The organism is Schleiferilactobacillus harbinensis DSM 16991 (genome assembly GCF_000425885.1).
Lineage (GTDB): Bacteria > Bacillota > Bacilli > Lactobacillales > Lactobacillaceae > Schleiferilactobacillus > Schleiferilactobacillus harbinensis.
On sequence record NZ_AUEH01000010.1, the window covers coordinates 1 to 57,671 of the forward strand.

Annotated in this window: 55 protein-coding genes and 1 riboswitch (1 of these 56 running past the window's edge); of the genes, 15 read left to right on the forward strand and 40 right to left on the reverse strand. The window is 53.9% G+C overall.

All coding sequences use genetic code 11. The annotated features are described in order from the left end of the window. The coding region (locus tag H627_RS20870) for a helix-turn-helix domain-containing protein (protein WP_155827896.1) at nt 1-227 on the reverse strand (227 nt) is incomplete at its 3' end. 104 nt (nt 228-331) lie between these two features. Here H627_RS20870 and H627_RS0104370 point away from each other — a divergent pair. Continuing rightward, the gene (locus H627_RS0104370) at nt 332-1,012 is read left to right on the forward strand and encodes a hypothetical protein (RefSeq protein WP_152319355.1); all 681 of its coding nucleotides are present in this window, start codon (nt 332-334) and stop codon (nt 1,010-1,012) included. Here H627_RS0104370 and H627_RS0104375 read toward each other — a convergent pair. Further along, a complete protein-coding gene (locus H627_RS0104375) occupies nt 987-1,712 on the reverse strand; it encodes a ribonuclease H family protein (protein WP_027827948.1) in 726 nt (241 codons plus the stop codon). The two genes, H627_RS0104370 and H627_RS0104375, sit on opposite strands and share 26 nt — an antisense overlap. Before the next feature lie 141 nt (nt 1,713-1,853). On the opposite strand from H627_RS0104375, the gene H627_RS16980 reads away from it, so the two are divergent. The 3 genes from H627_RS16980 to H627_RS0104390 all read left to right on the forward strand — a co-directional run bounded on the left by H627_RS16980 (nt 1,854) and on the right by H627_RS0104390 (nt 4,133). After that, complete coding sequence (locus H627_RS16980; protein WP_051225170.1) at nt 1,854-2,408, forward strand: GNAT family N-acetyltransferase; 555 nt, start codon at nt 1,854-1,856, stop codon at nt 2,406-2,408. Nucleotides 2,409-2,493: 85 nt separating this feature from the next. Continuing rightward, nucleotides 2,494-3,201, forward strand: a complete 708-nt coding sequence (locus H627_RS0104385) for a zinc metallopeptidase (RefSeq protein WP_027827949.1) — start codon at nt 2,494-2,496, stop codon at nt 3,199-3,201. Nucleotides 3,202-3,713: 512 nt separating this feature from the next. Then, entirely contained in the window at nt 3,714-4,133 is a 420-nt protein-coding gene (locus H627_RS0104390) for a hypothetical protein (RefSeq protein ID WP_027827950.1), read from the forward strand. A gap of 146 nt (nt 4,134-4,279) precedes the next feature. Here H627_RS0104390 and H627_RS0104395 read toward each other — a convergent pair whose 3' ends face one another. Both H627_RS0104395 and cls read right to left on the reverse strand, forming a co-directional pair. Then, nucleotides 4,280-5,053 (reverse strand): alpha/beta fold hydrolase, encoded by a 774-nt coding sequence (locus H627_RS0104395; protein WP_027827951.1) that lies wholly within the window; start codon nt 5,051-5,053, stop codon nt 4,280-4,282. Nucleotides 5,054-5,079: 26 nt separating this feature from the next. Then, on the reverse strand, nt 5,080-6,546 hold the full coding sequence (cls, locus tag H627_RS0104400; protein ID WP_027827952.1) for a cardiolipin synthase: 1,467 nt from the start codon (nt 6,544-6,546) through the stop codon (nt 5,080-5,082). A gap of 339 nt (nt 6,547-6,885) precedes the next feature. On the opposite strand from cls, the gene spxB reads away from it, so the two are divergent. The 3 genes from spxB to H627_RS0104415 all read left to right on the forward strand — a co-directional run bounded on the left by spxB (nt 6,886) and on the right by H627_RS0104415 (nt 9,798). Next, nucleotides 6,886-8,625, forward strand: a complete 1,740-nt coding sequence (spxB, locus tag H627_RS0104405; protein ID WP_027827953.1) for a pyruvate oxidase — start codon at nt 6,886-6,888, stop codon at nt 8,623-8,625. Nucleotides 8,626-8,730: 105 nt separating this feature from the next. Then, nucleotides 8,731-9,231 (forward strand): hypothetical protein, encoded by a 501-nt coding sequence (locus H627_RS0104410; RefSeq protein ID WP_035439952.1) that lies wholly within the window; start codon nt 8,731-8,733, stop codon nt 9,229-9,231. 168 nt (nt 9,232-9,399) lie between these two features. After that, entirely contained in the window at nt 9,400-9,798 is a 399-nt protein-coding gene (locus H627_RS0104415; protein WP_027827955.1) for a pyridoxamine 5'-phosphate oxidase family protein, read from the forward strand. Nucleotides 9,799-9,982: 184 nt separating this feature from the next. Here H627_RS0104415 and H627_RS0104420 read toward each other — a convergent pair whose 3' ends face one another. Next, on the reverse strand, nt 9,983-11,650 hold the full coding sequence (locus H627_RS0104420; protein ID WP_027827956.1) for an Hsp70 family protein: 1,668 nt from the start codon (nt 11,648-11,650) through the stop codon (nt 9,983-9,985). A 369-nt stretch (nt 11,651-12,019) separates the two neighbouring features. Between H627_RS0104420 and H627_RS0104430 the strand changes: the two genes are divergently transcribed. Continuing rightward, entirely contained in the window at nt 12,020-12,619 is a 600-nt protein-coding gene (locus H627_RS0104430) for a sugar O-acetyltransferase (protein WP_035439954.1), read from the forward strand. A 97-nt stretch (nt 12,620-12,716) separates the two neighbouring features. Here H627_RS0104430 and H627_RS0104435 read toward each other — a convergent pair whose 3' ends face one another. The 9 genes from H627_RS0104435 to H627_RS16990 all read right to left on the reverse strand — a co-directional run bounded on the left by H627_RS0104435 (nt 12,717) and on the right by H627_RS16990 (nt 21,863). Continuing rightward, nucleotides 12,717-13,562, reverse strand: a complete 846-nt coding sequence (locus tag H627_RS0104435; protein ID WP_027827958.1) for an alpha/beta hydrolase — start codon at nt 13,560-13,562, stop codon at nt 12,717-12,719. Nucleotides 13,563-13,594: 32 nt separating this feature from the next. Continuing rightward, nucleotides 13,595-13,945: a hypothetical protein gene (locus tag H627_RS0104440; protein ID WP_027827959.1), complete on the reverse strand. Its 351-nt coding sequence runs from the start codon at nt 13,943-13,945 to the stop codon at nt 13,595-13,597. A 154-nt stretch (nt 13,946-14,099) separates the two neighbouring features. Then, entirely contained in the window at nt 14,100-14,237 is a 138-nt protein-coding gene (locus tag H627_RS20415) for a hypothetical protein (RefSeq protein WP_162921621.1), read from the reverse strand. Nucleotides 14,238-14,300: 63 nt separating this feature from the next. Further along, complete coding sequence (locus tag H627_RS0104445) at nt 14,301-15,215, reverse strand: polysaccharide deacetylase family protein (protein WP_051225171.1); 915 nt, start codon at nt 15,213-15,215, stop codon at nt 14,301-14,303. Nucleotides 15,216-15,301: 86 nt separating this feature from the next. Next, nucleotides 15,302-16,246: a TMEM175 family protein gene (locus H627_RS16985; RefSeq protein WP_051225172.1), complete on the reverse strand. Its 945-nt coding sequence runs from the start codon at nt 16,244-16,246 to the stop codon at nt 15,302-15,304. 214 nt (nt 16,247-16,460) lie between these two features. Next, complete coding sequence (locus tag H627_RS0104455) at nt 16,461-17,288, reverse strand: AraC family transcriptional regulator (protein ID WP_027827961.1); 828 nt, start codon at nt 17,286-17,288, stop codon at nt 16,461-16,463. Between the two features lie 106 nt (nt 17,289-17,394). After that, the gene (locus tag H627_RS0104460; RefSeq protein ID WP_146994323.1) at nt 17,395-18,102 is read right to left on the reverse strand and encodes an MgtC/SapB family protein; all 708 of its coding nucleotides are present in this window, start codon (nt 18,100-18,102) and stop codon (nt 17,395-17,397) included. Nucleotides 18,103-18,307: 205 nt separating this feature from the next. After that, a complete protein-coding gene (locus H627_RS0104465) occupies nt 18,308-20,095 on the reverse strand; it encodes an ABC transporter ATP-binding protein (protein WP_027827963.1) in 1,788 nt (595 codons plus the stop codon). Next, nucleotides 20,088-21,863 carry an ABC transporter ATP-binding protein gene (locus H627_RS16990; protein WP_051225173.1) on the reverse strand — a complete coding sequence of 592 codons (1,776 nt, stop codon included), beginning with the start codon at nt 21,861-21,863 and terminating at the stop codon, nt 20,088-20,090. The genes H627_RS0104465 and H627_RS16990 overlap by 8 nt, the downstream gene beginning before the upstream one ends. A gap of 198 nt (nt 21,864-22,061) precedes the next feature. Between H627_RS16990 and H627_RS0104475 the strand changes: the two genes are divergently transcribed. Beyond that, complete coding sequence (locus tag H627_RS0104475; protein WP_027827964.1) at nt 22,062-22,628, forward strand: GNAT family N-acetyltransferase; 567 nt, start codon at nt 22,062-22,064, stop codon at nt 22,626-22,628. Nucleotides 22,629-22,863: 235 nt separating this feature from the next. After that, nucleotides 22,864-23,640 carry an acyltransferase domain-containing protein gene (locus H627_RS19100; RefSeq protein WP_027827965.1) on the forward strand — a complete coding sequence of 259 codons (777 nt, stop codon included), beginning with the start codon at nt 22,864-22,866 and terminating at the stop codon, nt 23,638-23,640. A gap of 65 nt (nt 23,641-23,705) precedes the next feature. On the opposite strand, the gene H627_RS17000 is transcribed toward H627_RS19100, so the two are convergent. The 14 genes from H627_RS17000 to dhaK all read right to left on the reverse strand — a co-directional run bounded on the left by H627_RS17000 (nt 23,706) and on the right by dhaK (nt 38,945). After that, entirely contained in the window at nt 23,706-25,136 is a 1,431-nt protein-coding gene (locus tag H627_RS17000; RefSeq protein ID WP_051225174.1) for an aldehyde dehydrogenase family protein, read from the reverse strand. Between the two features lie 290 nt (nt 25,137-25,426). After that, the gene (locus H627_RS0104490) at nt 25,427-26,047 is read right to left on the reverse strand and encodes a hypothetical protein (protein ID WP_027827966.1); all 621 of its coding nucleotides are present in this window, start codon (nt 26,045-26,047) and stop codon (nt 25,427-25,429) included. A 12-nt stretch (nt 26,048-26,059) separates the two neighbouring features. Then, nucleotides 26,060-26,941, reverse strand: coding sequence for a GRP family sugar transporter (locus H627_RS0104495; protein ID WP_027827967.1), 882 nt, complete (start codon nt 26,939-26,941; stop codon nt 26,060-26,062). Between the two features lie 63 nt (nt 26,942-27,004). After that, complete coding sequence (locus tag H627_RS0104500; RefSeq protein WP_035439956.1) at nt 27,005-28,255, reverse strand: ArgE/DapE family deacylase; 1,251 nt, start codon at nt 28,253-28,255, stop codon at nt 27,005-27,007. A 165-nt stretch (nt 28,256-28,420) separates the two neighbouring features. Then, a complete protein-coding gene (locus H627_RS17005; protein ID WP_081674661.1) occupies nt 28,421-29,788 on the reverse strand; it encodes a glycoside hydrolase family protein in 1,368 nt (455 codons plus the stop codon). A 52-nt stretch (nt 29,789-29,840) separates the two neighbouring features. Further along, complete coding sequence (locus H627_RS0104510) at nt 29,841-30,818, reverse strand: LacI family DNA-binding transcriptional regulator (RefSeq protein WP_027827969.1); 978 nt, start codon at nt 30,816-30,818, stop codon at nt 29,841-29,843. 47 nt (nt 30,819-30,865) lie between these two features. Continuing rightward, nucleotides 30,866-31,750: an ROK family protein gene (locus H627_RS0104515; protein ID WP_027827970.1), complete on the reverse strand. Its 885-nt coding sequence runs from the start codon at nt 31,748-31,750 to the stop codon at nt 30,866-30,868. Continuing rightward, complete coding sequence (locus H627_RS0104520) at nt 31,747-33,234, reverse strand: glycoside hydrolase family 32 protein (protein WP_027827971.1); 1,488 nt, start codon at nt 33,232-33,234, stop codon at nt 31,747-31,749. The genes H627_RS0104515 and H627_RS0104520 overlap by 4 nt, the downstream gene beginning before the upstream one ends. Nucleotides 33,235-33,236: 2 nt before the next feature. Then, a complete protein-coding gene (locus tag H627_RS0104525; protein ID WP_035439957.1) occupies nt 33,237-34,847 on the reverse strand; it encodes an ABC transporter substrate-binding protein in 1,611 nt (536 codons plus the stop codon). A 21-nt stretch (nt 34,848-34,868) separates the two neighbouring features. After that, nucleotides 34,869-35,756, reverse strand: coding sequence for a carbohydrate ABC transporter permease (locus H627_RS0104530; protein WP_035439958.1), 888 nt, complete (start codon nt 35,754-35,756; stop codon nt 34,869-34,871). Nucleotides 35,757-35,768: 12 nt separating this feature from the next. Beyond that, the gene (locus tag H627_RS0104535) at nt 35,769-36,740 is read right to left on the reverse strand and encodes an ABC transporter permease (protein WP_051225176.1); all 972 of its coding nucleotides are present in this window, start codon (nt 36,738-36,740) and stop codon (nt 35,769-35,771) included. 208 nt (nt 36,741-36,948) lie between these two features. After that, on the reverse strand, nt 36,949-37,329 hold the full coding sequence (gene dhaM, locus H627_RS0104540; RefSeq protein WP_027827975.1) for a dihydroxyacetone kinase phosphoryl donor subunit DhaM: 381 nt from the start codon (nt 37,327-37,329) through the stop codon (nt 36,949-36,951). Nucleotides 37,330-37,345: 16 nt separating this feature from the next. Continuing rightward, complete coding sequence (gene dhaL, locus H627_RS0104545) at nt 37,346-37,927, reverse strand: dihydroxyacetone kinase subunit DhaL (protein WP_027827976.1); 582 nt, start codon at nt 37,925-37,927, stop codon at nt 37,346-37,348. Next, a complete protein-coding gene (dhaK, locus tag H627_RS0104550; RefSeq protein WP_027827977.1) occupies nt 37,917-38,945 on the reverse strand; it encodes a dihydroxyacetone kinase subunit DhaK in 1,029 nt (342 codons plus the stop codon). Before dhaK ends, dhaL begins: the two co-directional genes overlap by 11 nt. A 214-nt stretch (nt 38,946-39,159) precedes the next feature. On the opposite strand from dhaK, the gene H627_RS0104555 reads away from it, so the two are divergent. Then, entirely contained in the window at nt 39,160-40,530 is a 1,371-nt protein-coding gene (locus tag H627_RS0104555; protein WP_027827978.1) for an FAD-dependent oxidoreductase, read from the forward strand. 68 nt (nt 40,531-40,598) lie between these two features. On the opposite strand, the gene H627_RS0104560 is transcribed toward H627_RS0104555, so the two are convergent. Next, nucleotides 40,599-41,390, reverse strand: a complete 792-nt coding sequence (locus H627_RS0104560) for a hypothetical protein (protein WP_027827979.1) — start codon at nt 41,388-41,390, stop codon at nt 40,599-40,601. A gap of 98 nt (nt 41,391-41,488) precedes the next feature. Beyond that, nucleotides 41,489-42,361, reverse strand: coding sequence for a LysR family transcriptional regulator (locus tag H627_RS0104565; RefSeq protein WP_027827980.1), 873 nt, complete (start codon nt 42,359-42,361; stop codon nt 41,489-41,491). A 115-nt stretch (nt 42,362-42,476) separates the two neighbouring features. Here H627_RS0104565 and H627_RS0104570 point away from each other — a divergent pair, with 115 nt between their 5' ends. Genes H627_RS0104570 through H627_RS0104580 form a run of 3 tightly spaced genes read left to right on the forward strand, consistent with a single transcriptional unit; the run spans nt 42,477 to nt 43,920 of the window. Beyond that, nucleotides 42,477-42,890 (forward strand): cupin domain-containing protein, encoded by a 414-nt coding sequence (locus H627_RS0104570; RefSeq protein WP_027827981.1) that lies wholly within the window; start codon nt 42,477-42,479, stop codon nt 42,888-42,890. Further along, the gene (locus tag H627_RS19105; protein ID WP_051225177.1) at nt 42,890-43,579 is read left to right on the forward strand and encodes a carboxymuconolactone decarboxylase family protein; all 690 of its coding nucleotides are present in this window, start codon (nt 42,890-42,892) and stop codon (nt 43,577-43,579) included. Before H627_RS0104570 ends, H627_RS19105 begins: the two co-directional genes overlap by 1 nt. Before the next feature lie 20 nt (nt 43,580-43,599). Further along, the gene (locus H627_RS0104580) at nt 43,600-43,920 is read left to right on the forward strand and encodes a carboxymuconolactone decarboxylase family protein (protein ID WP_027827982.1); all 321 of its coding nucleotides are present in this window, start codon (nt 43,600-43,602) and stop codon (nt 43,918-43,920) included. Nucleotides 43,921-43,955: 35 nt separating this feature from the next. Here H627_RS0104580 and crcB read toward each other — a convergent pair whose 3' ends face one another. From crcB to rfbB, 3 genes are all read right to left on the reverse strand, one after another. Then, nucleotides 43,956-44,306, reverse strand: coding sequence for a fluoride efflux transporter CrcB (gene crcB / locus H627_RS0104585; protein ID WP_027827983.1), 351 nt, complete (start codon nt 44,304-44,306; stop codon nt 43,956-43,958). Beyond that, nucleotides 44,303-44,686 (reverse strand): fluoride efflux transporter FluC, encoded by a 384-nt coding sequence (locus tag H627_RS0104590; RefSeq protein WP_035439975.1) that lies wholly within the window; start codon nt 44,684-44,686, stop codon nt 44,303-44,305. The genes crcB and H627_RS0104590 overlap by 4 nt, the downstream gene beginning before the upstream one ends. A 235-nt stretch (nt 44,687-44,921) precedes the next feature. Beyond that, nucleotides 44,922-45,893: a dTDP-glucose 4,6-dehydratase gene (gene rfbB / locus H627_RS0104595; protein ID WP_027827985.1), complete on the reverse strand. Its 972-nt coding sequence runs from the start codon at nt 45,891-45,893 to the stop codon at nt 44,922-44,924. Nucleotides 45,894-46,036: 143 nt separating this feature from the next. On the opposite strand from rfbB, the gene H627_RS0104600 reads away from it, so the two are divergent. Then, a complete protein-coding gene (locus tag H627_RS0104600; RefSeq protein WP_051225178.1) occupies nt 46,037-46,825 on the forward strand; it encodes an N-formylglutamate amidohydrolase in 789 nt (262 codons plus the stop codon). Here the strand turns inward: H627_RS0104600 and H627_RS0104605 are convergent. The 7 genes from H627_RS0104605 to H627_RS19110 form a co-directional block, all read right to left on the reverse strand. After that, a complete protein-coding gene (locus H627_RS0104605) occupies nt 46,778-49,099 on the reverse strand; it encodes an HAD-IC family P-type ATPase (protein ID WP_051225179.1) in 2,322 nt (773 codons plus the stop codon). The genes H627_RS0104600 and H627_RS0104605 overlap by 48 nt on opposite strands. Before the next feature lie 132 nt (nt 49,100-49,231). Continuing rightward, a complete protein-coding gene (gene eno, locus H627_RS0104610) occupies nt 49,232-50,512 on the reverse strand; it encodes a phosphopyruvate hydratase (protein WP_027827988.1) in 1,281 nt (426 codons plus the stop codon). Between the two features lie 61 nt (nt 50,513-50,573). After that, a riboswitch (Fluoride riboswitch) is annotated at nt 50,574-50,666 on the reverse strand. Nucleotides 50,667-50,714: 48 nt separating this feature from the next. Beyond that, nucleotides 50,715-51,449, reverse strand: a complete 735-nt coding sequence (locus tag H627_RS0104615; RefSeq protein ID WP_027827989.1) for an NUDIX domain-containing protein — start codon at nt 51,447-51,449, stop codon at nt 50,715-50,717. A gap of 295 nt (nt 51,450-51,744) precedes the next feature. Next, nucleotides 51,745-52,716: a restriction endonuclease gene (locus tag H627_RS0104620; protein WP_027827990.1), complete on the reverse strand. Its 972-nt coding sequence runs from the start codon at nt 52,714-52,716 to the stop codon at nt 51,745-51,747. 73 nt (nt 52,717-52,789) lie between these two features. Continuing rightward, nucleotides 52,790-54,409 carry an amino acid ABC transporter ATP-binding/permease protein gene (locus H627_RS0104625; RefSeq protein ID WP_027827991.1) on the reverse strand — a complete coding sequence of 540 codons (1,620 nt, stop codon included), beginning with the start codon at nt 54,407-54,409 and terminating at the stop codon, nt 52,790-52,792. After that, nucleotides 54,406-56,112 (reverse strand): ATP-binding cassette domain-containing protein, encoded by a 1,707-nt coding sequence (locus H627_RS0104630; RefSeq protein ID WP_027827992.1) that lies wholly within the window; start codon nt 56,110-56,112, stop codon nt 54,406-54,408. Before H627_RS0104630 ends, H627_RS0104625 begins: the two co-directional genes overlap by 4 nt. A 293-nt stretch (nt 56,113-56,405) precedes the next feature. Beyond that, a protein-coding gene (locus H627_RS19110; RefSeq protein ID WP_027827993.1) for a response regulator crosses the window boundary here: on the reverse strand, nt 56,406-57,671 show its 3' portion. It continues 168 nt past the right edge of the window; the window shows 1,266 of its 1,434 coding nt (coding positions 169-1,434); its start codon lies off the right edge, out of view — the gene reads right to left on this strand; the stop codon is at nt 56,406-56,408.

The window sequence follows — 57,671 nt, forward strand, 5'->3', positions numbered from 1 at the left end:
GTTTGGTAATAGTCTACCACAGCCAACTTCTGTTCCAGAGAGTAAACAGTCTTCGTATGTTTCCGCTTAAGAGATTCTAGTCCATGGGCTCGAGCCTGTTCAACCCATTCCCGGATTACTCTCGTTGCCGGGATACTGTATTTCGTGCAAAGTGCACTATATGATACACGCCCTGAAAGATACTCCTGCACAACTTGTAACTTTAATTCACTAGAATATTTGGTCATAAAAATGCCCCACAATCGTTAGAGTATCTGTCTAACAATTATGGGGCACTTCATTTGAGGGCATCGCCTTTTTTGTCTTTTCTTTCTACGCCCGCATTTTTCCGATGAAGAGTGAATTGTACAAGAACCTGTATTTGGGCATGACCCAGTTCAGTACACGGATGCGCAGTTATACCCACGCGGTGATGGACTTTTTAGCCAGCAAATTCGATATTTCCACCATGCACCAGGAACTGCAGCTGATCTTCTTCACTGAACTGACCACCTTGGCGCTGATGCCGGGGACGATCACCAACGCTCACCAGCTGGTGTACACCGCCATGCAGGGCGTGTACTGGAAGCCGGAATCCGGTCAGATGAAGTTCATCCACGTGGTGATCTCCCGCCTGCAGCGGCTCTCCACGGCATTCAGCGCACCCGGAGCAGAAGCGGTCCTGACCGAGCGCTTGACCATGACCCTGCTGCTGCTGCGCCATACCCGCCGCCAGTACCGCATCGGCCTCTTGACCAGCCACGACCTGCCCGTTAATTATTACCTGCGCAAGGCCCTGAACGAACAGATGACTGCCAACTTCAACGTGGTCGTCACCAACTACGATTCCACTCAGAGCTACGATATCATCCTCACCACCAGCATGGAGATGGCGGATCTGATGGGCATCAAGAATGACCTGCCCCTGATCCAGATGCAGGACTTCGGCACTGGTTCGGATTTCGTCGTCTTGTACTGGTATCTGGATACTCTGGTTTCCGGCTATCTCAGGACTGATCTGCCCGAGCCTTGAGCAGCGCATCCATCGTCTGATTCAACAGCGTATCCACAAACACATTCCCTGAATTCGTCGCATGGCCCTTGGTCCACTGCAGATCCAACTGTGAGAAATGCGGCAAGATTGCCGCCAGTTCCCGCCATAATTCCGCATTCACCAGCGGCTGGTTATTCGCCCGCTGCCAGCCGCGACGCTGCCAACCGCGCAACCAGCCTTTATTGATCGCATTCAACACATATTGGGAATCCAGCGTGGCTAAAATCGGCTCTTGGTTCAAGCCCAATTGTTCCAAACGGCGCAGCGCATTGAGCAGGCCCATGATTTCCATCCGATTGTTGGTGGCGCCAAATTCGCCTGCCGAGCCGCTGTATTTCTTCTTATCCTGGGTCACCAGCAAATAGGCCCAGGCCGCCACGTCCGATTGTTTCACGTGACCGCCGGCAACGTTGCCGGTATTCCGCGAACCGCCGTCGCTCCATAACGCGACGGTGTATTTTTTTTGCGGTTGACTTGGCGCATTGACCGCCGCGGCGGCTTTCGGCTTACTGGACGTCTTGGGTCCCCCAGCCGCCACCCACGCTGCCGCTTCCGTGCGGGTCGGAAAACTCTTATAGCGGGCACCGGGGAACCCGGCCACCAATTTTTGGGTCGTCGGCCAATCGGTAAAGACCCCCGTCTTTTTACCCCGCGCCACTGCATAATATTTCTTTGCCATGTCTTTGCTGCCTCCGTCTTTTTTCGATACCTTCCATCTTACCGGCCTGCTCGGCTGCCCACAAGCCCGATTCTGTGCGGCGGCTGGTGCCCTTTGTTATACTAAAGAGAGTGAAACTTCAAGAGAAAGCAGTGTGGCGTTGTGGAACAATTTGAAAAGTACCATCCAATTATGACTCCCCGGTTTACCTTCGATTGGCTGACCGTCTCCACGGTGAAAGACGTGTTTGCCCTGCGGCATGATCCGGCGGTTGCCGCCCAAACGAATCGGCCGGCAGACGCCGACATCAACCAAACCGTCGATTACATCAGCCACACCATGGTGGCCGTCATGCGCAACCGGCAGCTCACCTGGGGCATTACCGACCGGAGCGCCAAACAATTCGTCGGTATTTTTTCCCTCGACCCCATTGATGAAGACAGCGGCCAAGCCGGCCTGCACCTGGAATTGGTGCCTAAAGAACTGACGGCGGCGAGCGTGCGGGAAATCATCGGCCATATGTCGGCCTTTGCCTTTGCTGAACTCGGTCTCAGCTCCCTGACGATTTGGGTCCCCGCCGGCGATACCACGGTGCAGCCGACCTTAACGGCGCTGGGCTACAAGCCGGCGTCATACACCGGCGACGGTGCACCGGACGACTTTGATCTCTATCAGATCAGTCGAGCCGTCTCCATTACGCCGCCGGGCACTGAATAATCGGTATTAAGACCGACGACACCCGCCGGTCTTTTTGTTATTCTAACGGCAGAGAGTCTAGGAATTCGAAAAGGAGCTATTAGCCATGTACTTTCCCATGATGTGGTGGTGGGATCCCACCTTCTATTTAGTTATTATCGGTTTGGTGCTCTCCGGAGCGGCGTCGTGGTATGTCAACAGCACATTTCGTAAATACGACCAGGTCACCAGCCGATCCGGCGCCAGTGGTACCGATGCGGCCGCCTATATTCTGCGATCAGCCGGTATTCACGATGTCCAGATCAACCGGATTGCTGGTAATTTGACCGATAACTACAATGGCCGAGATAAAACGCTGAATCTATCCCAGTCTACGGCAGACTCCACGTCTGTCGCCGCCATTGGCGTGGCAGCCCACGAATGCGGCCACGCGGTGCAGGACAAGGTCCGCTATTGGCCCATGGCCCTGCGCGCCGGTATTGTCCCCATTGCTAATCTGGGCTCGTCACTCGCCCTGCCAATCATCTTAGTGGGCGTGCTGCTTGCCCATAGTCAATTGTTAATCAACATCGGCATCGCGGCCTTCTCCCTGGCCCTGCTCTTCCAACTGGTCACCCTGCCAGTGGAATTCAACGCCTCCCGCCGCGCCGTCAACATCCTCTCCAGCTCACCGCTGCTCTCCGGCGATGAAGTCGTGATGGTGAAGAAAGTCTTAACCGCAGCCGCTCTGACCTATGTGGCCGCTGCGCTGACGACGTTCCTGCAATTGCTCCGGTTAATCATTCTCTTCGGCGGCAATCGAGATAATAACTAAACTTAAACTTGCACTGTTTGGACCGTTTGACGAAAACGGTCTTTTTTCCGCCTCCAAATCGGCCTATCAAAAAATTGATCTAATTAACCCAATTTCCGTTTTCTTCAGCTGATAATTTGGAAAAGCTAGAATTGCCAAAAAACAGGGAGTAAAAAAATTCATTAGTTGCTTCAGAATTCAGCGTTCTATGGTGCGTTCTTGCTCAGACCACCGGTGTAATCACTAATTTCCAATTATGTGTACCCTTGTGTCCATTCTACTGTGCATACCAGTTTTTGTAGAATTATCTAGCAAGCTTTGACCGCTACAGCGATCAACACATTGATAGAACTCAGTTTCTGGTCTGAATTAGTGTAGCACAGTTAATGAAAGCCCTTTCAATAATGTGATATACTTACCTTAAATAAGTGGTACCAAACTAAAAGTGCGCACGGAAGATGAACAACTCATTACTCACCTCTACCGTAGACACATGCCGCTCCACACACATCTTCAGGAGAGGAGCGATTGCAATGAAAAAGGCAGCAAATTGGTTAGTTGCTGTTTTATTGATTGCCGCCCCACCAATTTGGCTAATCTTTCTCGCCGTACTCCAATCGTGGGTACGGGGCCCGGACGCCAACGGGCCTTTGTCAGTAGGACGTATGCTTGGGATCTACTTGTTACTGGGTCTTATTGGGTTTGGCGTAGTCGCAATCCTCAGTATCTTTACTCAACTCTTGCCAAAGCAATTATCAATTACCGCGTTGGCGATAAGTATTCTAGCTGATATGATTCTTTTTTGGCTGATTATTATGGGCTATGCCAGTCCTGTACTCCATGGTCAAACTGCGTATGCCGTTCTATACCTCACTCAATTATTTCCGATAATCATCGGCATCACCTTATTCTTTTTGGCCCGAGTAGTTGCATCGCGAGAAACTAAATCCTGAAACCCTTATCAAAGAGCAAAAAAATCTGGAGTATGCCGCGATGGCTTCTCCAGATTTTGTTTTGGTTTGTAAGCTTTGCCATTGGATAAAAACCGTTCCTGCCAGCAAGATGAACCCATGCGAGTACTTCAGTTTACCGCCAGTAATTATAAAAAGTCCCGCAAAATATCGTTAAACGCAGCTGGGACCTCCGCCATGATATCGTGCCCGCACCCATCAATCGATTGGGTCTGGATCTGCGGATTCCACTTGACCGCCCAGTCGGCATAGCCGTCAGGGAAATACGGGCTCTGCAAAGCACTGATCATTAGCGTCGGACAACTGATTTTTTCCACCACCGGCCGCCAATCGGCGCACAGGTGATCGCTGAGCAGTTCCTCCGCGGCGATGCGGAAGAACGGGTGGGCCTGCTCGGCCGCTTGCAACGGTTGGGCGACTGCCGGATCCAGACCCTGAAGCGTCTCATGGTGCCGGCTCATCAGTTGGAAGAACTGATGGACACTGGCCCGGTCGAGTCCCCGAAAACCGTACCACCAGTCCTGAGTGTTCACCATCTTCGGGCTTTGGTCCACCGTGACCACCGCCTTGACCGGAAACGCCGGATAATCTTTCAGAAACGCCCAGATGACGCTAGCGCCCATGGAATGACCGACCAGAATCGGGTCATGCACAGCCAACGCATTCAGCACCGTGTGCAGGTCCCCGGCCAGTTCTCGCAGACTGGTGGCGGTGTCGCCGCCGGAGGCACCCTGACCGCGGTAGTCCCAGGTGATGGCCTGATAACCCCAAGCGGTAACGGCTGGAATTTGCGCCGCCCAGATCTCCTTGAATCCGCCGAAGCCGTTCAAGAAAACGATGGGTTGACCCGTACCGGTAACCGTGACGGCAACAGGGGTATTTTCTGCCACTTGGATCTGCATATATTGGAAGCGTCCTTTCTGAACTGCTAAAGAATTGGGGAGAGAAGCCGGGAGAAGTACTGCTTGAAGCGCAGCCAGCGTGATTGCTTGGCGATCGCTTGGCGGGTCAATAACGTACTGTCTTTGATATCGGCGTTAAAGATGTCCGTAAACTGCTGGGACACGCGGGAATCGTAGATGAAGCAATTGGCTTCAAAGTTCAGCGCGTAACTGCGGATATCCTGATTCATGGAACCGACAGTGACCACCTTGTTGTCCATGACGGCAGTCTTGGCGTGGATAAAGCCTTTGTCGTAAATATAAATCTTGACCCCCGTTAAGGTCAATAGATTCGCGTAATACTGCGTGGCCCGGTAGATAAACGGATGGTCCGGCTTGTTGGGAATCATGATGCGGACGTCCACGCCAGAAGCGGCCGCCACCATCAGAGTATCGATCATACTGTCATCGGGGATCAAGTACGGGGTCTGAATCCAAACCGATTTTTCCGCCAGCATAATCATCCGCATCATACCGCCCTTCAGGATCTGAGCAGTGCTGTCCGGTCCATCGGAGACTAGCTGGATATTGGCATGGCCGTCCAGTTTGGGATCAGGATGGCGGAAGTATTTCGGCTGGAAGGTGATCAGCTCGCCATTACGGCCCACCGAGGCGTTCCAGTCCATGGCAAAGCGTTCCTGCAAGGACAGGACCGCGGTACCCTCCAGGCGGATCTGGGTATCCCGCCAATAACCGAACTTCTTCGTCGGTTCCACGTATTGGTCGCCGACGTTGAAACCGCCGGTGTAGCCGATGCGGCCATCGATCACCACGATCTTGCGGTGCAAGTGATAGTTCAGCCGAGTCTTGGCGACCACGTTTTGCGCGGTAATAAACGGCACCACCTGGCCGCCGGCGGCCTCATAGTCCCGGAACCAGCGGCGGCTGGTGTGCGGCGATCCCCAAGGATCATAGATCAGCCGGACTTCCAAGCCCTCTTTGGCTTTCTCCGTCAATAAATCAAGAAATTGATTGCCAATGTTGTCGTTGAAGAAAGCATAATACTCCACGTGGACGGTTTCTTTGGCGGCGCGGATATCCTGAAAAATCGCCTGGATCTGGGCTTGCCCATCCGTGTACACCTGGACGAAGTTCCGCTTGGTCAGCGGCGCGTCCTGGGCGTTCACGAAATAACGGATCAGCTGGCGGGCCGTGTGGGTGGTCGTATGGTCAGAGCGTTCATTATCCGGATCGGCTTTGTCGTCGGTGAGGATCATCTGCTTCAAGTGCTGCAACCCAATGTGTTCCCCATGGCTGATGTCGAATATTTTTTCTTGGGCTAAGCCGCGGCCGAGAAAGGCGTACAGTAAAAAGCCGACCACGGGCAAGAGGATCAGCACCATGAGCCAGGCCAGCGTACTGGCAATATTCCGGGGCCGGTGGAAAACCGTGACAATGGCTCCCACCGTGTTGAAGATCATTATGATGACGAAAATGGTGAGCGCGATACTCACGGCGGTCATACCTCCCAGTAAAACCTAGATAACTTTAGTATAAACGTTGGCGCGAGTGCTTGCCAAATAACGATTTTGTAAGGGGTATCAGGGATGGGCTCTCCCTCTAAACGGGCTCTGGCGACCAGAAGCTAGGTGATAAGGCAGGCCAGGCAAAAACCCAAACCCGAGGTTTGTGCCTGGCCTGCCTTATCACTACGCTTCTACCCGGTCGCCTGCGCCCTCTCTTACCCGAACAAACATTTCAGTTGCCTTCCTTGCCCCCATGCTATAAGATAGTGATGTAAGCATTTTACTTATTTTTTATTAGTGATAATTTCTCAAGGAGGCTTTTTTGCGATGGCTGATAAAATCAACGCGTCAGATGCAATGATCAAGGTATTGCTCGATTGGGGGATCGATACCATTTACGGACTGCCTGGTGGTTCCTTCGACTCCACCATGAACGCCCTGTATAATTTGAAGGATCGAATGCATTACATTCAGGTTCGCCATGAAGAAGTTGGGGCTTTGGCGGCTGCCGGACAAGCGAAAATCACGGGGAAGATCGCTGCTACCTTCGGCTCTGCCGGTCCTGGTGCGGTGCACTTGCTGAATGGGTTGTACGATGCGCAGTATGACCACGTGCCGGTTTTGGCCTTGGTTGGTCAGGTGCCAACCAGCATGATGAACACCAGCTACTTCCAGGAAATGAACGAGAACCCGATGTTTGCGGACGTTTCTGTATACAACCGGACGGCCATGACAGCGCAACAACTGCCGGCCGTCGTTGATGAAGCCATTCGGCAAGCAATTCGCCATAACGGTGTCGCTGTGGTGACCATTCCGAAGGATCTGGGCTGGACACCGATTGAAGATAACTATGTCAGCTCGGCCTTTACTTATCAAAAGGCAATTCTGCCGGAACCGGATCCTGATAAGATTGCGGAAGCGGCGAAGCTGTTGAATGCCGCCAAACGGCCGTTGATTTACATCGGGAAAGGGACCAAGGGTGCTGGCAAGGACGTTATTGCCTTGTCTGATAAACTCCACGCGCCGATCATGTCCACAGCGATTGCCAAGGGTATCGTGCCCGATGACACACCGGCTTACATGGGTGCGGCGGGCCGAGTCGCTACCAAGCCCGGGATAGAGATTTTGCAACAAGCCGACACCATTATCACGCTGGGGTCCGATATGCCGTTCCAAGGTTACTTTGAAAAACCGGATGCCACCTTTATCCAAGTGGACATTGACGGTACGAAGTTCACGCGCCGCCACAAGGTTGACTTGGCCATCTTGGCGGATGCCAAGAAGACCGTGCAAGCCTTGCTTGAAAAGGTTGACGAAAAGCCGGAAAGCGGCTGGTACCGCGCAGCATTGGCTAACCGCCAGAACTGGGACACCTGGGTATCCAGTTTCGAAGATGATGATCGCACGCCGTTGCGGGTTGAACCGATCTTCAAGGAAATCAATGCCATGGCCACCAACGATGCCATCTTCCAAGTCGATGTGGGTAACGTCACAATCGACGGCTTCCGCTTTTTGAAGTTGCATGATCAGCAGCGCTTCAGCACGTCTGCTTGGTACGCCACCATGGGTTATGGGGTGCCGGCCGCGATCGGCGCTCAAACCAAGTACCCGGATCGTCAAGTTTGGTCAATCTCCGGTGATGGCGGCTTCACGATGGTGATGCAAGATATTATTACCCAAGTGAAATACAAACTGCCGATTATCAACGTGATCTTGTCCAACCAGAGTCTGGGCTTCATTGAAGCGGAACAAGATGACAGCAAGCAGCCCCACTCTGGAGTGGCCCTGCAGGACGCCGACTTCGGTTTGGCCGCTAAGGCCATGGGTGCCACGGGCTTCACAGTCCACACCCTGCCTGAATTGAAGGAAGCCTTCGCCCAAGCCAAGACAGCGGACGGCCCGGTGGTCATCGACGTGCACATTGCCAACGATCGGCCGCTGCCGGTTGAACAATTGCAGATCGACCCGAAGACCCAAGACAAGGATGCCGTTGCCGCCTTCACCAAGAATTACGAGACGGAAGGTTTGATTCCATTGACAGACTTCTTGAGTAAAGAAAACGCCTAATTAGTCAGCGCTGCTTTTTTATTGATAGGATAAGACTTTAGTCGGTGGGCTGATTTGGCAGGCATGATATACTTGAAGGGATAAAGAAAGCAAGGGATGTGTACGATGAGCGACTGGTGGCTAATCTTCATGATCATCATGGACGCGGTATTGCTGACAGGCTGTATCGTCTCCATCTTCTGGCAAGCGCAAATTGTATTACGGGCGCACTATAATTACTGGCCATTTCTGCTTGGCTTAATGGTCGTTGGCTGGGGCTGGACCGGCACTGGCATTGCCAACAATTGGGTCCGCTGGCTGCTCGTTTTGTTTCTCGCCGGTTTCCTGCTGAATTGTATTCAAGCTGGCGTCGGCGGGATCGGCGACAAGCGGCTGGTGAACAACGGCTTTATTTCCAGTGTGATTCGTTACGACCGTTTGGCCGGGATCACGCTGGTGCCAGTCACTCTGCCCAACGGCAAGGACCGCGTGGTGGCCATCTTCATCACCACCACGCAGCGCCGGATTCAACTCACATTCTCCCAAGCATTGCCGACGATTCAGGAAGAATTGCGCAAGTTGGTCCCCGGGTCGACCCCGATTGAAATTCAGAATATTGAACAATAGTTTTTTAAATACAGCATCGGCCCGCGTTACTTCTCTTGGTGACGCGGGCCGATGCTTTTTCTTTTAATCGAGTGTCTAAAAAGATAATACTTCAGCTAGACATACCCCACCCGCCAATGGTATACTTACTAAAAGTAAGAAATTAATCCACTATGAGGAGATGGCAGTATGGCTACACTCACCACTGAAATGAAAGAAATGCTGAAAAATCAATTGCCCTTTTTAGCAACTACCAGTGCAGACGGAAAACCGCAAGTTGGACCAAAGGGGTCCTTGCACGTTCTAGATGCTTCCCACCTCATCTATTTCGAACATACTTTCCGCCATGCTTACACCAATTTGCGGCACAATCAGCAGGCCGCCGTCGCCGTAGCTGATCGTGCGGCTCAGAAGGGGTTTCGCTTCGAAGGCACAGCGCACATCCATGAAAATGACGACTACGCCAACCAGGTGTTGGGGAAAACCAAAATTTTCGACCGCTTTCCGCGCGCTGGCGTGGTGGTCATCGATGTGGAGCGGATCTTCAAACTAGACAACACGCTGGAAGCGGGAACGCAGCTAGCCTAAGGGCTGGGTTTTCCCACAAAAAGGCCAATAATACATAACCGGCGATGCCATCTCCCTAACCAGAGACAGCATCGCCGTTTGCGTATCAGTATCATTTGAATCAACTTTTTCGCGCCAAAAAGCGGAATACTGATTTTTCCTTCCAGAAAAACAGTGTTCCGCAATTAAGGTTTCTTAAATCGGACTACAGAATGTACTCGCTCTGCATATCCCGAATAAAGTCCGCGAATTCATCCCGGGCTCGGTTGATTGCTTCCAGGTTCTGCTTCGCCAGCAGTTGCAGGAAGTGCAGCCGTTCAGCCACGAACCGTTCCCGCACAGACCCAGTCGTCTCATGACTCAGCCGTTCCAATTGGGTCAGAATCAGTTGGTTCTCCGCTTCCTCCTTGGTCGGTACCTGAAATGCGGCGACGCGCGACCGTATCCGCGCCCGGTCCAGATCATTCAAATCATCCCGATCCAGAACAAAGACTGCCGTTGCAATTTGCTCGGTGGTGTCGTTGCGTATTGCTACAGCCAGATTCAAGTTGATATCGAAGGCAAACTGCACTGTGATCTGCCGCGCTGCCGCGGCACTGGGAATCGCTAATTCCCCTAAATATACATTATCCCGAGTATGCTGCTGTTCCCCTAAGAACACCGGCACACTCGTGATTTTCTCCCCAGAGTCAATGGTAAACGAACAGACGGCCTGACCGGGCAAGGCGTCGCCCCGATCTACGAGCGGCACAAAGAAATCCGTGACTTCCCCGTTCGCGGTTTCCTGGGTCGCTTGCGTGCCAAAAGAATGGGCGCTGATCGGCGCGAGAATCATTTCCCGCAGAGTCCGGTAAACCTGAGGCTGGCCAGCAACCGTCGCCAGCCCGATGGCCACCCGATCCCCGGGCATGGCACTCATCAGCGGCAAGCAGCGGCACATTTTCACCGCTTCTTGGCGCACCGCCGGCAGCTGGGCGGCAGCCCCAGCCAACACCACTTGATCGATATCCGTGAGGCGCAGTCCTGCACTGTGCAGAACTTGCGCCAACGGTACGCGCATTGCCCCTAGCAATGGCGCAAATACGTCTTTCAAGTGGGCTGCAGTCACACCATACGCGTAGTCCCGATCCCCAACGGTCAGCGTATTAGCTGCAGTCGGCGCGGTCTTTTTCAGCTCCGCCACCTGATCGAACAACTGCTGGTAAGCAGCTGTATCGATCCCGGTGAGATGCGCGCCAGCGGCAAAGTCCGCCACCAGTGCGTGGGTGAAGTCATTCCCGCCTAAGTGATTGGCCACCGCCTGCTGCATGATTTGGGTAGTCCCTTCCACCCGTTGCAGCAAGCTGACAGTGAACTGATCGGCCCCCATGTCCATGACCAAGATTCGCTGGACTTCAGTCGGCTCGGCTTGAACGGCCAATGCCGCCGCAGTGGCTTCACCAATTAGCCGAACGACGGTGAGCCCGGCCAACTTAGCCGCTTCAATGAGCGCCCCTCGCTGCCGATTATCAAAATAAGCCGGTACACTCAATACGGCCTCACTAACCGGTTCCTCAAGATAGCGGATTGCATCAGCCCGCAAACTCTTAAGGACTAAAGCGGTCAGTTCGATCGGTGTGTACTGCTGGCCGCGCAGCACATAACGCTTACGCGTACCCAAAAACGGCTTAAACCCAGCCGCTGTGGCCTGCGGGGCTAAAGCGCCGCGGGCTTTGGCGACCGCCCCCACGGTCACCTCGCCTTGGGGGGCAACATTGACCACAGTTGGTGTCAATTCGGCACCCCATGCATTAGGAATGATCCGAGCAGCATGGCCGTCAAAATAACCGACCATTGCGTTGGCTGTCCCAAAATCAATACCAATTACTGTCATTGCGGTACCCTCCTAAACCTTTAACCCTTTGAATCCAGTTTACGGGAGCCGGATACGATTTTTGATTTGATTTTTGAAGAAAATCTTTACTTTTGCTGAATGTGTTACCCAACATACAAAAAGTGGACCGGTCATTCTGGACCTAGTTCATCTGGGCGGAATCATTAGCGGCATAGAACTCTGTTGAGTATCCAGCGGCATCTTGCTGCAAATCGAAAGTCGTCATTCTGTTATGCCCACTCCTTCATCGCATCAGATTTGTCTAATCTTCTATATCAGCATAAAATGAACGCTTACGAAATTCGGCCTCCAAGATACTGACATATAAGGTATGATAGGGCTATCATATGTTTTTCGGGAGGTACTACCATGACTGCACTTGAAGAAAAATTTGCCCGGATGGCGACTGGCAAACCCTATAACGATTTAGACCCGCAACTGATTGCGATCCGTGCTGAGGCCACGCGTCTGACCACCGCGCTCAATCAGGCAGCAGATATCCATACACGCCTTGCCCGATTCCGGGAGCTGGTCGGCAGTGCCGGGACTGACCCGATGATCGAACCAAACTTCCGGGTGGAGTTTGGCCGCAACATCCACGTCGGCGACCACTTCTATGCTAACTATGATTGTGTGCTGCTGGATGGCGCACCGATTACGATTGGCGATCGCGTGCTGTTTGGCCCCAAGGTCGGCCTTTACACCAGCAACCATTTGCTTGATCCGACAGAACGAGAGGCAGGCGGCTGCACCGCGCAACCGATTACGATCGGTGACCGGGTCTGGCTGGCGGCTAACGTCACCGTGCTGCCCGGCGTGACCATTGGCGCTAATACCGTTGTTGGGGCAGGCAGCGTGGTCACCCATGATCTGCCGGCGAACGTGGTCGCCGCGGGTAATCCATGTCAGATTCTGCACGAAATTACTGCGACGGATAAGACAGGATTCAATGGCGTGGACATGGGGTGAAAAATAACCAGGGTCAGAAATCGCGCGCTGCTTTCTGATCCTGGTTATTTTTGATTCTCACTATGACTCGAACGTTATGTTGACCTACCAACAACTACTAAGCCGTAATGGCTGCGTCCGGAAAGGTCACTTGCAGCCATTGCAGACTCAGCTTCAGCCACGGCGTCACGGTCGGCTCCAAGTCATTGCCGAGGCGGCCGTTCGTCACTGCATTAGCCAACGACAACCCATGGTGTCCCTGAGGAAAGATGTGCAGCGCAAATGGCACGTTGGCTTGATCCAAAGCACTGGCAAATTGCAGACTGTTCTGCACCGGCACCACTGCATCCGTGGCAGTCGCCCAGAGGAACGTCGGCGGCGTATTCGCCGTGACTTGCTGCTGTAATTCCGTGGCTTCTTTAAGCAAAGGCCCATCCTGGGCATGCACCGCCTGCTGCATCGGATCTGGGCCATCGTGAACCGCCGCCGTCGCGCTCAACGAAACAACGGCGTAACCCAGCAGCAGCGCATTCGCCCGAATATCCGCGGCCTGGTAGCCCTGTTTGACCATAAACGGCTGGTCTGCCAGCGTTGCCAAGCCGGCCGCCAGATGCCCACCGGCAGAAAAGCCGAGCGTCGCCACTTGATTCGGATTCAAATACCAGGCATCGGCATGCGCCCGAATCTGGTGCATCGCTTCCGCGGCTTCCAGCAATTGGGCCGGCCAGGCCACCGGCAAGACAGAATACCGCAGGACGAAGGCCTGGAAACCATGACTGGCGTAGGCCAGCGCCACCGGCTCGGCCTCCCGGTCGGAGACCATCGTGTAGCCGCCGCCAGGAATCACCAAGATTGCCGGCCGGTGGTCCTTCCCCGGCATTTCTGCACTCGGCGTCTGAATATAGCCGGTCAAGGTGGCCGATTGGGTCAGCGGCGTGGTCAGAGTCTGTTGAATCAGTTCCATATACAAAGACCTGCTTTCTTAAGAAATCGGATTCACCCATATTGTACTGTTTTCAAAAGAAGCGCAACACACATATCTGATCCATTATCTAAAAAAATGCTCTCCCCCTTTGTGACCAGCATCGTCAAAGATCGCGGCACGCATCGCAGCCTTGTTGATGATATCAGCAAAGCGCGGCAGTGGGGGAAAGCATTCAGCGACGCGGCGTGATACTTCAAGACCCCAGCCACCGTAGTCGGGGTCTTTCCGTTACCCAACGCATCGCCCACAGTGGCATTCCAATCCAGCCAGGTCAGGTGCAGCCGGTCCAAGCTCTGCCAGGACATATGGCCGCCGAGAACGGCAACTGCGGCGAGCACCGCGAGGATATTACGAATACGCATCAGGAAATGTCACTCCGATTTCTAGTAGGTTGTTGAACGTAGGTACTAATACACGCCCGCCATTCTATCAGAAAAAAGGGCAAAGAAAAAGCACCTAGCTTATGGGGGTTGCCCACCGTGGCCGGTGCTTCATAACTGGTTTAAGGTCGAGCAATTACTTGCTCTCGTCTGCCTTAGCCCGTTGAGCCAAGAATTCAAGTACTTTGGTCGTGTGAGCAACCCGTTCCTTGGAGTTAGCTTGGGATACCGGCCGACGGTTGTTGGAAACACCTGTATGAGTATTTTGTGACACGATGACGTCCCCCTTTCTTTCTGCACATATACTGATTTACGATACCGTAATTGGGACCTCGCGTCAATAGCCGTGCTGGACTAAATTCAGAAAACCGGCCTGAGTCTGGCCTGGATTGACCCGCACCCGATGGAGGGCGTACATGCCCTGACTGGCAGCCGCCAATCCTGGCGTCGTGGTCAAACCGATCTGGTAGCCGGCGGCCTTGGCATATTGCAAAGTGGCGGCGTTATAGCGGCCCACCGGGTAGGCAATCGTGTTGGGCGCCGTACCCGTGATCTGGGCCAGCGCTTGGCGGGAATTCGTTAATTCTGTTTGCTGGCGGGCGTTGGCCAGTTTGTTCAGCTCCAGGTGGCTGACGGTGTGCGAGGCGAAGTCGACGTTGTTCTGCTGCATCGTTTTGATCATCTCGGCGGTCAGGTTCCAATTGCTGCCGACAGAACCGCTGATTTCGTTGATCGTCACCCGGCTGTTGGTTGCTTTGAACATCGGCAAACCGGTGGTGTACATGCTGCGATAACCATCATCGAAGGTGATCCAGACGATCTTGGTCTGGGGCACTTTATTTTCAGAAAGCACCGTATAGGCCTCGGCGGGGGTTAGCTCATAGTACCCTGCCTGTTTCAGCCAAGTGAGCTGATTTTTCAGTTGGTCCGCCGGCATCATCAGGGTGTTGCCCTGGCCGATGTCGTGGTACATCAGAATCGGCAGCTGCACCGGGGTGCTTTGTTTCTGCCATTTGCTCAATGGTATCCGGTCACTGGTCACGGCCGCCTGAACGACGTTTTTCCGTGGCTTTGGTTGACTGCTGGCCTGCCGACTGGTACTGCTATTAGCTTTCGTCCGGACTCGGGCCACCCGCTCATGGACGACGGGCTGCGCGGCATGCCGATAATATGCGACGCCGCCGACAATCCCCCCCAGTACCATCAGCAGCGCGATGAGACTCGCTACGACCACGCGTCCCGTTTTCTTCATGCTAATCTTCCCCCATTACTGTGTAATCTTTTTTTCGCCCCCATTGTAATCCATCGCCTCGGGTTTGCCATGCCGGAACGCTTGGGTCACTGATCGTCTTTTTTATTCTGATCATGCTGCTGCTTAGTGAACGCCTGCAACCGCTGTTTGACTTCTTTGGCCCGGGGATCGTTCTGGCGCTGGGCCATGGCGAACGCCCGCCACTGGTCCTGGGTCAATTGCCGCCCGACATCCCGGGCATCGCCGTTGACCGCCGTATCCGGTGCCGGAGTGACTTTCGTATCCAGCCACTGCTGTAAAATATTGGTCCAGTCCTGGGGTGCGGCTTTCTTCCCTTGCCGCACTTGCTGCTGCCGGGAGCGCTGGACCTGGCGCTGGAACTTGCGCATCTGCTCTGGCGTTAAATGCAAATACTCCGACCGCTGATCCGGCGTCAGTTGCTCCGCGTCGTGCATCTGTTGACGGGTGCTGCCGGTGAACAGCAAGTCCCGCACCGGATAGGACAGGTAGAACCAGACAGCGATAAACGGCCAGAACCAGGCGATCACCAGCAAGACGGCGGTCCAAATCATGAACAGCGGGTTCTGGGCGCCGTATATTTTTCCATAAACCTGGCGCATTTGCGACTTATCCGTATATTGAAAATGGACAATGGCCTTGGCCAGCAGCCGGAACGTAAAGGACAGCAGGAGGTTCAAAATGCCATAGGCCATCACCGTAGTACGCGTCGTGTTCGAAGCCATCATATTGGTGGCCAAGGGCGTCAGGGATAAGACGGCGAGAAAAGGGAAATCGTAGACCATGATCCGGTAGGTCATGTCCTCGATTTCCTCAAAGGCTGTGGCGTGCTGGTACCACATATTGGCCACCAGCGCGAAACTAATCCCGTAAATTCCCACTTCTTTGGCCAGACTCAAGTAGGCCGGCCAACTGTCCTTCAGTACCGGCGTCAGGTCCAAGACCATGATTGTCATGATGATGGCAATGACCGCATCACTATAGGCATCCAGCCGGGATTTCAACTTTTTCATTGTGTAACGTCCCCCTTAATGGGAACATCTTACACCCGCTCGACCAGAAATGCGCACCGGACTTTAGGCCCAAATTTATTCCAATTGCTTACGAATCACACCGGAAATGAAATCCACCCGCATGACCATGAATCACTCCCACGATCTGATTTGGTTAACTCATTTGTATTATACCAACGTTGTCCGTTGAATTATTGAACGTTTGGGTGCCGGTTTAACGCTGGGCCGACGGTGTGCGGCCAAAGTGCTTCTTAAACAGTTTCGAGAAGTACAACGGGTCCAAGTACCCCACCCGGTTGGCTACTTCCTTGATCGTCAACTGATCATTCTGTAATAACTCCTCCGCCCGCTGCAGCCGAATCCGGGTTAAGTAATTACTCGGCGTCTCGCCCGTCACCGTCTTAAACAGCCGCGACAAGTGGGCATTACTGACGTGCAGACTGGCCGCCAAGCGGGCTAATGAGACATCCTCATCATAGTGGGCATTCAAATAATAGGTGGCCTGGGTCACCAGGGCTTGCGCCTCTGCCGGCGAATCCGACGGCTGCTCGCCGCCCAGGATCTGGTCATCGGCGACACAGTTCTCCGGCAGTGCCCGCAGCAAATACACCAGCAGCTCAGTGACCATCGCCCGTTCCAGCAGCTGCTTGCCCAGTGCCTGGCGATGATTTTCGTCGATCAATTGATGGACCACGGCAAAAAAATCATGCCACTGATTACCCAAATCGATCACGGAATTGGCAAAGGGCAGTTTATCGCTGCCGATCCCTGGCAGAACAAAGTTGCGAAAGCCGATGTGCACTTGGTAGCTGAAGGTCCCCATTGGTTGACTGTCTTGATGCCAGGTATGCGGATTAAAAACCAGTACTTGTCCCTTCGTAATATGATGGTGCTGGTCCCCAATCAAGTAATCTGCGCACCCGTCGACCATGATCGAAATCTCAGGGAAGTCATGCTGATGGTAACGGCTATCGCCGACCTTGGTATTCTGGTAAGGAAACACGTAGAGCACTTCCGGTACCGTGCCGGACATATCCAGCATACTGACCAACTCCCTCCGGTGCTCTTGATTGCTCTATTATACCGCTTACAGAATATAAAAGCGGCCTCATCGCTAAAACGATGAACCCGCCAAAATAAGCTGCTGATTAGTCATTCACCGCGACCAGACGCACTTCTCGGATATTAGGGTACATGGACAGATCGTCGATCACATCGGCATACGTCAGCAGCCGGGGCAGATCAATGGTAAACGTATTGCGATAGATCCGCTCATTCTCGATGATCTGCACCTCGAACGTGACATCTTCGATCTCGATATTCTTTTTCTCAAAATAGTTATTAATGAACTCTTTAGTCTCCTGCCGGTGCACGTACTGAATTTCCAAGTTGTTGATCTTGCGCACCTTGACCAGTTTTTGCACCAACGACAGCGAAAACATAATTGCCGCAAAGCCGACAAAAACCACCTGATAATAGCCCATCCCGATGGCAATACCGACCGCAGCCACCGCCCATAGCGAAGCGGCCGTCGTCAGCCCCATGACCCGCTGCTTCGTCACGATGATCGTCCCCGCCCCGAGAAAGCCGATGCCGCTGACCACTTGGGCGATGAGCCGGGACTGATCATACTTGATCACCGTGGCCAGCTTGGGATACGCGCGGACCAAAGAAAACGCCTCTTCGGCGATCGACTGTTGGGTTAAGGCAATAATGGTGGCCCCAATACAGACCAAAATGTGAGTTCGAATCCCCGCCGGCCGGTTCTTGTGCTCCCGCTCAAAACCTACACAACCGGCAATGATGATTGACAGGGTCAATCGGATAACAACTTCCTTCAACGACAAGTTCAACACCGCAGCGCGCTCCCCTCTGGCCAGCAGCGCCAAACAACTAGGAGCACTGCGACCGGTAATCGTACAAGATGTCAGACCAATCTGTTAAAAATGAAAACGCTCTATAATTCATTTTAACATTTCGCCCATCTTATGTCTGGTACATCAAAAAGAGACCGGTGCCGGTTGCTCACTGCAACTGACCCGCGGTCTCTTTGAACTCCGATTACAAAGCCTTCAACATCTGGTACTGTGCATCATACAAATCGAAGTACGCCCCATGATCCGCCATCAGGCTGTCATGGTTCCCCCGCTCGACGATCTCGCCATGGTCAATGACGAAGATCTGGTCGGCATTTTGAATCGTGGACAGCCGATGGGCGATGATGAAACTCGTCCGGCCCTTGAGCAGAGCGTTCAACCCTTGCTGCAAGAGGATTTCTGTCTGGGTATCGATCGCCGCGGTGGCTTCATCCAAAATCAAAATCCGGGGATCGGCCAGCAGGGTCCGGGCGAAGGCAATCAGCTGGCGCTGCCCGGCTGACAGGGTGGAGCCCCGTTCCTGCAATTCTGTGTTGTAGCCGTTCTTCAGGTGGCGGATGAAATCGTCCGCCCGCACGACCTTAGCCGCGGCGATGACTTCTTCCTCCGTGGCATCCAGCTTCCCGTAGCGAATGTTATCCAGGATCGTCCCGGAGAAGATGAAAGTATCCTGAAGCATGACGCCCATTTGCTGACGCAGGGACTTCAGGGTGACCTTGCTGATGTCGACCCCGTCGATCAGGATCTCCCCATCTGTTACGTTATAGAAGCGGGACAGCAGGTTGATCACCGTGGACTTCCCGGCACCGGTAGGGCCGACCAGCGCAACGGATTGCCCCGGGGTCGCATGGAAATTGATGTGGTGCAGGATCATCGGGCCGTCCTGGTCGTACTTGAAAGAGACATCGTTGAACTGCACGTCGCCGCGAATCGGCGGCAGCGCGAAGGCATCCGGGGCGTCCTGAATCTCCGGCTTTTCATCCAGCGTCTCAAAGATCCGCTCCAAGTATGCGGTGGCCGTGATTAGGGAGTTGTAGAAGTTCCCGATGTTGATCACCGGGTTCCAGAAGTTGTTGATGTAGCCGATGAAGGCAATCAGCGTCCCGGTGGTGACGGCCACGCCGATACGGTTGACGCCGACGAAGTAAATCAGGGCGGTCGTCATGATCGCAATGTTTTGTACCCCTGGCCACAAGGCGAACTGAATCTTCACCGCGTGCATCCAGGTCGAGCGATATTCTTCGGAAACGTCGGCAAAGCGCTGCTCCGCATTTTTCTCCTGAGCAAACCCTTGCGTGACCTTGATCCCGGCAATACTTTCATGGATATAAGCGTTCAGGTTGGACTGCTTGTTGCTCAGAATTTGATACGCCACCCGCTGTTTGTTCTTGATGACCCAGGCCCAGATGAACAGGATTGGCAGCAAAGCCATACTGTACAGGGTCAGTTTCCAGTCAATGACGAACATGAAGATCAAAGTCACGATCAGACTGATCAAGTCTGAAATCAAGTTGATCAGCCCGTTGCTCAGCAGATCCGACAGGGTGTTGATGTAGTTCACGACCCGAATCAGAATCTTGCCGTGGGGCCGGGAATCGAAGTAAGAAAACGGCAAGGTCTGCAAGTGGTCAAAAATATCCGACCGCATATCCTTCAGCATGTCCTGACCGATCTCAGTGATTGCCCAGATCCGGTACCGCATACAGAAGAACGCGACGATCAAGGTCACCAGAAAGATCCCGGCAATCAGCCATAACTGACCCATGTCCTTATTGGGGATAGCCTGGTCAATGGCCACTTTGGTCAGATACGGTCCCATGATGATAGCCACGTTGGCCAGGAGAATGCTGCCCAGCACCACCAGCAGTCGACGCAGGTACGGCTTCAAATACTTGCCCAGCCGTTTGTAATAGGCCCAGTTAAATTCCTGTTCCAGCTCTTCGTCTTGATCGTAAGTATTCCGTTTAGCCATTGGTGACCGCCTCCTCTGCTTGCGGTGCATCCGGGGTCACGCCCAGCGCACCGAGTTGTTTTTGATATGTGTCGTAGTAATAGCCGTGCTTGGCCAATAATTCTTCATGGGTGCCCCGCTCGATGATTCGGCCATGCTGCAGCACGATGATCTGATCGGCTTGCCGAATGGACGAAATGCGGGTCGCAATAATAAACGTCGTTTTATCCTTGGTGATCCGGCGCAATTCCTTTTGAATCTTGGCTTCGGTTTCCATGTCCAGGGCCGACGTCGTGTCGTCCAGAATCAGGATCGACGGGTCCTTGACCAAAGCCCGGGTTAAGGAAATCCGCTGCTTCTGGCCGCCGGACAGACCAACGCCCCGTTCGCCAACAACTGTGTCGTACCCTTCCGGCATTTCTTCAATAAAGTTCTCGGCATCAGCGACGCTGGCCATATCCCGAATAAAGCGCGGATTGGCCTCCCGGTTACCATAATTGATGTTCTCGGCAATGGTGTCGGAAAACAGGAACTGATCCTGCATGACAATGGTCACCTGATCCCGCAGCTGGCGGACGGGATAGTCTTTGGCCAGCTTGCCGTCGATCAAGACGGCCCCGCTGGTCGGGTCGTAAAAGCGGGTAATCAGGTTCATCAGGGTGGACTTGCCGGAACCGGTTTCACCCAAGATCCCCATGGTTTGCCCCGGCGTCACTTTGAAGTTGATGTCGTGAAGTACCGGCTGGCTGGGGTCATCGGCATATTCAAAGTTCACGTCTTTGAATTCCACCGTCCCCTTAATGTGTTCATAATCCGGCGAATCTTCCACCGGAATCCGAGACTTGGCACCCAGCATCTGGCGAATCTTGATCGTCGCTGCCGAGAAACGCTGAATATCGTTGATCAGCCAGCCGCTCATCCGCATCGGCTGATTCAGCATCCAGATGAAACCGTTGAAGGCCACCAGATCGCCCAGGGTCATCTTCCCAGAGATCACGAAGTAACCGCCCAGCAACAGCGAAATAACCGTCAGCACCGAGGCCAGAAAGTCCAGAAATGGCAAGTAGCGCCGGGACACGGCAGCGGAGTCCATGTTTCTCTGTTTGTATTCGTTATTCAGTTTATCGAACTTCTGAATTTCATAGGGTTCCCGGGTAAATGCCTTGACCACCCGGTTCCCAGAAATGTTTTCTTCCACCATCGAATTCAGCCGGGCAAAGCTCTGGCGAATCTGGAAGAAGACGGGGTGGGCCGATTGGCTCATCATGATCGTCAAAATTCCGATCAGCGGCGTGACTGCCACCAGCGCCAGCATCAGCTGCCAGGAAATGGTGCTCATCACGACCACCGCCGTGAAGAACCAGAGCACACATTCGATCACGTTATAGGATACCCAGGAAACGAAGTGCCGGATGGCATCCATGTCCCCGGTCATCCGGGCCATGATATCCCCGGTACGGACCGTGTTGAAAAAGTTGAAGTCCAGGGTCTGCAATTTGTTGAACAGGTCTTTGCGCACGTCGTACAGCGTGTTCTGGCCCACCCGTTCAAACAGGATCTGGTACAGATAGCGCATGATCGTCCGCAGCAGTGTGGTGCCGATCATGACGCCAAGCATCCACGGCAGCTGCTCGGTATGCCCTTGATTGATGACCACGTCGATAATTTTCCCGCCGAGCAAGGGCACCACAATAATGCCCAGCGCGTTACCGATGATCAGCACCGCCGCCATGACCATTCGCCCCTTGTAGCGTCTCGCATAGTGCCAAATCCATTGATATGGATTCATGATAATTTTCCTCCCAATTTCTTCGGTTGTTACTGTCAAGAAGCTATTATGGGGGATTGGGCCAAGAAGAGAATGGAATGTTTTGACCGTAACCATGGACTAATTTGTCCAGGTCGATTTTGCTTTCCACGTAACCGTTATCATGGGATAATGCAAACAAGTATTCGGTATTTATCTCAGCGAAGGAGCGTGTGTTTTATGACCACTGTTTATCACGCATGTCCCCAATTTGTGGGTACTCATTATTCTTTGCGGCTGGTCACCCCCGCCGACGCCCAAGATTTGTTAGCTGTTTATTCCGACCCGCGAGCAGTGCCGCTATTCAGCAGCGACAATTGCGGCGGCGATGATTTCCACTACACCACTTTGGAAAGAATGCAGGCAGCCGTTGCCTATTGGTTGGCGGAATATGCCGAGGAGGGCTTTGTTCGCTGGTCGATCATCGCTAACAAAACGCAAACCGTGATTGGCACGATCGAGCTGTTCCACCGGGAGGCAGCGGATTATTTCACGGACTGCGGAGTGCTGCGGCTGGATCTGCGCAGTGATTACGAGCAAACCGAGGCAATTGCTGAGATTTTAGCATTGATCGTCGCCCCCGCCTTTTCTTTATTTGATTGCTCTCAGGTCGCCACCAAGGCCGTACCCGCCGCCACAGAACGGATCGCAGCACTGCAAGACGCGGGCTTCACAGCCACCGCTGAACAGTTGATTGGGCACCACGATGGTACGGCGTATGGTGATTACTGGGTGCGCCGAGTTTAGAAAAACGCAACAAAGCCGGTTCGGATTTCACTTTTACCAAACAAAGCCATCATACTTTCTTCAAGGGCACCGCGTAGGATACAAACCATCAGCAGGTGCACAAATTCCTCCCCAAGAATGCTGCCGGCTGGTTTCCTCCCTCATCATTTTATCTTGAGCAGCCCCCCTGGCCGGTTCTCCCACTGGTCAGGGGGGTTGTGTTGACTTAAGCTATTAAAAGATGGAGGCGATTGGAATGAGTTTACAGGACTTTATGGCAAAGATTGCACTGCCGGCCGCAGCGCAATCAATAATTGTGCGTACCCGACTTTCGCTTCCCTGGTGGCAAAAAGCACTATCGGCCAACCCAAGCAAATTTCAAGACCGATTGCTGGCCAATCCAGAATTAGCTTTGGCCGTGCTGACTGATCTGGCGGCCGAGGACAGCGCCTACTACCCGGCCCATGGTCTCAGTCCGCAAGTCTATTACGATTCCTACCGCGACCTGAACCTCTGGGCCCAGGACCATTACGCCAAAACCGGCACATGGGGGATCACGGAAGTCCCTTGGTTGATGCGCACTTTGCAGCACCGACTGGTTCGCCTCGGCCGGTTGCAGTTTGAGCCGTTGACTGCCCCGGCTGACCATCATCTGCTGGCTTTCTCTGATATCTGGCTGAATGTGCATATCCCAGCGGACGGACCGCTGCTGCCGGCAGAGTGTACGGCATCGTTTGATCAGGCCAACACCTATTTTCAGCGTGACTGGTTCTGCTGCCACTCGTGGCTGCTGTCGCCCGATTTGCAACAGTTGCTGCCGGCGCACAGTCATATTTTGGAATTTCAGCGCCGGTTCACCATCGTGGCCTATTTCCCGAACGATCGTCAGGCCGAAGAACGCATCTTTGGTGCCCCGTTGGCTGACCCAGCCAAGTATCCCGAAACCACCTCACTGCAACGCGCCGCCAAACAGCATCTGCTCAGCAGCAGGAAAATTGGGACTGCTCTGGGCGTTTTCCAGTATCACCGCTAGACAGCAAAAAATCCCGGAACGCCACGCTTCAGCGCAGACGCTCCGAGATTTTTTCATATAGTGGATTAAAGCTGCTGCTTCCGAATGACACCGCGCAATTCACTGATCAAATCGTTGGGGTGGCGTGTCGGCGTAGCGACTGTCTTAATATTCAATAGATCGGTATCGGTCAAGTTATGGGAAATCGAGTTCTTCCCGTAAGTCCCGGTACCCAAGGTCAACGACGGGGTCAAGGCGTTGAACAGACCGCCGATACCGCCCAAAGATGCGGGCTGGTTGACCAGGATCCGGCAAGCCGGCATCAATTGACCAAATTCAGCAATCACTTCTTTATCCGTTGTGTGCAGCGCAGCCGTGTGGCCCAAGCCGCCATAATTCAGCAGCGCCAAGCACAGATTGAAGGCCGCTGCCCGAGTGCTGGCCCGATACATGGACAATACCGGGGACAGCTTTTCACCGGATAACGGATAATTCTTGCCAATCCCGGCGACCGGTGCGATCAATACTTTGGTCCCCCTGGGGACAGTGATTCCGGCCAGGCGGGCGATCTTCTCGGCAGTTTGGCCGGCAACTGGTCCGCGGACAGTATGGCGCTGCGGATCAATGACGGCATCGCTGAGTTTTTGTACATCCGCTTCGGGGACAAAGTAGGCCCCCTGCTTCGTGAACTCCGCCTTGACCCGGTCTTCGATGGCGGCATCAACGATGATACTGTTCTCAGAAGCACAAATCATCCCGTTGTCGAAGGTCTTGCTCAGCATAATATCGCTGACGGCACTCTTGATATCGGCACTCTGCTCAATATACGCCGGCGCGTTGCCAGGGCCAACGCCTAAGGCGGGTTTACCAGTGGAATACGCCGCCTTGACCATGCCTGGACCGCCGGTAGCCAACACGATGGCGACTTGCGGATTGTTCATTAAGGCATCCGTGGCTTCAATACTGGGATGGTGAATGTATTGAATCAGGTTGGCCGGTGCTCCGGCATCCGTCGCCGCTTTGCTCAGTACCCGAATCGTCGCGGCACCGCATTGCTGAGCCTGCGGGTGCAGACCGAAGATGATCGCGTTGCGGGTCTTCAGCGCCATCAGAATCTTGAAAATTACCGTAGACGTCGGATTCGTTACCGGCGTGACCCCGGCCACAACGCCCAGCGGTTCAGCATACTTGGTAATCCCATGGGCCGGATCCTCTTCAATTTTGCCCACAGTCTTGTCGTCTTTAATGTTGTTCCAAATATATTGGCTGGCATAAATGTTCTTGATGGCCTTGTCCTCAGCGTTGCCCCGGCCGGTTTCTTTCCAAGCGAGAAAGGCCAGTACCCGGGAGTGGACGATGGCGGCGTTGACGACGGCCTGACAAATAGCGTCCACTTGCTGTTGATCAAATTCTTGATATTTCTTGAATGCCCGTTGCGCCCCGGCGACTAAGTCGTTGACTTCGGTGGCAACAGATTCATTGGCATCATAAACCTTTTTCAATGTGGTTACTGGCATAATGAACATCTCCTGATGACTTATTTCACAATTACCATAACGCCCTTTTACTCGCTTGTAAATAGCCTGAAAACGTGTCGGAACAGGGTATATTGGCTGTATTCAAAACACTGCACAAAGTCCGCGAAAGGCCTATTCGTGCGCGATTTTGAAAATTTCACAAAGTATAAATGGATTCGGTTACAGAAAAACAGAGTGATACAGATATTTTTTTGAATGGAACAGCACAAAACGCCCGCCTTTCAACTGTCATAGCAGCTTCAAGGCGGGCGTTTTGACAAACAGCTGTATTACTCGCTGGTCCGTTGCAATTGAGCAAAATCAGCGGGCGTCAAATGCAGAATATCTGCTTGCCGATCAGCATTAACGAGCTGTTCATACCGATCCTCCGGCAAAGCAGCCAGAAATTCTTTACCGCTCACCGCGGCCGGCCGCAGCCAGTGATTCAAGTGATGAATATTGAAATAACTGGACTGCTGCTTGTATGTGGACTGCGTGGCCTGAGGATCGACCTCCACCTGAGTGGGCCCCTTTTCTAAGGTAATCGAAGCCAGCGGGGCCGTCACCAAATAATGGGTGCCCAAATCCGTCACCCCAGTGATGGGGTCGGCTACTTGAGCGGTGGAGCGCAGCTTTTCCTGGGGCAAACTCTGCCACACTTTTTTCGCCAATTGCTGCTGCTGAATCAGAAGGGTCAACGGATAGGCGGTGACGGCCAAAAGCACCGCGATGATCGCCGCCGCGGCAGCCAGCGGCAGCTGGGCAGTATACCCCAACGCCCGGGCAACCTGCTGGCCAATCGCGCCGGCCAAGGCCAGCAGCCAAATACTGGCCGCCAGCCACAGACCGGTCTGAATTCGGTGCGCACTGTGGACTAAGGCTTGGACCTGTTTTTTCTCTTCGTCTGTCATATCATTGCCTCCCTAAGCCTGCATAACGCCCAACAGGACGCCGCCCAGAATCACTAAACCGCAACCGATCAGCGTATAGACCAGTTCCTTGCGGGTCTTGTGCTCGCGCAGAATCAGGATGCCGCCCAAGGTCGAAATGACAACGCCCATTTGGGATAAGGAAAAGCTGATGGCCAGGCCGCTCATATGTATCGCCTGGGTATAGAACAAATTACCCAGCGCCCAGAGCAGACCGAGGACAATGTTGTAATACGTGAAGCGGCTGTTGAGCTTGCGGGGCGACTGCGTGCTGCTGGCCGCGAACCCTTCAATGAGTACTCCCACAGCTTGGGGCAGAATCAAAGCCGCTGGATCCGGCGAAAAGGCCTTGTTCACGATGGAATAGAGCGAAATGCCCACCCCGGACAACAGTACGGCGACAATCCCGATCACTTGCTGTTTATTACCGGTTTGCGCTGGCGTATCGGCTGTCTTTTCTTTCTTAGACGTAAACACGGCGCCAAGAATCAAAATCAAGAGCGCCGCGAAGCCGAAAACATAATCCCGCTGATCGGTCCATTCGCCAAAGACGAAGGCCCCGGCCAGCGTCGTGATCACCAGCTGGGCCGCTGTCGAGAGCGGCATCCCCATGGATACACCCAGGGCTTCCAACCCGCGAAATTGCTGATTTTGACCCCAGCAATAGAACAGCCCTGAGGCCACGCCCACCAGCATCGTCTCCAAATTAATCGTTGGTTGTTCGATGAAGTAATAGACCAGGGCGAAGAGCAGAATACCGTAACTTTCTCCGAGAATCTGGTTCTGACTGCTCCCGCCGATTTTGTGACTCACCACTGAAATACTGCCCCAACAGGCGGCCGTGATGAGGGCATAAATAATCCCCGTAATGACCATTCCTTTACTTAGACTTGTGCTTTTAGCTTATCACAATTTTCAGCAGCACACTGATTATTGCGCTTACATCCCAGCTAAATAGTGTTTGCACAAATCAATGTAGAGGTTGATGTACTGGTGATAGATCCCCATATCCACGTATTCATTCACCTGATGGGCGGAAAAGTTCCCGGGTCCGAACACCACGGCTTCAATGTTGGGGTTGCGATCCACGATGGGCGACGCATCAGTGCCGCCGGAAACGCCAATCACCGGCAGCTGCTGTTTCAAATGCTTCTCGCCAATTCTTTTCGTCAACTGGACCAACCGGGCGTTAGGGTCGGTGGACATTGGCGAAAGTTTGCTGATGACGCGGATCGTTAAGTGCGCCTGCTCAGCCTGGTTGACTTCATCCGCCAACGCCTGAATATCGGCCAGCATGGCGTCATTCGTTTTTTCCGGAATCGTGCGCACATTAATACTCATGCTGGCACTGGCCGGTACGGTGTTGATCTGTTCGCCGGCATTCAGCAGCGTGACCACGGGTGTGGCGGGCCCCAAGATGGGATCTTTCAGCCCGGCTTGGTCCTCGAAATACTGCTGAACCCGATTGTAGAAAGTCAGCAAGGGGGTGATCGCGTTGTACCCCAGCTCCGGCATGGAGCTGTGCGCCGCCTGGCCGACGGAATCAACGCGGAAAGCCAGGGTCCCCTTGTGGGCGGCCACAACGAAATGCTGCTCTGTATTCTGGTTAGCGGCCACCAGGACATCCCGCTCTTCGGGTGACAGCGGAAAAATACTTTGCGCCGCCGGCTGGGTGACAAAGTCCTTGGCAACACCGCTGGGCTCGCCGATGACAATGCCGGCCATATCGTCAACATAACCCTGTTCGGCCAATTGATGCGCGCCGAGTTCCCCGATCTCCTCTCCCACTGTGGCCAGCAAGCGGATCGTACCGTTCAGTAAAACGCCGGCGTCATGGAGCTGAATCATGGCAATCACGCCAGCGGCTAAGCCGGCCTTCATGTCGGTCACCCCGCGACCGTACATCTTGCCGGCCTTGATCGTGCCAACCAGCGGGTCAGTCTGCCACTTCGCGCGGTCCCCCAGAGCCACGGTATCAGCGTGCCCGTCGAAGCCTAGCACCGGGCCCTGGCCGTTGCCGATCTCAGCGACGAGGTTGTCCCGGCCAGGGGCATAAGGTACTCGCTGAGCGGTAATATGGTGCTTGGCCAACAACTTTTCTAAGTAATCCGCCACCGCGGCTTCATGGTCATTCACCGACGGAATGGCTACCAGATCAGCTAGGATCTGGTCATATTCTGCAATTCTCATGATGCGTCACTCTCCCCAATATATGTATATCCACTTCTATTGTAAGCAAAGAAGTGGGAATTAGGGTGTTTGCCGCTTACAAATTACAGTGCCGGTGCTAATCAGAGGTGACAAAAAACGATCCGCCATACCAGTCGGCAGATCGTATTTGTTTAACCCATCAGCCTATTGCAGCTGCATCGTCAACGGTGTCTTCTTGGCTTCATAAATACGGTTAGAAAAGGCTTGGTTGCCAGCATACACCACAATAATGTCATCCTCGGTAATGATTTTGATTTTTCCATCAGCTGCCGCCTGATAAGTGGTCTCCGTCATCGGGTTGCCGCGCGCGATATCCGTCAAGGCAGTGTTGTAATAGGCCATCTTGCCGGCTCGTTGATCCACTACGATATGGTTAGTGTCGCCAACACTTAAAATCAATTTCTTGTTTTTGCTTGCCGGCAAGGTTAAGGTCACCGAACGAGCGGCAGACGCAATCGGCAGCTTGGTCCGTTTATCCGTTAAAGCTGCTTGCTGATTGGTAATCTGCTTCGCCGCAGCCTGGGGCAATTGCGGCACGAGAGTATCGCCGTGCGGTATCAGCTCATGGACGGCTAAATTACCTGCCCAATTATATTTCAGCCGATCGCTATGCTCTTCTTTGGTTGGAATCCAACCCACCAAATAGAGGTGCTGGTTGTCCGTCACCAACCGGCCCGCATAGAATCCCGCGCCGTCCACATAATCCTGACCGTGTTGCGGAGCCTTGAACGTACTGGTTAACTTATCAGCCACCCGATAGTGCACGACCCGCCGGTCAAATTGGTCAGAAAACGCCAGATACCAGCGGCCTTTGAATTGAACCACAGAGGGACATTCCAGAGTGGAATCATTATTCATGTCGTTAGTGAAAAACACGCCCTGATCCTGCCACTGTTTTAAGTCCTTTGAAGTGTATCGGGCAATCACTCCCGTGGCGGCGTTGCGGGTGGCAATCAGCATCCAGTATTCTTTAGCTGAGGTATTGTAAAACACATACGGATCGCGAAAATCGTTGGCCTGATAATTGGCACTGGCTTTGAATGTGTCTTTAGGCTGTTTAGTCCATTTCTGCCCGTCATTGCTCGTAGCGTGCATAATGGCTTCCTTCGGACTTAAAGTATCGTTGTGAGCGGTGTAAAATGCATGATACCGACCCACCTGATCTTTGATGACGGAACCCGTCCCCAATGCCCGTTCGGGGCTATCCTCTTGGTTCACATAAGGAATCACTTGCCCCGCATTGGTGTAGTGATAAAAGTCCTGCGTTGTCAGCAAGCTGAACGGGTGGAAGCCGACTTCGCCATTACGCAAGTCTTCCAAGTAATAGATCGAAAATTTTCCCTGATCATAAAATGGCATTGGGTCGCCGACAAAACTCTCTTTGGCCCGCGGGTACACCGCGGTAATTTGCCGGCTATCCCGCTTGGCTTTGGCTTGCACAGTTAAGTAGGCCCCGCCGCCGACTAAGCACAGCAACAGAACAGCAGCGATCCATTTCCAGTGGCGCATCATATTTTCCTCCTAAAAATGGCGTCTAAAGCCGCTGCCTTAGACGCCATTATACTTACTGAATTGGTTGCGTCGTCCAACTCGCACCGAAGGCAACCGGCAGCACTGTCCGATTATCGACCGTCTGGCCAGCAATCACCGCCAGCAGCGAATCAACGGATCGCTGGGCCATCAGGGCAACGGGCTGAACAATCGTGGACACGAGAAAGTCATCCTGTTCTTTGATCCGCTGACCATCGAAGCCAATGACTTGGACATCATCTGGGACATGTTGGCCGCGCTGCTGTAAAACATCGCAGACGGTCAGCGCCATGTCGTCGTTGATGGTAAAAATGCCATCAATTCCAGGATGGGCGTCCAGGAACTCATTAATATGCCGGTTGACCTGTGTCAACGGTTCAAGCATATCCAGCACATCATATTGCACTTGGCGCGCGTTGCATTCAATTTCAAAATACTTCCGTCTGTTTTTGGTTTCATTGGGTGTTTCCTGATACCCGCCAATATAAGCGAGATGCCGGCACCGCCGTTTGAGCAGCTCATCCACGGCCAGTCGTCCGCCCGCGGCATTATCAGCGGTCACGTAAATCACGTCTTCGGTGAAGTAGCGGTCAATACTGACAAAAGGCAGATTACTAGAAATATATTGGTCAATATCCGAATAGGTGATCCCAATGATGCCGTCCACTTTATTTTGCTGCACCATCTGAATGTATTCGCGCTCTTTCTCAGCATTGCCGTTGGAATTGCACAAATACATCTTATAGTTTTGCGCGGCTAAACAAGATTCCACAGATAGGGCAAATTCAGCGAAGAAAGGATGCCAAACACTTGGCAAAATCAAGGCCACCGTGTTGGTGCGATTTGTTTTCAGTCCCCGGGCATAGATATCCGGCTGATAGTCAAGAACTTTGATGGCTTCTTCGACCCGGGTGCGTGTCGTTTCTTTTACATGTTCCCCATTAATTACCCGGGAAACGGACCCGACCCCAACGCCAGCCATCTTGGCCACGTCTTTCATCGTTGCTTTCATCATTGGTCACCTCCTTGAGTCAGTATACGGTACCCATCAGCCAAGTTCTACTGATTCAGTACGGTGCTGGGCACCATGCCCTGTTGGGCCAGCGCCAAGCACCCCAAAACCCCTTGATTGTCGTGGAGACTGGCGCCTTGCAGATATTCAGTCAAAGGCGGCCGGTCCACATAGCCTTGATTATATCGCTCAAAACGATTCCGAATCATGGGCAGCAGCTGGGGCTGATTCATCACGCCGCCGCCAAAAATAATCATCTCCGGTGCTAACAACAAACTCACCGTATTAGCAGCTTGGGCCAAATAATCCGCCTCAATTGCCCAACACCGATCATCTGCTGGCAATTCACCAGCCGGCCGGCCGGCTCTGGCTGCCAGGGCGGGGCCAGCTGCCAGCCCTTCCAAACAGTTGCGGTGATAAGGACAAAGGCCAGCAAAATCATCTGCTGGATCCTGCAAAACCCGCATATGACCCATTTCTGGATGGGCCAAGCCTTGAATCAAGCGGCCTTGATTGATTGCACCCGCTCCAATACCGGTACCCACAGTGAAGTAGACACAACTGCGCACCCCTTGGGCGATGCCAAACTGATACTCGCCTAAGCAGGCCACATTGACATCCGTTGTGGCAAAAACCGGCACCTGCAACCGCTGGTGCAATTCTCCAACAATGTCATATCCTTGCCAGGCAGTTTTCGGTGTATTGAGAATCGTGCCATAGCTGGGCGAATCTTCGTTTAGATCAATTGGTCCAAATGAGCCAAGACCGACAGCTGTGAGCGCAAAGTCGTCAAAGAACGCGCTGATTGCCCGCAGTGTCGCATCCGGTTGGCCTGTGGCAATCTTGGTTCTCGCTATTATTTGGTTATCTTCATCAGCAACGGCGAGCACAAACTTTGTACCGCCGCCTTCAATTGCCCCGTATTGTGTCATACACGAACCCTTCCCGTTTCAAAAGAGCCGATTTTGGCATGCCCTTCGGCGGAAAAGACAATGTCGTGCCCTTTTTCAATTTCATAAAATGTTGCGGTCATTGTTTCCTGACCATTAATAAAGACTTCAATCGCACTGGTGTCCCGAAAAATCTCAAGAATGAGCTGATCATTGACCAACGGAACCCGTACGGCCCGGGAATTCAGCGGCTGGCGTTCATCACCCGTAATAGGATAGCCGAAGCCCGCCCGACTAAGGTGAAATTCTTCAGTCTGGGTAACATACCGCAGGGTGAGCGCTTGCTGGCCTGTTTTAGCAAATTGAATCGTGAAGGACGCCGCCTCGGCTAAATCACAAACAATTTGCATGTACGTATTGTCTCCCACGAGGTTGCGAAAAACGACCGGCCGGGTGCTGACGTCAATGTTTTCGGACCCGGATAAATATTCCAATTGGCCATAAACCAGAGACACCGGTTTTTGAATTAAGCGGCCCTCTTTAACCCGCAGCTCCCGCGGCAGCGTCATTGCCCCGGCCCATCCATGATCGAGCTCATGGGTGGGCATAGTACGATTCCACATTTGCATCCAAGCAATCATGATTCGCCGCCCTTGCTCGTCAACCAGGGTTTGCGGCGCATAAAAATCCAGACCGTAGTCAATTTCCTGGGTCGTCTGTACGGTCAACTCACCGGTGGTCCAATCCATTTGACCGATACAAGCCATCGTGGAGCTCACATTCCGGAACGCCAAACCCTGGCGTGGAATCTGAATCGGCGACATCAGCAAGACATCATAGCCGTCCAAGTGGAAAAAGTCGGGGCATTCCCACATAATGCCCTGTTCAGCGGTACCCGTCAGCAGCGTCGAAAAGAAGTCCCAGTGCTGGAGATCAACTGATTTAAACAGCAGGATACGGCCGCGGTTATCTGTAGTTTTAGTCGCCGCCACGGCATAAAACGATCCATCATGGGCAAATACTTTTGGATCCCGGAAATCATGGATCGAGCCGTGGTCGCCCAGTAACTCACCGGCAATGACCGGATTGTGCCGGGATTTCACGAAATGAATGCCATCATCCGAAACCGCCAGACACTGGGTCTGGAACGTTTGACCATTCTCAACCACGTGTCCGGTATACAGCAGATACAGCCGATCGTGGTGCACGATCGCGCTGCCTGAAAAACAGCCGTCACGATCGTAGGCCTGGTCCGGGGCTAATGCGACGGGCAGGTCTTCCCAGTGGACTAAATCCTTGGAGCGCGCGTGGCCCCAATGCATCGGACCCCAGTTGCTGGCATAGGGGTAATACTGGTAAAAGAGATGATAGGCGCCGTGATAGTATACTGCCCCATTCGGATCGTTGATCCAGCCCACTGGTGCCATCAGATGGTATTGGTCGCGGTACTTAGGATTCACCCGATGCCGGTTTTGTTCAATATACCGATTCGCGCGATCCAGTGCTTCGGTTTGTTCAATCATCACGATTAATCAGTCCCTTTTACATACTTGTCGTAACCGTCCTGTTTAATTTTGAGCCATTCGTCGATACCGACGCGTTTCAATTCTTTCAAGTACGCGTCCCATTCTTGGTCAATTTTACCGTTGGTAATCCATTCAGCCCGTTTGCGGTAAATGTAGTCCCACATGTCAGTTTCAATCTTGTTCAATCGATCAGTTTCCTTCTTCGTGAAGAAGACCTTAGGGAAAATGCTATTGTTGGTGATGTAAGGCAAATAGGTTTTGTGCATCAGATCCAACCGCCATTTGGCATCATCCGGCATCGTGGTGACTTTACCATAGTAACTATTCAAGACTGCTAACGGTCCAGCTGCTTCCGTCTTTTGCCGCAACTCGCCTGGCGCAGTGCCGTTCAACGGCAAGTGGTGCAGCATGCCGTTCTTGAGCGTGAAAATATTAGCTTGTTTCTTATCACCGTAAGTACCCCAGTTGTTTTGTACTGATTGCAATGGTTCATACATCTTATCGACCCACTTCGCAGTCAGTTCCAGATTCTTGTTAGCACTGGTGATTACGAAACGGTCGCGGGAGAAACCGATCCCGTTGGTTCTGGTCACATGACGCTGGCCATCTGGTCCGGCTAAGACCGGCAGGGCATCATAGTCGTCATTGGCTCCCGTAATATTAGCTTTATCCCACGTGAAGTACACCCCCAGTTTATTGGCTTTCCCCTTTGCCACCAGGCCATTCCAGTCCTGCTCAAAGGCTTCTTTATCGATCAGACCCTTTTGCCAGAGTTGGTTGAAGTATTTTGTTGCTGCCTTGTAACCGGGCTTATCGGCTGTAAACTCGACTTTTCCGTTGTTCTCGACGATGGTGTGGTCATCATTATCGCCTTCTCCAAAGGCGCCATAGAGCAGCTTCATATCTTCATTGCCGCCGTTGTTGATGAAGGACATCGGAATCTCATCGGCCTTGCCGTTGCCATTCGGATCTTTGGTCTTGAAAGCCTCTAATACCTGCTCCAATTCCGCTGTGGTTTTCGGCATTTGCAAGCCCAATTTCTTCAACCACTTGACGTTGATCCAAGCCATATCATTAACCGTATGGATCGATTCTTTGCCTTGACCCAATTCTTCGATCCAAGGGAAGGAATAAATATGGCCATCAGGCGCCGTGGATAATTTTTTATATTCCGGATGTGCGGCAAAAATCTTTTTCAAATTGGGCATATACTGGTCGATCAGTTTCTCCACCGGCACAATAACGCCGTTTGAAGCCCAGGTCAGCAAGTCGTAATCACCAGCGCCAGCGTTAAAGATGGCGTCGGGTAAATCGCCGCTGGAAATATCCAAATTCCGTTTCTCAGCAAAATCAGAATTGTAGTTGGTCCAGTCCACGTGGACGCCCGTGTCTTTTTCCAATCGTTGAAAAATCAGCTTGCTGTTCGGATCTTTTGGAGCCAGGGCCGCGCTTTGCGAAATCATCTTCAAGGTCTTCTTCTCTTTTAATGGGAACGAAACCTTGGTTAACTTGTAATCTGGACTGGCCGTATCTTTACTGGCACTGTTCCCACAAGCCCCTAAGAGCACGGTACTGACGATCGCCGCAGCAGCAATCCATTTTTTGATAGACATTGGTAATTTCTCCCCTCGTTATTAACCTTTCACTGAACCAACTAAAACGCCTTTGTCGAAGTATTTCTGGAAGAACGGGTACATCACAATCAACGGTAAACTGGAGATTACAATCGTGGCATATTTGATCAATTCCGCAATCTGCTTCATTTCTGCCATTGCTGTACTCGCACCCACCATATCTTGGGAGGGCTGATTTTGAATCAAGATATTCCGCAGCACCAGCTGCAAGGGCTGGAGGTTCGGATCTTTGATATAGATCATCGCGTCGAAGTACGAATTCCACTGACCAACAAAAGCATAAAGGAAAAGGACAAACATAATCGGTTTCGCTAACGGCAGCATGATCTTGAAGAAGATCTGCATTTCATTTGCGCCATCAATTGTTGCCGCTTCTGACAACTCTTTGGGCAGTCCGCTGAAGTAGGTGCGGGCAATGATAATATTCCAGACATTGATTGCCCCAGGAACAATTAATGCCCAAACCGAATCCAGCATACCCAGGTTCTTGATCAGCAAATATGTCGGAATTAAACCGCCGCCGACAAACATAGTAATCACGAAGAACATCATGATCGGTCCCCGACCATACAGACTGGGTTTAGAGAGCGGATAAGCCGTCAGCATTGTAACTAGAACCGTCAAGACACTGAATGCAAATGAGTAAAAAATCGAATTGAGAAAGCCCCGGACAATTGAATGATCGGCGAATACCCGTTGATACCCTTGGGTCGTCCAATCTGCTGGGTTGAAACTAATCCCCTTATTCAGCAGTGTGGCCGGGTCCATGAAGGACGCAACGGTCACGTAAACCAGCGGAATGACTGTGATGATCACCAGAAAGCCGATAATGATCCGGTTCACCACCAGCACATGCCGGTCAAATTTGGAGTACATTTTCATATCCATTTGGTTGTCCCCCTATAACCCTTGACCATCGTTGAGTTTCTTCACCACGTTATTCACGAACAACAATAAGACCACATTGATGATCATATTGAAGAGGCCCACAGCGGCAGAGTATGCATAGTCGCCTGATTGCAAACCAATCTTATAGACATACGTCGAAATGATTTCAGATGACGGGATATTCATTGAGGTTTGCATCAGATAGGCCTTCTCGTAACCAACATTCATGATATTGCCAGCGGCGAGTACGAAGTTGATGACCATCACTGGTTTGAGAGCCGGCAAATCAATGTGCCAAATCTTTTCAAAAATGTTGGCGCCATCCATGTTGGCTGCTTCGTAGAGATCCGTACTGACTCCGGCCAATGTAGCGGTATACAGGATGGATGCCCAGCCCATTCCCTGCCAAATCCCAGAAAGAATGTATATTGTTCGGAAATATCCAGGATTGGACATGAACATGATTGGCTTGCCGGTGAGCTTGGTCACGATCCCGTTGATCGGGCCGTTTGCCGACAAGAACAGAAACAGCATCCCCACGATAATGACCACCGAGATAAAGTTCGGGGCGTATAGGATCAATTGCAGCTTCTGCCGAATCTTCTTGTTCATGATTTGATTCAGCGATAACGCTAAGATAATGGGCGGCAAAAAGCCGAGCAGCAGACCGTACGCGCTGAGCTTGAACGTATTCAGCAGCAGGGTCGTGAAGTTCGGGGAGAAAATGAATTCCTGGAAGTGCGCCCACCCCACCCACGGACTGCGCAGGATCCCCAGCAGCGGATTGTAATTTTTAAAGGCGATGATGGCGCCGTACATCGGAATATATTTGAAGACCAGCGTCAGCAGAATCCCCGGCAGCAGCATCACATACAGCCAGCGATCACGCTTCAGCCGATCCCATAGCGCCTTATCCCGGCGCTTTTTGGCGATCCGCGGAACAGTGGTCGCAGCTGCAGATGTTGTGTGATACACCTTTTCCATGAAAAGCTCCTTCTTTCCATATTTTGGAAACGTTTCAAGTTTTCTTGTAAAAAATTGCAATCGGTTGGCTGCTTGTTTTGGAAACGTTTCCGATTTGCAAATTTAATATACCACGAACCAGTAGAAAAAGTAAACGCTTTTGTAAAATTTTTTTGATAAAAATAGTCCGTTGAAGCGCGATGCCTCAGCGGACCACTGTTGCCGGTGATTATTTAATCTTCAACGGCGCTAATTGCTTCTCAATCTCTGCCCGACTATCCCCCGCTTGGAGCAACGCCGCGGCGGTATACGCCCCTTCAACGAAGGCCACATCGTAGCGGTGCAGAGTCTTGTCGGTCATGTCGGTGACCAAATCCAAGTTCATCTTCGCACTGCCGAGATCGTAGAAGACCATCAACTCATCGGCGTGATTGTCGTCAATGGCTTGAAGAATATGGGTGGCATCGGTACCGATGTCGCCATCGCTGGTGCCGCCGGCGGTGGTCAGGTTAATGTCCGGCGCAACTTGGCGAATCAGCTTGCTGATGCCGGCCACGATCTCGGGTACATGGGACACCAGCACCATGCCGGTCTGTGTATTGGCAGCCATGGAAAGCCTCCTTTCTTTACTTGGCCGTTGCTTGCAGCAGCGTCTTCAACAACATCCCAGTGCTGACGGCGCCGGGATCCAAATGACCAATGGAGCGTTCGCCGAGATATGACGCTCGGCCCTTCAACGCCCGTAACGGTTTAGTTGCCTCAACGAGTTTGTCGATGTTGGCAGCGTTGAGCTGGCCCGCCTTCGCATCTTGGGCTGCTGGGGTCCAGACATCAACCATGGTCTTGTCGCCAACCTTGGCCCCGCCGCGTTTGGCGACCCCATCGGCAGCCGCTTGCAGCAAAGTCGGAATGTCACTTTCGCTGTCCTTAGCGGCCTTGGCCATTTCGAGAAAAGCGGTGCCGTACAGCGGACCCGACGCGCCGCCAACCTTGCTGATCAGGCTCATGGCAATACTCTTGAAGGTCTGGGCCAAATCAGCTGGATTATCTTTCGCTAATCCAGCGGCCACGGCGTCGACGCCCCGGGCCATATTGTTGCCATGGTCGCCGTCGCCGATATCGGTGTCCAGCTGACTGAGATAGTCCTTGTTCTTTTCAATTTCTGTCTGGTACAACTGCATCCATTGCTTCACTTGTTCAACGTTCATTACGCGTGTCCCCCCAACCAATCGTCGCGGCTGGTGCATTCAAATAGTCCAGCCATTTATCATCTGTTAACTGCAGGAGCGTCAGCGAAAGACCGGTCATGTCCAGCGAGGTGACATAGTTGCCGACCTTGGTGAAGGCGACCGTCGCTTTAGCGTCCGTTAATTGCTGGAGCACGTCGTTGGCAAAGACAAATTGTTCACCCAGCGGAGTGGCGCCAAAGCCGTTCACCAGCACGGCAAACTTCTTGCCGCTGAGACCGCCGGTGTATTGCTGCCCAATTTTATCTAGCAGTTCTTTGGCTAATTGCGCCGAAGGGACCATCTTTTCCCGCTTATAGCCCGGCTCATTATGAATGCCGACACCATATTCCATTTCGTCCGGACCCAGTTCGAAACCGGGATGACCGACTTCAGGCACCGTGGCGGCGTGGAGTGCGACGCCGATGGTCTTGGTTTGCTCAATCACCGCTTTGCCCAGTTTAACGAGGCTCTTGAGGTCCGCCCCGGCTTCGGCAGCCGCCCCAACAATTTTCTCCACGTAAACCGTGCCGGCGACGCCGCGCCGGCCCTGGGTATACAGGGAATCTTCCACGGCGACATCGTCATCCACCACAATGGATTCAACGGAAATATCGTCGATGCTGGCTAGATCCTTAGCCATGTCGAAGTTCATCACATCACCAGAGTAGTTCTTGACGATGAGCAGGACCCCTTGACCCTGATCAGCCGCTTTGATCGCCGCGTAGATCTGATCCGGCGTCGGCGACGTGAAGACCTGGCCAGCGACGGCCGCGGTCAACATGCCCAGGCCGACGAAACCGGCGTGCAAAGGTTCATGGCCGCTGCCTCCGCCAGAGACCACGCCCACTTTGGCTGGGTGGTTTCCGGTGAATGCCTTATCGTTCCGGACAACCGCCGTGGTTTCAGGAATCTGACGGACATACTGGGGATAACTGGCCACCATGCCGGCAACCATTTCCGGCACGAGGTCACTTGGATTGTTCAATATTTTTTTCAAGAGAACTTGACACCCCTTTCAACGTACATCTCCATTATAAGCCAGCGACCCCTGGCGCGTGAACCGGCTAAGTGGGATTTGCCAAATAGTATTGACTCCTAGATTATAATTGTTACAATTTGTATAGACGGTTGCGACCAAGCACGTCGACGTGATACGATGAGCTTGTAGGATTGTCTGCAATTTAATTTTACAAAAGGAGTGCGATTATTTAATGAAGGTCATCGTCGTTGGTTCTTCCCATGGTGGTTACGAAACAGTCCGCGGTATTTTGGCTGAACAGCCCGATACTGAAATTCAATGGTATGAAAAGGGGGATTTTCTCTCCTTCCTCTCCTGCGGGATGCAGTTGTACTTAGAGGGTGTCGTGAAGGACGTCAATTCCGTCCGCTACGCGACCCCGGAAGGCATGCGTGCCCAGGGTGTGCACGTCTTCACGCGCCAAGAGATTACCCAAGTGGACGCTGCAAAGCATCAAGTCACGGTCCACGATTTGGCCCACGATACGACTCGGACAGAAAGTTATGATAAATTAGTGCTCTCCGTTGGTGCGGTACCGGTCAATCTGCCGGTACCGGGCAACGATTTGAAGAATGTCTACGCCATGCGCGGCCGGGATTGGGCAATCAAGCTCAAGGCCAAGACCGTTGACCCGACGGTGCAAAATGTCGTCGTTATTGGGGCCGGTTATATTGGTGTGGAAGCCGCTGAAGTGTTCGCGAAAGCAGGCAAACATGTCACCTTAATTGATATGATTGCCAGACCGCTGGGCCTTTATCTGGATGCGGAATTCACCGACCGGTTAACTGAAACCATGAAGGCCAACAACATTTATCCGGCCACCGGCCAACTGGTGAAGGAATTTGTCGGCCACCAAGGGGCGGTGCAGCAAGTGGTTACCGACCAAGGTACTTATCCGGCAGATCTCGTGATCCAAACCGCCGGAATCAAGGCCAACACTGGCTGGCTCAAGGGTGTGGTCGACTTGGATGAGAAGGGCTTGGTCAAGATCAACGACCATCTGGAAACATCCGTGGCCGACGTTTACGCCGTGGGCGATGCCACGAAGGTGCCGTTTGCGCCCACAGACACACCGCAGCAGATTGCCCTGGCCACCAATGCCCGCCGCCAAGGCCGGATCGCGGCCAAGAACGTGCTGGGTGACGACGTCGCCATGCCGCCGGTTTCCGGTTCTTCCGCTCTGTCCGTCTTTGATTACCACTTTGCTTCCACGGGGATCAAGGAAGGTACTGCTGAACGGTATGGTGTGAAAACGGCGTCGGTCTTCGTCACTGACACGACCCAACCCCCGTTTGTGCCCACTGAAGCCGGCAATACCGAAGTCTACTTCAAGCTGACTTATGACCCGGCAAGCCTGCGCGTGTTGGGCGCCCAAATCATGTCCAAGCGCGACGTGACCGCGAACATCAACGCTATCAGTCTGGCGATTCAAGGCAAGATGACCTTGAAAGATCTGGCCTACGCTGATTTCTTCTTCCAACCGGGCTTCGACCGGCCATGGAATATTATGAACGTGGCGGCGCAAAAGGCGCTGCTGGCAGAAAAGCAGGCAGTGACTAACTAGTTTTTAAATGCACATCGGGCCCGTCAACGCGGATTGCGCTGGCGGGCCCGATTTGTGTGCTCATTTGATTAGTGTTCGTAGTTGCAAAGCGTATAGCCCTTCGCTTTGGCTTCTTTCAGGGTCATCTTGCGCAGCGTGCTTTGGTTCGCGTTTGAAAGCCCGCGGCAGTTGCGGTTGAAGTGATATTTATTGCCCGTGGCGGCTACAAAGACTGTTTCATAGTCGCTGTGACCGGGGTTGGTTTCTGGTTGGCCAGGATTCGATGATTCCGGATTATTCACTAAATCTTCCGGCTTGGTCGTGTAGGCCTTAGCCCCGCGGCTGGTCTCCTTAGTCAAATAGAAATAGGTGCCCTGAATCCATTGGTTTGTACCCAATTCGTACCAGGACTGACCGTTGACCACCTTGCGACCGAATACACGCCAAGCGGAGTTATGCAGCAGCTTGCGACCCGGTACCGGTTGGCGGCCATTGGTCGCCTTATTCCAAATGGCAATGCTGTATCCCGGCACGTATTTCACCCGGCCAACGGCATTGAGGGATTGACTGCTTGTTTCGTTCTGCAGGTCAAAATAACGGCCGGACATGTACTGTGCACCGCCTAGACCGAAGTAATAGTCGCTCCCCGCTTGCCCGCCGGAAAAGACTTGCCAACGACTGTTGGTCTTTAAATACTTGGGTAACGCCCCGCTCCCCGGCTTTTGATACAGCACAATACCGTAACCTTGCACATAATTCACCGTGCCGACATTCCGCGCGGCGGCTTGGGTACTGGCCGGACTGGCCAACAGTCCGCCCACCAGCACGCCGACCGCTACTGCGGCAGTGCGTAACCAAGTACGCCATGACTTTTTCTTCATCGCAAAAATCTCTCCTTTGACACTATATTTTTTTCACAACCGATCCACTTAATCTTACCGGATTCGGTTAGTTTTGCATAGGTCAAAATACAACGCAGTTAAGGGTTTTGCGTGCTAAAAATCTGCTGAAAAGCCCGGGCCGTTGGGGATAACGGTGTATTCTTCGGCCAGATCAAGGTCATCGCGGTGGTCAGGGTCGGCGTGAACGGCACGAACACCAACGTCCGGTCCGTGGGATCCAGCAAATGGCGCAAAGTCACCGCGTACCCCACCCCAGCCTTCGTCAGCAGCGCGGCATTGTAAATCAAGTTGTAGCGGGTAACGATTTGATCTGCGCTGAGTGGTGCGCCCAGCCAGTTTTCTAACATCTGCTGCACCGCCGCGCGTTCCGAGATCATGAGCGGCAATTGGAGCATCTCCTGTCGGGTAATGCCCGATTCCTTGGCTAGCGGCGCACTGGCCGGCATAGCCAGGCCCCAGACATTCCGCCCGGGCAGCGGCGCCCAGGCGTATTTGTTCTTATCGGCCGGATCAATGACGACGCCAAAATCCAGCAAGCCATGGTCCAGCCGTTCAAAAATATCGTCGGCGTTGCCGCTATAAAGCCGCAACTGCACCGCTGGGTATTGCTGGACCAGATGAGCGGCCGCTGACAGGACCGGCTGATTCAGCGGCGATTCTCCTAACCCAATGGTCAGCGGACCACTCAGCGGCGTCTGCTGGTCCAATGCCGCCACAGTACTATCGGCCATGGTCAAAATCTGGCGGGCCCGATTCACCAGGTAGGTTCCCGCCGAAGTCAGGCTGACGCCGCGCCCGGAGCGGTCAAACAACGGCGTGTGCAGCTCATCTTCCAGATCCATCATCTGCCGGGATAACGCCGGCTGGGAAACATGCAGCTGCTGGGCCGCCGCGGTCATCGTCCCCGCATCGGCAATCGCCACTAAATACCGTAAAGTCCGCAATTCCATTAGGTGTCTTCCCTTCTATAAGTCTCATGCATAGATTGCTATCATCTATTAGTATTATACATTATACCATTCAAACGGTATGGTAATCATAACGACAACAAGGAGGTATTTAGAAATGACAGACAATACAGAAAAAGGCGGCCTTTTCGGCTTAGGCGACAAGAACACCGCGTATCAAAAATACTTTATTGATCAAAGCTACTTAAACGGGTTGATTGCCGCCGATGACGACATTGACGTGCAGGTGGCCAATGTCACCTTTGAACCGGGCTGCCGCAACAATTGGCACATCCATCATGACGGTTTCCAGCTGTTACTGGTCACTGCTGGCGAGGGCTGGTATCAGGAAAAGGGCCAGCCGGCGCAATTGCTCCACCCCGGTGACACTGTGGCCATTCACCCGGGCGTTGAACATTGGCACGGGGCGACGAAAGACAGCTGGTTCAGCCATATTGCCATCACCAAAGGCACGACTGAATGGCTGGCCCCAGTCACAGATGCCGAGTATGCTGAATTGGGTACCAAATAATGACAGACCAGTCTGTCCTGGCCGGTTTTGAACACCGCACTAATCCGCTTGTGCATGCGGTTGACCATGCGGGGGCAATGCACCTGACCCGCGACCGCCTATTGATTCCGCTGATTGCCAGCGTTTGTCAAGGTGTTCAGGCACCAATCACCGCCCAAACTGAAGCAATCCTCGCCGCTGGGATTGATCCGCAAGTCATGCTGGAAGTTGTTTATCAACTGACCCCCGTGGTCGGTACATTACGCGTCGCCCAGGCCCTGCCGGCGATTCAGCGGGTCTTCACTGACCAGCACGTGGCCGTGGCGGCCGCCGTCCCGGATCAGGCACCCGACTTTGGCGGCCAGACCCAAGCGGAACTTTACGGCACCGAGATCAAGCATTTGCTGCACGACTTGCCAGACGGCGCTGGCGACTTCATTCCCGCAGCGTTGACCAATCATTTCTTCAATGATTACTACCGCTACGGCGTGCTCAGCGTCAAAGACCGGGAACGCTATGAGCTGCTGGCCCTGATTACCTTGAACGTGGACTTTCAAATCAAAGCGCACGCCCGGGGTAGTCTCAAAGCCGGGAATACGGAAAGCGAGCTCGTCTGGTCCGCCATTCAGCTGCTGCCCTATATTGGTTTTCCCTTGGTCATTAACAGCGTCCACGTGATCCATGACGCTGCGACGGCCTTGGCTGAATAATTCGAATTGGAGGTTTTCTGATGGCTAAAAAACAAACCGCAGGTCGCGACAACTTAGGCGACTTTGCGCCGAAATTTGCTGAGCTCAATGATGATGTCTTGTTTGGTGAAGTGTGGTCCCGGGAAGATAAAATGTCCGCCCGCGACCGCAGTCTGATCACCTGTGCATCATTAATGTCTCAAGGATTATTCCCGCAATTAGAATCCCACATGAAACTGGCGAAACAAAACGGCGTGACCAAAGACGAAATGGTCGAACTGATCACCCAGCTGGCCTTCTACGCCGGCTGGCCCAAGGCATGGTCCGCCTTTGGTTTAGCGAAAAAGATTTACACGGATTAGTTAAGCAGAGGCAGGCCGCCATGACCTGCCTTTTCCTATGCGCCAACCAGCATCCCCAGCCAAACGGCGGTCAAGCCGAGCACCACGGACCCGATTTCGTACACCAGCGCCCAGGTCCATTGCCGGTTCCGCAATTGAATGACCATATCCACTGTAAACGTGGAGAACGTCGTGAACCCGCCGCACAAACCAGTGAGCAGGACCGTTTGCACCAGCGGCGATAACCCGGCCAGGCTGCTGAACAAGCCGGCCGCAAAAGCCCCGAGCACATTGATGATCATCGTCGCCCACGGCCGGCCCGGCCACAGGCGCTTACCCAGCGTCGTCACGCCATATCGCAGCACCGAACCAATCCCGGCACCGACAGCAAGCCAAAACCAAATCATTGCTCCCCCTCCCGTCGCTCAGTGGCCCGGTCGCCGAGGTAATAGCCCAAGCCGGCCAGCACTAACCCGCCCAGCAGGTTCACCAGAAATAAACCCAAGGTCCGCCCTGGGGTTTGGCGGATATTGGTCATCGTAGCCAGCATCAAAGTAGAAAACGTGGTATACCCGCCAATCACCCCGGTACCCAGGCCCAGTACCAGTGCATCGGGCCAATCACTGTCCACGGCATAGGCCGTTAACAGCGCCAGAAGAAAACTGCCGGTTAAGTTTTCAATGGTGGTGCCTAAAAGGCTTGTTGGGTCACCCACCCATTGATTTAAACCATACCGGGCGAGGCCGCCTAAAGCGCCACCCAAAAATACAATGAGGATACTGCCCATCTTCTTCACACTGTTTCCCCTTCCACGAAAAAATGACGTCCACAAGCCACTGCATTGCGCAGCGCGTGTAGACGTCATTAATTACATTCCGTAATAGTTGCAGCCCTCATTTCATGCCCCTTTAAAAGGGCGACATCAACTGCTTTTACCGAAGGCTGCTCGGCGAACGTCATCACCGATTCGATAATCATTAGTTTACCCGGAAAAAGCGGCTGGTACAAGACTCGCCTGATATTTAGCCTTGATTCAACCCTTGCCACCAACTCCGATGCGTCTGATACCACGCAATGGTATCCGTCATGCCTTGGGCAAAAGCCACCGTTGGCGCCCAGCCCAGTTCGTCCCGAATCTTCGTCGCATCCAGCGCATACCGGGAGTCATCCCCCAACCGATCCGGCACATGCTGAATCAAGCTCGGGTCAATATGCAGCTGCTGAATGATCCGCCGGACAACTTCTAAATTGGCGTGCTCGTTGTTTCCCGTGACATTGTAGATCTCGCCGCTTTGCCCATGGCACAGCACGAGATCAATCGCCCGGCAATGGTCGAGCACGTGCAGCCAGTCGCGGGTTTTCAAGCCGTCGCCATACACCGGCAGCGACTGGCCCGTCAGGCCCCGCTGAATCATCAGCGGGATCAGCTTCTCAGGATATTGATACGGACCATAGTTATTGGCACAGCGGGTGATCACCACATCCAGGCCATAGGTATGGTGATCGGCCAGCGCCAACAGGTCCGCGCTGGCCTTGCTGGCGGCGTAAGGAGAACTGGGGTGAAGCGGGGCTGCTTCAGTCACATAGCCGGTGCCGGGAATATTGCCATAGACCTCATCCGTTGAGACTTGGAGGAACCGCTCGATCCTGGTCTCCCGGGCCGCCGCCAGCAGCGTGGCCGTACCGCGAATATTGGTATCGACAAAGACCAGCGGATCCGCAATACTGCGGTCCACATGGGATTCAGCAGCAAAATTCACGATGGCGTCGATCTGGTACTTTTTAATCAGCTGTACCACCAGATCGTGATCCAGAATAGAACCGTGAACAAAATGATAGTGTGCCTCTTCAGGCACATCCGCCAGGTTGCTCAAATTCCCCGCATAGGTCAGCGCGTCCAAATTGATCAGCACATCATCAGGATGCCGCTGGCGCATGAAGCGAATAAAGCTGCTGCCGATAAACCCGGCCCCGCCGGTCACAAGAATATGCATTGAATCCCTCCTATCATCTTTTAAAACTAGTATACCAGTCACCACACACTCTTGTCCGCAACCCATTTCGTTGGTATAGTTTCCCAGTAAAAGAAACGCGGCAACCGTCAGATCAGTTGCCGCTCCATATTGGAGATTTTCACTTGGACTTAATTACGATTCAAAACCAACATACCCATCGTTACCCCGTTGTCATCAGCCTGCCTCACAGCGGCACTTGGCTGCCGGATGACATGCGCCAAGCACTCTTACCCGGAGCCATTCTGGCCAACACGGACTGGTTTCTGCCCGCCCTGTACGACTTTCTGCCCGCCACTGGTTTCACGACCCTGACCAATCACGTCAATCGTTATGCGGCTGATCCGAACCGATCGGTGATCGTTGCGCCGGCAGGCAGTTATCAGCGGACCACGGTATACCAGCAAAATACGTTTGGTCATCCGCTTTACGCCGCGCCGCTATCATTGCCGACGATCGAACACCGCCTGGCCGCTTACTATCACCCGTATCGCACGGCGTTGCAACGCTTATTAGCTGATAAAATCGCCGCGTTCGGTCATGTCACCCTGATCGATTTGCACAGTTTTGCGTTCTACCCCGGTCAGCCCGGCATCCATCCCCAAGACATCGTCCTGGGCAGCGAACACGATCAGACCAGCAGCAAGGCCTTCCGCATGCAAGTGACCGCCGCACTGACGACTGCCGGATTTACCGTATCCGATAACTATCCTTTCCGCGGCGGCGACATTACCCGCCACTACGGCCAAGACCCCCGGGTCACGGCGTTGCAGATCGAACTGAATTATCGCTGTTATATCGGCAATACCCGCCGCTATGGTGAAGAAGAACTGACGGATTATGACCCTGCGCTGTTTGCTGCTGCGTCACGCCGCTTGCTGGCGATAAAACGCCTGCTTGAGCAGATCCAGTAACACGGCGAAGACAATCACGCCCGCGATCACGAGCAAATACGGCCCAATCGGTGCCCGCGGAGTGATGAACCCGGTCAGCCCCATGACTGTTGTTAAGACCATATTGAGACAGGTGACACCAAGCACGGTACGGCTCGGCACTGCCCGCCAGAAGGCCCCCCGCGTCCGGGTCATATAAATCGTGGCCATGGCCGAGAAGATCAGATAAGCAAAGAGCAGTGTGCTGGTGCTATCAGCGGACAGGTGCAGCTGGTACTCGAAGTACCACAGCAGCAAGAAGCCCAGCACCAGCCAGCCCAACGTCAAACCCGTAGCAATTTTGGCCAAATCACCCAACTGCCAGCGGGTCGGCCGGTCGCTGGGGTAGGTCCGATCCGTCCCCAACGTCAGAGTCACAGAATCGTTCATCATCACGATGAAAACGATCATGCTCAGAGAAATGGGGAAGAAACCGGTGAACAAGTAGCCGAACGTCAGCAGAATCGTGAGCTGAGCCGTCCGGGTCAGTTTAGTGATGATCCAGGTCATCATCCGCTGATAGACCCGCTGGCCGGAATCAACGACATCGTTGATGGCCCCGAGATCGGGTTCGGTCAAAATAATATCGGCGGCCAGTTTGGCAATATCCGTGGCGGTGGTCACGGCAATCCCCACATCGGCCTGCTTCAGCGCTGGCGCATCATTCACCCCATCACCCAGCATGCCGACGACGGCCCCGGCTTTTTGCAAGTCTTGGACCAGCCGGAACTTATCCGCGGGCAGGACGTTGGCAAATCCGGCATAATCCCGGGGCGCCTGGTCCATCTCAGCCGGCGTACCAATGGCCCCCTGCAGACCGACTTGCTGCGCCACCGCCTGGGCCGTGGCCCGGGTGTCACCGGTAAGCATGATCACCTGCACGCCCCGGGTGCGCAGCCGCTTGATCAGCGCTGGCACATCGGGCTTGATGGGATCGGCAATGGCGATTAGGCCAACGATAACGCCATCCGCGGCGATCGCTACGACCCGTGCACCGGTGGCTGTCAGCTTTGCCAGTTCAGCGCGCAAATTGTCCGGTACCTGAGCGGCCTGCATCAAAATTGTCGGCGAACCAAGCTGCACCTGATGATCATGCGCCTGCCAAGTCACCGTGGCGGCTGAATATTTCTTCGCCGGATCAAAGGGCGTAAACGACGTCGGGGTTAAAACAGTACCCTTTTTCGCGGCGCCCTCGCGGATCGCGCGTTCAATACTGCTGCGGCCCTGGGGATCGCAAGCGGCGGCCGCTAAAGTCAATACGGCATCCTCATTATAGCTGGCCGGCTCCAACGCAGACACAGCGGCAAGGGCCGTCCGGTCCTGGGTCAGCGTCCCAGTTTTATCCACCAGCAGCACATCCAATGATGCTGCTTCTTGAATCCCCGTCAGTCCGCTGACAAGGATCTTTTTCTTGGCTAATCGTGATGCTTCGACAGAGTTGGCCACGGTGAAACTGGACGGCATCGCCACCGGAATCGTAGCGATGAACAAAATCACCAGAAACGGCAGCAGCGACATGATACTCGTGCCCCGCAGCAGCGCGGTGACGGTCAAGACGAGCACCAAAGCCACATCCAGAATCACCAGCAGCCGGACAATGCCGAACAGTAATTTCTCCAACCGGCCCGGTGCGGTGGCATGGGTCAGCAATTCAGCGGTCTTGCCGTAACTGCTGTTGGTCCCGGTCTTAGTCACTTGCACAATGGCATCGCCGGAAACGACCGTGGCGGCCGCATAGACGGGATCGTCAACGGCCTTCGCCACCGGTGCACTTTCACCGGTCAAAGCCGCCTGGTCGGCACTCAGGCCGCCAATCAGGACCGTTCCGTCGGCCGGGATCACGTCTCCCAGCTGCACGTGGACAATATCCCCCGGCACCAAGCCGTCGGCCGGCATATTTTCCCATTGGTCACCCCGCTTCACCCGGGATTGGGTCCGCAGATCGGCGTGCAGGCCGCCCAGCGCTTTCATCGAACGTTTCTTTTGCACCGCCCCATCGACGGCAGAGAAAACCAGCAGCAACAGGATAAATGTCGCCTGCAGCCCCTTGCCCAAAAAGAATTCCAGAATAATGGCCGCCTCCAGCAGCCAGGGCAGCGGTCCCCACAATCCGTTCAGCACCAGGCGCCAAAACGCCGTGGGCAGCGCTGGCTGCTGGTTCGCCCCAAACTCCTTCTGCTTCGCCGCCACTTCTTCTGGGGCGAGCCCCACCTGCGGATATTTTTCTTCCATCGGCGTTCCTGCCATGATACCCATCCCTTTCTTTACTCCATAACCAAGTATACCCATGCAGTTAAGAAAAGCTGCATGGGTATAACTGAGATAATCATATGTCTTAACTAAACGATCATCATTCAGCGGTCACTGTCCGCCGACCGGTGACAAGAATTAGTCTAAGTCGACGCTGTCTGGGAAGGTGGCAATCTTCGCTTGGTCGCCCAATTCTTCCTCGATCCGCAGCAATTCGTTGTACTTGGCTAACCGTTCACCCCGGGCCGGTGCACCAGCCTTGAGCTGCTCCGCGTGCATGGCGACGGAGAAGTCGGCGATGAAGTCGTCCGTGGTTTCACCAGACCGGTGGGACACCATGACGGTGCAGTTATTCTTCCGGGCCAAACGAATGGCTTCCATCGTTTCGCTCACAGTCCCGATTTGGTTCAGCTTGATCAGGAAGGACGTGGCCAGGCCGGCCTTGATGGCCTTGCGGATCAGAGTCGGGTTCGTGCAGACATTATCGTCGGTGACGATTTGGACCCGATCCTTGTTCTTTTGCGTGAACTTAGCGAAGTTGTCCCAATCGTTTTCACCAAACGGATCTTCGATAGAGACAATGGCCGGATACTTCTTCAGCAAGTCTTCGTAATAAGCCGCCATCTCATCGGCAGAACGCTTCTTGCCTTCAAACAAGTACGTGCCATCCTTTTGGGCAAAGCTGGAGGCCGCGGCATCAAAGGCAATGCCGATTTCCTTCCGCGGTTCATAACCGGCACCTTTGATGGCCTTGACCAGCTCTTGAATCGCCGCTTCATCAGAAGGCAGGTTCGGCGCAAAGCCGCCTTCATCACCTAAGCCGGTGGACAAGCCTTCCTTTTCAAAGTTGGCTTGCAGTTGATGATACACGTTGACGATCTTTTCAAAGCCATCCCGGAAGTTCTTCCGCTCGATGGGCGTGATCATGAATTCCTGGATGTCGATATCGTTGTCGGCGTGTTCCCCGCCGTTGATGACGTTGTGGAAGGTTTGCGGCAATTCTAGATCGACCCCGCCTAAGTAGCGATACAACGGTTCGTGCAGCGAATCCGCCGCGGCCCGGGCCACGCCCATGGACGCACCCAGAATGGCGTTGGCACCTAGGCGGCCCTTGTTCGGTGTGCCGTCGAGTTCAATCAAAATATGGTCGATCTCCGCTTGGTTGAAGGGTGAAACGCCTTGCAGCCGCTTGTTGATCTCGCCGTTGACGTTGGCCACGGCCTTTAACACGCCCTTGCCGCCAAGCCGGCTGCCGCCGTCCCGTAATTCCACGGCTTCATTTTCACCCGTGGACTTGCCGGAGGGTACCCCCGCACGGCCAAAGCCGCCATCGCTCAAATGGACATCCACTTCCACAGTGGGATTGCCCCGAGAATCAAAAATTTCGCGTCCATGGACCTGACTAATCGTAACTGCCATCACCAAAAACTTCCTTTCCAAATTATGTAAAAAGGCGCCCACAATAACCCGCTCGCAGCGGAATATTGTAGGCGTCATTAATTACATACTGTAATGTTTGTGCGGTATGCAGAAAACCTGCTTACCCCTGGCGAACGTCATCGCCTATTCACTTATTACACTTCAGGTATAACATACTCGACTCAGAACGCCAAGAAAATTTTCAGAAATCGGCCAGGCGGAATTCTTTAGCCGGCCGCCCCGGCCCTGGTTGGGGGCGTGACCCCGCGGGCGTGAGCAGTTTCTTGTGGTTGCGTAAGAAATTGGAGTTGTCCGGCTCCGATTGGCCGAATTGGGCAAAAATATGGCGAGCCTGCTTCAGGGTGAACGTCGGGCCCAAAATCAACAGGATCGTGGGCTGATAGTCCAACTTATTGGCGATTCGCTGGCAGGCCACCGTCAAGATCCAGTTGTGGTCAAAAGCCAGACCGGTGGTGGGGGTCTGATCCCGCAGATACTCATCCGCCGCCAAGGTGGTAAACTGCTGCCCTGCCCGGCTGAACCGGAAGCGGCCATTGGTCTGGGGCGTCAAAGCAAACCAAGCCGCCGCCAAGGCCCCGGGCCCGGGCGTCAGTTCCGGCAATTGGGGCAGAAAAATCATGTAGCTCAAAGACAGCGCCCGCTCCCCTGGGGCCCGGTCCGGCGCCGTAAAGGTGGCCAGCTGCTCGGCGTGGAATGCCGACAGATCCAAGCCGATTTTTTCCCGAATCAACCGCAGGGCGGCTTCATGGGCACTTTCATGGACGCGCATCGCCGTCTCCGGCAAGGCCCAGAAATTTTGAAACGGCTGGTCAGCACGCTTGATCAATAACACATTGACCTGCTGGGTTGTCTGGTCAAAGCCCCAGACAATATCGGTCACTGTGATCAAGGGTCGTTCTAAAACAATGTTGGCCAATCGGTGCTCCTCCTTTCGACGCGAAAGGGACTGGGACAAAACTCCTTCTGCTACGCCGTGCCAATGCTCCGCAACCTCCGGCAAAATTGGGCTGGCGACACGAAGTTAGTGCGTCAGCTAGTGGTGACGGCGCTTTGAGCCCGCGAAAACCGCGGGCTCAAAGTCGCCTAACCACATCAGCAGCAAAGCCGCTGTGTGGTTTCCACCACTGAGCCCATTTGCCTCCGGTTGCTACGCATTGGCACTAGTTGCGTGTGAAATTGGAGTTATATCCCCGTCCCTATATTGCACGTATTTACGCCTTTGCGAAATTCAGATCAACGCCGCTAATCACCAGCCGCTTGGCCAGATCTGTATCCTGGAAGACCTGCACACGATTTTCCTGCACATAACCCACGGCCTCATCCTCATCTTCCGGGAAATGGCCGGTGGTGACAAACCACTTGATGACCGCCATGGCGTCGTACCCTTCAAAAGTGGTGTATTGGAACCCGACCAGCTCTTGAATTCCGGCTTCCGGTACGGTGCCGGAATACTGTTGGGCATGGACCAGAATCACCGCGCCGACATTGCGGAAGACACCCAAAATATCAACGGGGGTCTCATCTTCATTAGGATCAGCGGCTGGATAGCGCACCTCATCCGCACCCATGGCACGTAAATAGCGGCCCACGATCTCCGTGAACTGCGCCGGGTGCAATCCCTGCAGCGTCTCTTGTACAGCCGCCACGGCGGCCGCGGCCGGTTCGGGCACCGTGGTGTCCTGCCCAGCGACTAACCCATCAATATCCTGGGTCGCCTGGCCGGACAGCATCAAGTCCGTCCCGCGAAACCGCATCGCGTCGGTCAAAGCAGCGCCCACTGCCCCCTTGGGATCGTTCACCAGCAATTTGACTGGCACGGTGAAGCCGACATCATGTTCCCGCGCCACGGTCGGCACCACCTCCGGCGCGCCTGTGACCCGATAGATGGCAAATCCGGTATGGGTAGGCACAACCACCGTATCATTCGATTCTAACTGGAGAAAATAATACAACCAGTGGCTGCGGGTCCGGGTCGCCCAGGGCAGCCCCATCTTGTGGCCCAGGGCCGCGAAGTATACGGCAAAATCCGCCTTGGCCATAGTCCGAGCATGCCCGATGAGGGTGTCGCCCTCCCCTGCCAAAACAAAAGCGGCATAGCCAATCGATAACTTGTTTTCTTCCTCCAATAATCGGATCTGCATGGCAGCCGATGTTTGGTTGTAAATTCGATGCAACAGGTACACGCGACGACCCCTCCTTCGTCAATTCAACGCTGTAACGCTTTCTATCATTATAACAGAGTCACCAGCGAACTTGTCACTTCTCAACAGTTAATTGCCCATCGGCCAAGCGCCATACGACATCACAGAAGCCCAGCGTTTCTTCCCGGTGGGTGATCATCAGGACCATCCCAGGGTAGTAATCCCGAATGCTATTGAGAATGATCTGTTCATTGATCACATCCAGATTGCTGGTTGGTTCGTCTAGAATCAGTAATGATGAGGGGTGCAGAAAGGCCCGGGCCAAGGCCAGCCGCTGCTGTTCGCCGGCAGACAGACCGCTGTCCGCATTCAAGACGGTATCCAAGCCCATGGGCATCCGGTCAATGCGCTCGGTGAGTTTCACCTGGGCAAGGACCCGCTTGATTGCGTCCCCGGTCAGGTTCTTTGCCCCTAATTGCAAGTTTTCGCGCACTGTGGCGTGGAAAATCTGGGCCCGCTGGGGCAAATAATTAATTTCCTGCCACACCGTCGCCGTCTGCCAATCGGCCGCATCCACGCCGTTGATGGCAATCGTCCCTTTTGGTGCCGGGTACCATTTCATCAGCAACTTGGCCAGAGTCGATTTGCCAGCGCCGCTGACGCCGACGATACCGCCAATCTGGCCTTGCCGCAGCTGCAAACTCACATCTTGCAAGACCGTCTGGGCCCGATTGGGATAAGCGTAGGTCAAATGATCCACCTGCACGTCCGCAATGTTGTCCGTCAGCGCCTGAGTACCATCTGTCTGATTCGGTTCCGGTGTATCCAACAGAACAAACACCCGCTTGGTGGCCCCCAGTCCTTTACTCAAGCTGTCTGGCAAATTAGCCAACGCCAGGAGGGGCCGAAAATCAAAGGGAAACGCCAAAAGAAGCGGCAAGACCGCCAGCGAAAAGTGCGTGCGGACACCCAGCCAAGCAGCCAGCGCCAGCCAGGTGCCAATGATGACCAGCCAGGCCAATTGACCCTTTTGGCCGTTCAAAACACCCACCGCTTGCTGAGCCGGGCCTTCCTGTTGATACTGGGCATCCACGGCAGCCATTTTCTGACCGGCGGCGTGCAGTTGGAGCAAGGCATCCCGACCGCGCACCGCCTCCAGCATCTGCTGTTGGGTCTCGCCCTGTACTTGGGCCAAGCGGGCATTGGCGGTACGCAGCCGGCGGTACCGGTATAACGGCAAAACACCGCCGACCAGTATACTAGCCGCCAACACCAGCAGCCCAGCCACCAGATCGTACCAGGCGTATGTCACAGCCAGTACCAGCGTGAAGGTCGCACCGATGGCAATCGGCACAATGGTATGGGCATAGAATACTTCCATCGCCTCAATATCATCGCCTACGGCTTTCAGCAGATCCCCGGAGCGCTGATTATCCAGTCCCGCCGGGGCCAGGCGCTGCACCTTGGCGTACACGACGTTGCGCAGATCGGCCAGGGCCTTGAACGCCACATAGTGCCCCGCGTATTGCTCGGCAAAGGCACCGATCGCCGCGATGAGGATGCCGCCGATCAGCCACCAGAGCAGCGGGCGGACACTTTGGCTGCCGCTGATGAACAGGCGCCCGGCCTGCCAAGCCACGAAGACCTGACCAAGCTCAGCAATCAGCCCAGCAAACCAGCTGAAAATCAAAACGGGCACGAGATAGCCCACGTACGTTAACATGCGTCGAATCATCCCGCCGCCTCCAATTCCTTTTGCGTATCTAATAACCGGCGGAAGGCAGCGTTGTCCACAGCCAATACCCGTTTCGTCCCGCTGGTGATTTGACCGTCCGCTAGGAAGTAAATCACATCCAGCTGATCGATCGCCCGCCATTCATGGGTGATACACAGCACAATGGCCCGCTGGCTCAGCTGCTTGATCGCGGCCATAATGATTTGGGCATTCATTGCATCAATATTGGCCGTCACTTCATCGAAAATATAAATGTCTTTATGCATTAATAAGAGCCGGGCAAAGGCAATCTGCTGACGCTGCCCCGGTGACAGAAAACGACCGTCTTCACCGATTTGCGTTTGCAGGCCCGCCGGCAAGTCTGCCGCGAATTGGCATAGCCCGAGCTTTGTTACCTGGGCCCACCAATCCGGCTGGTCAGCCGCACCCAATGCAATATTTTCAGCAATCGTCCCCGAAAACAAATACGGCCGATCATCCAAATAACCCACATGGTTCAGCCAATCCGCCCGGGAAAAAGCAGCGGCATTGCGCCGGTCAAAAGTGACTTTGCCCTGGACGAGGGCTAACTGACCGCGCAGGACCTGAGCAAACGTACTCTTGCCAGTGCCGTTTTCCCCCACCAGCCCGTACAGCTGACCAGGCTGCAGCGTCAGCGACACATCGGACCAGAGGCGCGGACCGTCAGCGTAGCCAAATGCGGCATTATGGAAATGCACTGTCTTGATGGTCCCCCGGAAGGTGCCGCGGGTCTCATCCCCAGGAGTCTCCTGACCAGCCGCGATGATTCGAAAAATATTGGCTAAAGCCGGCCGGGTACTCATGACAATATGGAAGAAATACCCCAGCTGCCGCTCGGCCACCAGCAATTGCGCCAACAGCAGCCACAGCACGCTGGCTTGGACTAAGGTCAAGCGGCCGGCCTGCAACGGTCCCCACAGGACAAACGCGCCCGCGCCCATGCCGGCGAAAACGAGCCCGTTCAGAATGAACAGGGATTGCAGCTGATACTTCAGCAGCGCCATGGTCTTCCCGCGGAAAAACTCCGCATCCTTAGCGAAACGCTCCCGGTACCGTTTGGCCGCGCCGTACATCACCAGCGTGCTCATGCCGCCCAGATCATCCAGAAAGCGGCTGCCCAGCTGGACAAAGCTTTGCAAATATTGGCGATTAATGTTGGGGCTGATCTTTTGCAGCAGCATCATCCCCACGCCCATCAACAGGAAACAGGCGATGGGCAGCAGCGGCAGCCAGCTGTGCCAGGCGATTGCCAGACTGATCAGCAGCAAATAGGACAAGCCGCTGGCAAACAAACCGGGGAAAAAGGTGCCATAAAAGGCATCCAGCCGGTTAATACCGCCGAGATCCCGCTGAATCACCTTGTTGCTGGTGAAGTCACCGCTGGCGGTCATTTGGGGCGAAAAAAGGCCCTGCAAATAATCCCGGCGAATCTCCCGTTTGGCTAGAACACTCCACTTTTGGACCCGCTTCTGGGCCCCGGGCAATAGACTATAAAGCCCCCAGGCAATTAACAACGCCAGGGGCAGTACCCCGCTCCACCAAGTTAGGCGGCGGGTCATATACCAATAGAGAATACCGCCGCCGGTGAGGACGGGCAATACAAGCAGCAGCCATTCATTGACCGCTTGCTGCAGGGCACCGCCTAATCCAGCGCGGCCGTATCGAAACAATTGCTTGAACATGGGCCAACTCCTTATGTTTATTGACACCATTGTACCGTCCAGAACGAGATGTGCAAGAGAACATACCAAATGAGCATATGAGCATACATGAGTATGTTAATCGCAACCAGCAAAATGGCGTCTCTTCGCACGGAAAAGACGCCAGCTACGTATCGGCTTCGAAACCCACTTTGAGTTCAAATATTTAATGCCTATTCATTTATAGTGAAGCATAGTCAGGGGATGAGCGAAAGCACTTCTGAAATTTTTGTATAAAAAACACACCATTAATTGATGTGCTTAGACAACACAGTTTAAACTCGCACCAGCCGATTCTGTTCCCGGAAAGTCCGGGGCGATACGCCAACCTGCTTTTTAAACACCTTGTAAAAATAACCGTTATTCTGATAGCCCACTGTCTCCGCAATCAAACCAATGTCCAACTGACCCTGGCGCAGCAGAACCTTAGCCTGGGTAATCCGCCAGTCAGCCAGATATTGGGAAAAGGTCTGGCCGGTTTCCTTCTTGAACAATTGGCCCAAATATACCGGATTCAAATGCAGCCGCTCAGCAATATCGGTCAGCTGCAACGGCCGAGCGTAATACTGCTTGACCAGTGACCGCATGGTTTGAACACTGTCTGAATAACGGGTGTCCGTGACCGCCGCCGCAGCATCCAGCGCCTCCAGCAGCAGGTCATGCAGGCTCGCCAGCGTGGGGGCAGTATTGATTTGATGCACCCGCTCATCATCATCGGGATTGACGGCCATCAAAAACACCAGCGCCAATTGCCGGACATAGGGCACCGCGACCGGATCGCGACGAATTCGGGCATTCAACGCCAGCAAGGCCCGGTGCATTTCAGCCGGGGCCATGCCCCGCAACTGTTCCGCCACCTCGTCCAAACTCGGCTCCTGGGGCAGCGATTCGGTGGGCAGGACCACCAGCCCGGCGGCCAATTCGTAGAAATACGCCTGCTCCACCGCCTGCTGCATCGTCACATACAGCGCGTGAACTTGGCTGAGAAAGGTGGTGGGCTGACTAATTAAGATCGGCCGCTGCTGGGAACCGACGACCCGGGGCAGCATGCTGGTCCAGTAGCGGACATGGGCACTGTCACCCCGCAGCAGGATAATTGCATCCTGACCAGACCAGAAATAGCCCACCACCGGCGGTGATTGGGCCAAAAAGTCAGCCAGCACCGCCCGCTCCGGCCGCAGCACCGCCACGACCCGGACCTGTTCAGCCAGCGTGTCTTCCGTTAATTCCAACGCGGCTACGGTTGCACTATCCTGATGTCCCGTCGCCACCGTCAGCAAGTGCTGCACCTGCTGCTGGCGCGCCAGCAAAGTGTCCTGGGCCCGCTCAGCCTGCTTGGTCAATTGCTTCTTAGCTTTCGCCAACGCTGCCGTGAGTTCATCGGGATCCACCGGCTTGCGCAAATAATCCAGTGCGCCATTTTGCAAACCTGCCCGGACATAAGCAAAGTCGCCATAGCCGGACAGTACGATAATGGCGATGTTCGGCTGCACCTGACGGACCTGACTAATAAAGTCCGGCCCGGCAATGGTGGGCATGTT

Bases quoted from the DNA above. Each gene is read 5' to 3' on its own strand.
- eno (WP_027827988.1), bottom strand. From the start codon at position 50,512: ATGGCAGTTACGATTAGTCAGGTCCATGGACGCGAAATTTTTGATTCT.
- H627_RS0104625 (WP_027827991.1), bottom strand. From the start codon at position 54,409: ATGATTCGACGCATGTTAACGTACGTGGGCTATCTCGTGCCCGTTTTG.
- H627_RS19105 (WP_051225177.1), top strand. From the start codon at position 42,890: ATGACAGACCAGTCTGTCCTGGCCGGTTTTGAACACCGCACTAATCCG.
- H627_RS0104415 (WP_027827955.1), top strand. From the start codon at position 9,400: ATGGCTACACTCACCACTGAAATGAAAGAAATGCTGAAAAATCAATTG.
- H627_RS17005 (WP_081674661.1), bottom strand. From the start codon at position 29,788: ATGATGCGCCACTGGAAATGGATCGCTGCTGTTCTGTTGCTGTGCTTA.
- H627_RS0104530 (WP_035439958.1), bottom strand. From the start codon at position 35,756: ATGGATATGAAAATGTACTCCAAATTTGACCGGCATGTGCTGGTGGTG.
- H627_RS0104475 (WP_027827964.1), top strand. From the start codon at position 22,062: ATGACCACTGTTTATCACGCATGTCCCCAATTTGTGGGTACTCATTAT.
- H627_RS0104390 (WP_027827950.1), top strand. From the start codon at position 3,714: ATGAAAAAGGCAGCAAATTGGTTAGTTGCTGTTTTATTGATTGCCGCC.
- H627_RS0104440 (WP_027827959.1), bottom strand. From the start codon at position 13,945: ATGCGTATTCGTAATATCCTCGCGGTGCTCGCCGCAGTTGCCGTTCTC.
- H627_RS0104510 (WP_027827969.1), bottom strand. From the start codon at position 30,818: ATGAAAGCAACGATGAAAGACGTGGCCAAGATGGCTGGCGTTGGGGTC.
- H627_RS19100 (WP_027827965.1), top strand. From the start codon at position 22,864: ATGAGTTTACAGGACTTTATGGCAAAGATTGCACTGCCGGCCGCAGCG.
- H627_RS17000 (WP_051225174.1), bottom strand. From the start codon at position 25,136: ATGCCAGTAACCACATTGAAAAAGGTTTATGATGCCAATGAATCTGTT.
- H627_RS0104490 (WP_027827966.1), bottom strand. From the start codon at position 26,047: ATGACAGACGAAGAGAAAAAACAGGTCCAAGCCTTAGTCCACAGTGCG.
- H627_RS0104515 (WP_027827970.1), bottom strand. From the start codon at position 31,750: ATGACACAATACGGGGCAATTGAAGGCGGCGGTACAAAGTTTGTGCTC.
- H627_RS0104385 (WP_027827949.1), top strand. From the start codon at position 2,494: ATGTACTTTCCCATGATGTGGTGGTGGGATCCCACCTTCTATTTAGTT.
- H627_RS0104605 (WP_051225179.1), bottom strand. From the start codon at position 49,099: ATGGGTATCATGGCAGGAACGCCGATGGAAGAAAAATATCCGCAGGTG.
- dhaM (WP_027827975.1), bottom strand. From the start codon at position 37,329: ATGGCTGCCAATACACAGACCGGCATGGTGCTGGTGTCCCATGTACCC.
- H627_RS0104465 (WP_027827963.1), bottom strand. From the start codon at position 20,095: ATGGCTAAACGGAATACTTACGATCAAGACGAAGAGCTGGAACAGGAA.
- H627_RS0104430 (WP_035439954.1), top strand. From the start codon at position 12,020: ATGACTGCACTTGAAGAAAAATTTGCCCGGATGGCGACTGGCAAACCC.
- spxB (WP_027827953.1), top strand. From the start codon at position 6,886: ATGGCTGATAAAATCAACGCGTCAGATGCAATGATCAAGGTATTGCTC.
- H627_RS0104410 (WP_035439952.1), top strand. From the start codon at position 8,731: ATGAGCGACTGGTGGCTAATCTTCATGATCATCATGGACGCGGTATTG.
- crcB (WP_027827983.1), bottom strand. From the start codon at position 44,306: ATGATTTGGTTTTGGCTTGCTGTCGGTGCCGGGATTGGTTCGGTGCTG.
- rfbB (WP_027827985.1), bottom strand. From the start codon at position 45,893: ATGCATATTCTTGTGACCGGCGGGGCCGGGTTTATCGGCAGCAGCTTT.
- H627_RS0104420 (WP_027827956.1), bottom strand. From the start codon at position 11,650: ATGACAGTAATTGGTATTGATTTTGGGACAGCCAACGCAATGGTCGGT.
- H627_RS0104495 (WP_027827967.1), bottom strand. From the start codon at position 26,941: ATGGTCATTACGGGGATTATTTATGCCCTCATCACGGCCGCCTGTTGG.
- H627_RS0104525 (WP_035439957.1), bottom strand. From the start codon at position 34,847: ATGTCTATCAAAAAATGGATTGCTGCTGCGGCGATCGTCAGTACCGTG.
- H627_RS0104580 (WP_027827982.1), top strand. From the start codon at position 43,600: ATGGCTAAAAAACAAACCGCAGGTCGCGACAACTTAGGCGACTTTGCG.
- H627_RS0104500 (WP_035439956.1), bottom strand. From the start codon at position 28,255: ATGAGAATTGCAGAATATGACCAGATCCTAGCTGATCTGGTAGCCATT.
- H627_RS0104375 (WP_027827948.1), bottom strand. From the start codon at position 1,712: ATGGCAAAGAAATATTATGCAGTGGCGCGGGGTAAAAAGACGGGGGTC.
- H627_RS16985 (WP_051225172.1), bottom strand. From the start codon at position 16,246: ATGAAAAAGTTGAAATCCCGGCTGGATGCCTATAGTGATGCGGTCATT.
- H627_RS0104560 (WP_027827979.1), bottom strand. From the start codon at position 41,390: ATGAAGAAAAAGTCATGGCGTACTTGGTTACGCACTGCCGCAGTAGCG.
- H627_RS16990 (WP_051225173.1), bottom strand. From the start codon at position 21,863: ATGAATCCATATCAATGGATTTGGCACTATGCGAGACGCTACAAGGGG.
- H627_RS0104445 (WP_051225171.1), bottom strand. From the start codon at position 15,215: ATGAAGAAAACGGGACGCGTGGTCGTAGCGAGTCTCATCGCGCTGCTG.
- H627_RS0104590 (WP_035439975.1), bottom strand. From the start codon at position 44,686: ATGGGCAGTATCCTCATTGTATTTTTGGGTGGCGCTTTAGGCGGCCTC.
- H627_RS0104395 (WP_027827951.1), bottom strand. From the start codon at position 5,053: ATGCAGATCCAAGTGGCAGAAAATACCCCTGTTGCCGTCACGGTTACC.
- H627_RS0104630 (WP_027827992.1), bottom strand. From the start codon at position 56,112: ATGTTCAAGCAATTGTTTCGATACGGCCGCGCTGGATTAGGCGGTGCC.
- H627_RS0104455 (WP_027827961.1), bottom strand. From the start codon at position 17,288: ATGCTGGATATGTCCGGCACGGTACCGGAAGTGCTCTACGTGTTTCCT.
- H627_RS0104370 (WP_152319355.1), top strand. From the start codon at position 332: ATGAAGAGTGAATTGTACAAGAACCTGTATTTGGGCATGACCCAGTTC.
- H627_RS0104565 (WP_027827980.1), bottom strand. From the start codon at position 42,361: ATGGAATTGCGGACTTTACGGTATTTAGTGGCGATTGCCGATGCGGGG.
- H627_RS0104535 (WP_051225176.1), bottom strand. From the start codon at position 36,740: ATGGAAAAGGTGTATCACACAACATCTGCAGCTGCGACCACTGTTCCG.
- dhaL (WP_027827976.1), bottom strand. From the start codon at position 37,927: ATGAACGTTGAACAAGTGAAGCAATGGATGCAGTTGTACCAGACAGAA.
- H627_RS0104555 (WP_027827978.1), top strand. From the start codon at position 39,160: ATGAAGGTCATCGTCGTTGGTTCTTCCCATGGTGGTTACGAAACAGTC.
- H627_RS0104570 (WP_027827981.1), top strand. From the start codon at position 42,477: ATGACAGACAATACAGAAAAAGGCGGCCTTTTCGGCTTAGGCGACAAG.
- H627_RS0104435 (WP_027827958.1), bottom strand. From the start codon at position 13,562: ATGGAACTGATTCAACAGACTCTGACCACGCCGCTGACCCAATCGGCC.